At 73.5% G+C, this 55,958-nt stretch carries 54 protein-coding genes (2 of these 54 only partly in view); 18 read left to right on the forward strand and 36 right to left on the reverse strand.

All coding sequences use genetic code 11. The features are described 5' to 3' along the window. Positions 1–1,151, forward strand: the 3' portion of a protein-coding gene (nagA, locus tag ACWD4P_RS00750; protein WP_449778127.1) for an N-acetylglucosamine-6-phosphate deacetylase. It extends 31 nt beyond the left edge of the window; the window shows 1,151 of its 1,182 coding nt (coding positions 32–1,182); the start codon falls outside the window, past its left edge; it ends in the stop codon at positions 1,149–1,151. 72 nt (positions 1,152–1,223) lie between these two features. Here nagA and ACWD4P_RS00755 read toward each other — a convergent pair whose 3' ends face one another. Beyond that, positions 1,224–2,216 carry a hypothetical protein gene (locus tag ACWD4P_RS00755; protein WP_449778128.1) on the reverse strand — a complete coding sequence of 331 codons (993 nt, stop codon included), beginning with the start codon at positions 2,214–2,216 and terminating at the stop codon, positions 1,224–1,226. Between the two features lie 173 nt (positions 2,217–2,389). Then, on the reverse strand, positions 2,390–4,192 hold the full coding sequence (locus tag ACWD4P_RS00760) for a GGDEF domain-containing protein (RefSeq protein WP_359823209.1): 1,803 nt from the start codon (positions 4,190–4,192) through the stop codon (positions 2,390–2,392). A 361-nt stretch (positions 4,193–4,553) separates the two neighbouring features. Here ACWD4P_RS00760 and ACWD4P_RS00765 point away from each other — a divergent pair, with 361 nt between their 5' ends. Beyond that, positions 4,554–5,090 carry a flavin reductase family protein gene (locus tag ACWD4P_RS00765; protein ID WP_449778155.1) on the forward strand — a complete coding sequence of 179 codons (537 nt, stop codon included), beginning with the start codon at positions 4,554–4,556 and terminating at the stop codon, positions 5,088–5,090. A gap of 13 nt (positions 5,091–5,103) precedes the next feature. Here the strand turns inward: ACWD4P_RS00765 and arfB are convergent, their stop codons facing one another. Further along, entirely contained in the window at positions 5,104–5,538 is a 435-nt protein-coding gene (gene arfB, locus ACWD4P_RS00770; RefSeq protein ID WP_359823205.1) for an alternative ribosome rescue aminoacyl-tRNA hydrolase ArfB, read from the reverse strand. Between the two features lie 108 nt (positions 5,539–5,646). Between arfB and ACWD4P_RS00775 the strand changes: the two genes are divergently transcribed. After that, the gene (locus tag ACWD4P_RS00775; protein ID WP_359823203.1) at positions 5,647–6,135 is read left to right on the forward strand and encodes a hypothetical protein; all 489 of its coding nucleotides are present in this window, start codon (positions 5,647–5,649) and stop codon (positions 6,133–6,135) included. Between the two features lie 134 nt (positions 6,136–6,269). Further along, positions 6,270–6,845 (forward strand): TerD family protein, encoded by a 576-nt coding sequence (locus tag ACWD4P_RS00780; RefSeq protein ID WP_359823200.1) that lies wholly within the window; start codon positions 6,270–6,272, stop codon positions 6,843–6,845. A gap of 101 nt (positions 6,846–6,946) precedes the next feature. On the opposite strand, the gene ACWD4P_RS00785 is transcribed toward ACWD4P_RS00780, so the two are convergent. The 7 genes from ACWD4P_RS00785 to ACWD4P_RS00815 form a co-directional block, all read right to left on the reverse strand. Then, positions 6,947–8,110 (reverse strand): hypothetical protein, encoded by a 1,164-nt coding sequence (locus ACWD4P_RS00785; protein ID WP_449778129.1) that lies wholly within the window; start codon positions 8,108–8,110, stop codon positions 6,947–6,949. Between the two features lie 145 nt (positions 8,111–8,255). Next, positions 8,256–8,744 (reverse strand): DUF3180 domain-containing protein, encoded by a 489-nt coding sequence (locus tag ACWD4P_RS00790; protein ID WP_359823196.1) that lies wholly within the window; start codon positions 8,742–8,744, stop codon positions 8,256–8,258. A 194-nt stretch (positions 8,745–8,938) separates the two neighbouring features. After that, positions 8,939–9,538 carry a 2-amino-4-hydroxy-6-hydroxymethyldihydropteridine diphosphokinase gene (gene folK, locus ACWD4P_RS00795; RefSeq protein ID WP_359823193.1) on the reverse strand — a complete coding sequence of 200 codons (600 nt, stop codon included), beginning with the start codon at positions 9,536–9,538 and terminating at the stop codon, positions 8,939–8,941. A 43-nt stretch (positions 9,539–9,581) separates the two neighbouring features. Continuing rightward, positions 9,582–9,941 (reverse strand): dihydroneopterin aldolase, encoded by a 360-nt coding sequence (folB, locus tag ACWD4P_RS00800; RefSeq protein ID WP_224281670.1) that lies wholly within the window; start codon positions 9,939–9,941, stop codon positions 9,582–9,584. Positions 9,942–10,187: 246 nt separating this feature from the next. Continuing rightward, a complete protein-coding gene (locus ACWD4P_RS00805; RefSeq protein ID WP_359823191.1) occupies positions 10,188–10,685 on the reverse strand; it encodes a nuclear transport factor 2 family protein in 498 nt (165 codons plus the stop codon). Between the two features lie 10 nt (positions 10,686–10,695). Beyond that, positions 10,696–11,577, reverse strand: a complete 882-nt coding sequence (folP, locus tag ACWD4P_RS00810; RefSeq protein ID WP_359823188.1) for a dihydropteroate synthase — start codon at positions 11,575–11,577, stop codon at positions 10,696–10,698. A gap of 80 nt (positions 11,578–11,657) precedes the next feature. Then, on the reverse strand, positions 11,658–13,502 hold the full coding sequence (locus tag ACWD4P_RS00815) for a phosphatidylglycerol lysyltransferase domain-containing protein (RefSeq protein ID WP_359823185.1): 1,845 nt from the start codon (positions 13,500–13,502) through the stop codon (positions 11,658–11,660). A gap of 377 nt (positions 13,503–13,879) precedes the next feature. On the opposite strand from ACWD4P_RS00815, the gene ACWD4P_RS00820 reads away from it, so the two are divergent. Next, a complete protein-coding gene (locus ACWD4P_RS00820) occupies positions 13,880–15,034 on the forward strand; it encodes an alpha/beta hydrolase (RefSeq protein ID WP_359823182.1) in 1,155 nt (384 codons plus the stop codon). A 127-nt stretch (positions 15,035–15,161) separates the two neighbouring features. Further along, positions 15,162–15,950 carry a ferritin-like domain-containing protein gene (locus ACWD4P_RS00825; RefSeq protein WP_449778130.1) on the forward strand — a complete coding sequence of 263 codons (789 nt, stop codon included), beginning with the start codon at positions 15,162–15,164 and terminating at the stop codon, positions 15,948–15,950. A 31-nt stretch (positions 15,951–15,981) separates the two neighbouring features. On the opposite strand, the gene folE is transcribed toward ACWD4P_RS00825, so the two are convergent. From folE to dacB, 6 genes are all read right to left on the reverse strand, one after another. After that, complete coding sequence (gene folE, locus ACWD4P_RS00830; protein WP_030309924.1) at positions 15,982–16,587, reverse strand: GTP cyclohydrolase I FolE; 606 nt, start codon at positions 16,585–16,587, stop codon at positions 15,982–15,984. Positions 16,588–16,693: 106 nt separating this feature from the next. Continuing rightward, positions 16,694–18,748 (reverse strand): ATP-dependent zinc metalloprotease FtsH, encoded by a 2,055-nt coding sequence (gene ftsH / locus ACWD4P_RS00835; protein ID WP_449778131.1) that lies wholly within the window; start codon positions 18,746–18,748, stop codon positions 16,694–16,696. Positions 18,749–18,976: 228 nt separating this feature from the next. Then, positions 18,977–19,531 (reverse strand): hypoxanthine phosphoribosyltransferase, encoded by a 555-nt coding sequence (gene hpt, locus ACWD4P_RS00840; protein ID WP_280685463.1) that lies wholly within the window; start codon positions 19,529–19,531, stop codon positions 18,977–18,979. Between the two features lie 71 nt (positions 19,532–19,602). Continuing rightward, positions 19,603–20,730: a tRNA lysidine(34) synthetase TilS gene (gene tilS / locus ACWD4P_RS00845; RefSeq protein WP_359830618.1), complete on the reverse strand. Its 1,128-nt coding sequence runs from the start codon at positions 20,728–20,730 to the stop codon at positions 19,603–19,605. Positions 20,731–21,026: 296 nt separating this feature from the next. Next, positions 21,027–22,199, reverse strand: a complete 1,173-nt coding sequence (locus ACWD4P_RS00850; RefSeq protein ID WP_359830615.1) for a zinc-dependent metalloprotease — start codon at positions 22,197–22,199, stop codon at positions 21,027–21,029. Positions 22,200–22,317: 118 nt separating this feature from the next. Beyond that, entirely contained in the window at positions 22,318–23,964 is a 1,647-nt protein-coding gene (gene dacB / locus ACWD4P_RS00855) for a D-alanyl-D-alanine carboxypeptidase/D-alanyl-D-alanine endopeptidase (RefSeq protein WP_449778132.1), read from the reverse strand. A gap of 76 nt (positions 23,965–24,040) precedes the next feature. Here dacB and ACWD4P_RS00860 point away from each other — a divergent pair, with 76 nt between their 5' ends. Together ACWD4P_RS00860 and ACWD4P_RS00865 are read left to right on the forward strand one after the other, a co-directional pair. Further along, the gene (locus ACWD4P_RS00860) at positions 24,041–24,532 is read left to right on the forward strand and encodes an inorganic diphosphatase (RefSeq protein ID WP_329932372.1); all 492 of its coding nucleotides are present in this window, start codon (positions 24,041–24,043) and stop codon (positions 24,530–24,532) included. A 216-nt stretch (positions 24,533–24,748) separates the two neighbouring features. Beyond that, complete coding sequence (locus tag ACWD4P_RS00865; RefSeq protein ID WP_359831814.1) at positions 24,749–25,417, forward strand: biliverdin-producing heme oxygenase; 669 nt, start codon at positions 24,749–24,751, stop codon at positions 25,415–25,417. A gap of 92 nt (positions 25,418–25,509) precedes the next feature. On the opposite strand, the gene ACWD4P_RS00870 is transcribed toward ACWD4P_RS00865, so the two are convergent. Together ACWD4P_RS00870 and ACWD4P_RS00875 are read right to left on the reverse strand one after the other, a co-directional pair. Continuing rightward, complete coding sequence (locus tag ACWD4P_RS00870; RefSeq protein WP_449778133.1) at positions 25,510–27,147, reverse strand: HtaA domain-containing protein; 1,638 nt, start codon at positions 27,145–27,147, stop codon at positions 25,510–25,512. 64 nt (positions 27,148–27,211) lie between these two features. Then, a complete protein-coding gene (locus tag ACWD4P_RS00875; protein WP_449778134.1) occupies positions 27,212–28,768 on the reverse strand; it encodes an HtaA domain-containing protein in 1,557 nt (518 codons plus the stop codon). A gap of 168 nt (positions 28,769–28,936) precedes the next feature. On the opposite strand from ACWD4P_RS00875, the gene ACWD4P_RS00880 reads away from it, so the two are divergent. From ACWD4P_RS00880 to ACWD4P_RS00890, 3 genes are read left to right on the forward strand one after another with little or no spacing between them, the layout of a single operon-like run. Beyond that, on the forward strand, positions 28,937–29,950 hold the full coding sequence (locus ACWD4P_RS00880) for a heme/hemin ABC transporter substrate-binding protein (RefSeq protein ID WP_449778135.1): 1,014 nt from the start codon (positions 28,937–28,939) through the stop codon (positions 29,948–29,950). Next, positions 29,947–31,008: a FecCD family ABC transporter permease gene (locus ACWD4P_RS00885; protein WP_449778136.1), complete on the forward strand. Its 1,062-nt coding sequence runs from the start codon at positions 29,947–29,949 to the stop codon at positions 31,006–31,008. Before ACWD4P_RS00880 ends, ACWD4P_RS00885 begins: the two co-directional genes overlap by 4 nt. Before the next feature lie 2 nt (positions 31,009–31,010). Next, entirely contained in the window at positions 31,011–31,823 is an 813-nt protein-coding gene (locus tag ACWD4P_RS00890; RefSeq protein ID WP_449778156.1) for a heme ABC transporter ATP-binding protein, read from the forward strand. A 29-nt stretch (positions 31,824–31,852) separates the two neighbouring features. On the opposite strand, the gene ACWD4P_RS00895 is transcribed toward ACWD4P_RS00890, so the two are convergent. From ACWD4P_RS00895 to ACWD4P_RS00905, 3 genes are all read right to left on the reverse strand, one after another. Continuing rightward, on the reverse strand, positions 31,853–32,062 hold the full coding sequence (locus tag ACWD4P_RS00895) for a dodecin (protein WP_359818850.1): 210 nt from the start codon (positions 32,060–32,062) through the stop codon (positions 31,853–31,855). Positions 32,063–32,253: 191 nt separating this feature from the next. Beyond that, entirely contained in the window at positions 32,254–33,213 is a 960-nt protein-coding gene (locus tag ACWD4P_RS00900; protein ID WP_449778137.1) for an asparaginase, read from the reverse strand. A gap of 72 nt (positions 33,214–33,285) precedes the next feature. Beyond that, positions 33,286–33,906 (reverse strand): RsiG family protein, encoded by a 621-nt coding sequence (locus ACWD4P_RS00905; RefSeq protein ID WP_359818856.1) that lies wholly within the window; start codon positions 33,904–33,906, stop codon positions 33,286–33,288. Positions 33,907–34,458: 552 nt separating this feature from the next. Between ACWD4P_RS00905 and dtd the strand changes: the two genes are divergently transcribed. After that, on the forward strand, positions 34,459–34,899 hold the full coding sequence (gene dtd, locus ACWD4P_RS00910; RefSeq protein ID WP_359818859.1) for a D-aminoacyl-tRNA deacylase: 441 nt from the start codon (positions 34,459–34,461) through the stop codon (positions 34,897–34,899). Between the two features lie 56 nt (positions 34,900–34,955). Here dtd and ygfZ read toward each other — a convergent pair whose 3' ends face one another. The 3 genes from ygfZ to ACWD4P_RS00925 form a co-directional block, all read right to left on the reverse strand. Beyond that, the gene (gene ygfZ, locus ACWD4P_RS00915) at positions 34,956–35,918 is read right to left on the reverse strand and encodes a CAF17-like 4Fe-4S cluster assembly/insertion protein YgfZ (protein WP_359818941.1); all 963 of its coding nucleotides are present in this window, start codon (positions 35,916–35,918) and stop codon (positions 34,956–34,958) included. A 19-nt stretch (positions 35,919–35,937) separates the two neighbouring features. Beyond that, complete coding sequence (locus tag ACWD4P_RS00920) at positions 35,938–36,420, reverse strand: Fur family transcriptional regulator (RefSeq protein ID WP_359818862.1); 483 nt, start codon at positions 36,418–36,420, stop codon at positions 35,938–35,940. A gap of 97 nt (positions 36,421–36,517) precedes the next feature. Beyond that, positions 36,518–37,120: an FABP family protein gene (locus tag ACWD4P_RS00925; protein ID WP_359818865.1), complete on the reverse strand. Its 603-nt coding sequence runs from the start codon at positions 37,118–37,120 to the stop codon at positions 36,518–36,520. A gap of 348 nt (positions 37,121–37,468) precedes the next feature. Here ACWD4P_RS00925 and ACWD4P_RS00930 point away from each other — a divergent pair, with 348 nt between their 5' ends. Next, on the forward strand, positions 37,469–37,831 hold the full coding sequence (locus ACWD4P_RS00930) for a DsrE family protein (RefSeq protein ID WP_189924813.1): 363 nt from the start codon (positions 37,469–37,471) through the stop codon (positions 37,829–37,831). 10 nt (positions 37,832–37,841) lie between these two features. Here the strand turns inward: ACWD4P_RS00930 and ACWD4P_RS00935 are convergent, their stop codons facing one another. From ACWD4P_RS00935 to ACWD4P_RS00965, 7 genes are all read right to left on the reverse strand, one after another. Continuing rightward, entirely contained in the window at positions 37,842–38,114 is a 273-nt protein-coding gene (locus ACWD4P_RS00935) for a DUF3099 domain-containing protein (protein WP_449778138.1), read from the reverse strand. Positions 38,115–38,191: 77 nt separating this feature from the next. Beyond that, positions 38,192–38,482, reverse strand: a complete 291-nt coding sequence (locus tag ACWD4P_RS00940) for a DUF1416 domain-containing protein (RefSeq protein WP_030288989.1) — start codon at positions 38,480–38,482, stop codon at positions 38,192–38,194. Positions 38,483–38,521: 39 nt separating this feature from the next. After that, positions 38,522–39,358 (reverse strand): sulfurtransferase, encoded by an 837-nt coding sequence (locus tag ACWD4P_RS00945; RefSeq protein ID WP_359818871.1) that lies wholly within the window; start codon positions 39,356–39,358, stop codon positions 38,522–38,524. A 231-nt stretch (positions 39,359–39,589) separates the two neighbouring features. Beyond that, positions 39,590–39,670, reverse strand: coding sequence for an Ms5788A family Cys-rich leader peptide (locus tag ACWD4P_RS00950; RefSeq protein ID WP_350517234.1), 81 nt, complete (start codon positions 39,668–39,670; stop codon positions 39,590–39,592). 236 nt (positions 39,671–39,906) lie between these two features. Continuing rightward, complete coding sequence (locus ACWD4P_RS00955) at positions 39,907–40,638, reverse strand: LmeA family phospholipid-binding protein (protein ID WP_359818874.1); 732 nt, start codon at positions 40,636–40,638, stop codon at positions 39,907–39,909. A gap of 186 nt (positions 40,639–40,824) precedes the next feature. Beyond that, complete coding sequence (locus ACWD4P_RS00960; protein ID WP_449778139.1) at positions 40,825–42,279, reverse strand: hypothetical protein; 1,455 nt, start codon at positions 42,277–42,279, stop codon at positions 40,825–40,827. 14 nt (positions 42,280–42,293) lie between these two features. Continuing rightward, positions 42,294–42,587: a MoaD/ThiS family protein gene (locus ACWD4P_RS00965; protein WP_359818880.1), complete on the reverse strand. Its 294-nt coding sequence runs from the start codon at positions 42,585–42,587 to the stop codon at positions 42,294–42,296. A gap of 730 nt (positions 42,588–43,317) precedes the next feature. Here ACWD4P_RS00965 and ACWD4P_RS00970 point away from each other — a divergent pair. The 5 genes from ACWD4P_RS00970 (at position 43,318) to ACWD4P_RS00990 (ending at position 48,969) form a co-directional block, all read left to right on the forward strand. Continuing rightward, complete coding sequence (locus ACWD4P_RS00970) at positions 43,318–44,049, forward strand: response regulator transcription factor (RefSeq protein ID WP_359818883.1); 732 nt, start codon at positions 43,318–43,320, stop codon at positions 44,047–44,049. Between the two features lie 169 nt (positions 44,050–44,218). Beyond that, positions 44,219–45,277, forward strand: a complete 1,059-nt coding sequence (locus ACWD4P_RS00975; RefSeq protein WP_359818886.1) for a LacI family DNA-binding transcriptional regulator — start codon at positions 44,219–44,221, stop codon at positions 45,275–45,277. A gap of 115 nt (positions 45,278–45,392) precedes the next feature. Then, a complete protein-coding gene (locus tag ACWD4P_RS00980; protein WP_449778140.1) occupies positions 45,393–46,619 on the forward strand; it encodes a S1C family serine protease in 1,227 nt (408 codons plus the stop codon). A gap of 68 nt (positions 46,620–46,687) precedes the next feature. Then, positions 46,688–47,458 carry a response regulator transcription factor gene (locus tag ACWD4P_RS00985; protein WP_359818892.1) on the forward strand — a complete coding sequence of 257 codons (771 nt, stop codon included), beginning with the start codon at positions 46,688–46,690 and terminating at the stop codon, positions 47,456–47,458. Continuing rightward, a complete protein-coding gene (locus ACWD4P_RS00990; RefSeq protein ID WP_449778141.1) occupies positions 47,455–48,969 on the forward strand; it encodes a sensor histidine kinase in 1,515 nt (504 codons plus the stop codon). The genes ACWD4P_RS00985 and ACWD4P_RS00990 overlap by 4 nt, the downstream gene beginning before the upstream one ends. A gap of 63 nt (positions 48,970–49,032) precedes the next feature. Here ACWD4P_RS00990 and ACWD4P_RS00995 read toward each other — a convergent pair whose 3' ends face one another. The 5 genes from ACWD4P_RS00995 to ACWD4P_RS01015 all read right to left on the reverse strand — a co-directional run. Continuing rightward, positions 49,033–50,832: a bifunctional metallophosphatase/5'-nucleotidase gene (locus ACWD4P_RS00995; RefSeq protein WP_359818898.1), complete on the reverse strand. Its 1,800-nt coding sequence runs from the start codon at positions 50,830–50,832 to the stop codon at positions 49,033–49,035. A gap of 195 nt (positions 50,833–51,027) precedes the next feature. Continuing rightward, entirely contained in the window at positions 51,028–52,377 is a 1,350-nt protein-coding gene (locus ACWD4P_RS01000) for an ATP-binding protein (protein ID WP_449778142.1), read from the reverse strand. Positions 52,378–52,463: 86 nt separating this feature from the next. Further along, positions 52,464–54,038, reverse strand: coding sequence for an SCO6880 family protein (locus ACWD4P_RS01005; protein ID WP_359818903.1), 1,575 nt, complete (start codon positions 54,036–54,038; stop codon positions 52,464–52,466). Positions 54,039–54,045: 7 nt separating this feature from the next. Beyond that, the gene (locus tag ACWD4P_RS01010) at positions 54,046–55,293 is read right to left on the reverse strand and encodes a hypothetical protein (protein ID WP_449778143.1); all 1,248 of its coding nucleotides are present in this window, start codon (positions 55,291–55,293) and stop codon (positions 54,046–54,048) included. 34 nt (positions 55,294–55,327) lie between these two features. Then, positions 55,328–55,958, reverse strand: partial view of a hypothetical protein gene (locus ACWD4P_RS01015; RefSeq protein WP_449778144.1) — the 3' portion only. Its footprint extends 182 nt past the window's final position; the window shows 631 of its 813 coding nt (coding positions 183–813); its start codon lies off the right edge, out of view — the gene reads right to left on this strand; the stop codon is at positions 55,328–55,330.

Below are 55,958 nucleotides of genomic sequence, written 5' to 3' on the forward strand. Positions count from 1 at the left end.
TGGCCGGCGCCCGACTGGTCCTGCCCGGCGGCGTCGTCGAGGGCGACCGCGTCTCCGTCGAGGGCGAGCGCATCGCCGGCCTCGGCGGCGACACCGAACCCGGCGACCTCGACCTGACCGGGTACACCGTCGTACCCGGCTTCGTCGACCTGCACGTCCACGGCGGCGGCGGCGCCTCGTACGCCTCCGGCATCGCCGAGGAGGCGCTGCTGGCCGCCCGCACCCACCTGGAGCACGGCACCACCACCACGGTGGCCTCCACCGTCACCGGCGAGATCGACGAGGTCGCCCGCCAGGCGCACGTCCTCTCCGAACTCGTCGAGGACGGCGTCCTGGCCGGCATCCACTTCGAGGGCCCGTTCATCTCGCACAACCGCTGCGGCGCCCACCGCCCCGACCTGCTGCGCGACCCCGACCCGGCGCTGGTGCGCAAGCTGGTCGACGCCGCCCGCGGCCACGCCAGGATGGTCACCCTGGCCCCCGAACTGCCCGGCGGCCTGGACTCGGTGCGGATGCTCGCCGACCTCGGCGTGATCGCCGCCGTCGGCCACACCGACTCCGACTACGCCACCACCCTGGAGGCGATCGAGGCCGGCGCCACCGTCGCCACCCACCTGTTCAACGCCATGCCCGGCATCGCCCACCGCGCCCCCGGCCCGATCGTGGCGCTGCTGGAGGACGAGCGGGTCACCGTCGAGCTGATCAACGACGGCGTGCACCTGCACCCCTCCGTGCTGGACCTCGCCTACGGCACCGCCGGCGCGAACCGGGTCGCCCTGATCACCGACGCGATGGGCGCGGCCGGCATGGGCGACGGCCTCTACCCGCTCGGCCCGCTCCAGGTCGAGGTCAAGGACGGCGTGGCCCGGCTGGTCGAGGGCGGCGCGATCGCCGGCTCCACCCTCACCCTGGACGTGGCCTTCAAGCGCTCGGTCACCGTCAACGGACTGAGCCTGAACCAGACCGTCGAGTCGCTGTCCGCCACCCCGGCCCGGCTGCTCGGCCTGAGCGACTCGATCGGCTCGCTGGAGACCGGCAAGTTCGCCGACCTGGTCGTGGTCGACTCCACGAGCTACGACCTGGTCGCGGTGATGCGCCGCGGCCGCTGGGTCCTCGGCGGCGAGAAGTTCCGGCCGGTGAAGTCCGGCTGACCCCGGGGCCGAACGCGACGGCCGCCCGTCCCCTCGGGGGGCGGGCGGCCGTGTCGCGTTCGGGGGCCGGCGTCAGCCGCTCGGCTCGATGGTGATCTGGTCGATCAGGATCGGCCCGGAGGGCACCGTGAAGACCACCGAGTTCGGCCCGGCCTGGAACTGCGGGAGTATCCAGGTGGAGTACCAGGAGGACGCCGGATCCTTCCCCGGCGAGTAGTTCTTGTACGCCAGCCCGCTCGGCCAGTCCTTGCCGTTCACCGAGGCCGCGCCCTTCACGTCCCCGCCGGCGTTGTTGTAGTGCACGGTCAGCTTGTACGTCCCGGCCGCGGCGATCTCGCCGGACCAGGTCACCGTGCCGCCCTGCTGGAGCGTCAGGTAGCTGCCGTCGGCCGACTTGGCGCCCTTGACGGCGTTGCCGGACGGCGCGTTCTGCCCCTGCAGCTGGCCCGCGTCCACGTTCGTCGGGCCGGAGACGGTGGTCGCGCTCGCCGACGGCGCGGCGCTCGCGGCCGTGCCCGACGGCGCCGGGGCGCTGGGGGTCTGCGGGGCGGCGGTGCCGGTGCCGCCCTTGGTGTCCTTGCCGCCGTCCGGGTCCCCGGTGGAGAGCGCTATGCCGGCGCCGATCGCTATCGCCGCGACCACGGCCACCGCGCCGATCACCGCGCCCTTGCTGCGGCCGCTGCCGCGGGGCTCCTCCCCCGGCTGCGGCCGGGAGTGCTCCGCGTAGCGGGTCTGCTGGGTGGGCGCGGCACCGTACTCGGGCTGCTGCCCCGGGCCGGGCTGGCCGTACGGGGCCTGCGGCTGGCCGCCCTGGTACCCCTGCGGCGGCATGCCCTGCTGGCCGTACGGCTGCGGCGGCTGCTGCTGCCGGGGCGGGTAGCCGTACTGCGCGCGCCCGACCTCCATCGGGCGGCTGTACGGCGTGCGCGGGACGCCCTGCTGCGGCTCGGCCGGCTGCCCGGTGGAACCGTCGGCCGGGCGGTAGAGGTAGCCGAACGGGTCGTCGTCCTGCGGGGCACCGCCCCCCTGGCCCTCGGGCACTCCGTTGCTGCCGGCGGTCGTCACGGTGGCCTGCTCCCCCATCCGGTGCGCCCCCGGCTGCGGGCGGCGCAGATCATCGACGCTGTCGTACCGGGAACCCTACCTGTCGTATGTGACGGCGGGAAAAGACCCCTTGACAACTCACGGGTAACCCGGACCGACCAGGGCGGACCGGGGCCCCGCCGCCGTCCGCCGGTTCAGCCCGCGCGCCGGTGCGAACGCTCGCCGCGCGCCCCGCGCACCGCCCCGCCCCGCGCCCGCTTCTCGTCGTACATCCGCTCGTCGGCGGTCTGCAGCACCTCCTCGATGCTCATCCCGCAGCCGGCCCAGCCGACCCCGAGGCTCACGCCCACCCGCATCGCCCGGCCGTCGATCCGCATCGGCGGGATGATCGCGCCCCGCAGCCGGTGGGCGAGGTCCTTCGCCTCCTCGCGACCGATCCCGTCGGCCAGCACCACGAACTCGTCACCGCCGAGCCTGGCCACCGTGTCGCCGTCCCGGACGGCCTGGCTCAGCCGCCGGGCGACCTCGACCAGCACCGCGTCGCCCGCGTTGTGACCGAACCGGTCGTTGATCGACTTGAAGCCGTCCAGGTCGCAGAAGAGCACCGCGAGCCCCTTGTCCACCGCCGCCGCACCGCCGGAGCGGAACGGCGAGGACCAGGCGTCGCCGCCCGGGCCGTACTCCGCCGGGACGACCGCGTGCACGTGCTCCCCGCAGGCCGGGCCGAGCGCGCCCGGCAGTTCCTCGGGCAGCCCGTAGCCGTGCACCCGCCCGGTGTACGGGTCCGCGCCCTCCGGCCCGTCGTACGCCGTGTGCGCGCTGTACGCCGTGTGCGCGCCGTACGTGTCGACCGGGTGGCCGTACGGCTGCGGGTAGGCCGCCTCGACCTGGCCGGCGGCACCGACCGGCTGCGGCCGGGCGCAGAGCCGGCGGGCCAGCCGGGCCTTGAGCTCGGCGCCGTTCGGCAGCCCGGTGAGCGCGTCGTGGCTGGCCCGGTGGGCGAGCTGGAACTCGTGCCGTTTGCGGTCCTCGATGTCCTCGACGTGGGTGAGCAGGAAGCTCGGGCCCTCGGCCGCGTCCGCGACGATCGAGTTGCGCAGGCAGACCCACTGGTAGCCGCCGTCCCGCCGGGACAGCCGCAGCTCGGCGCGGCCGCTCTCGGCGCTGGTGCGCTCCAGCAGCGCCCGGTCCTCGGGGTGCACCAGGTCGGCGAAGCTCTGCTGGCGCAGCACCGCCCGGGGCCGGCCGAGCAGTCGGCAGAGCGCGTCGTTGACCCTGGTCAGCTGGCCGCGCCCGGCACCGTGCAGCTCGGTGATCGCCATCCCGCTGGGCGCGTACTCGAAGGCCTGGCGGAAGCTCTCCTCGCTGGCCCGCAGGGCCTGCTGCTCCTTCTCCAGACGGGCCAGCGCGCGCTGCATCTCGGCCCGCAGCCGGGCGTTGCCGATCGCGATGGAGGCCTGCAGCGAGAACATCTCCAGTGCCTCGCGGGTCCACGCCCCGGGCCGCTTGCCGCTGCGCGGGCGGTCCACCGAGAGGACGCCGAGGAGGTCGCCGCCCGCGCTGTACATCGGGGCGAGCAGCCCGTCGGCGGGGTGCCAGTCGTTGGCGTACACCGGGAGCGGGCCGTCCCCGATCCAGCGCGGGATGTCACTGGCGACGGCCCAGCCGCGGTCGTACGGCAGGAAGCGCAGGGTGCCCCAGTGGTCGCTGACGCCGAGCAGCCGGTCCCAGGACTCCCGGGAGCCGACCTGGCCGAGCAGCACGGAGGGGCCGCCCATCGGGCTCTCCTCCAGTTCCCAGACGGCCGCCACCACGAGGTCGCCGTCCGGCCGGACCAGGCTGACCGCGGCGGCGTCGAAGCCGAGTCCGTGCACCGCGCCCTCGACGACGGCCTGGAGGGTGCCAGCGAGGCTGCGGGCAGCGTTGAGGTCCGCCACGACCCGGTGCAAGGTGCGGAGGGTCGCGAGACGGACGTACGGCTCCGACTCGGCTTCCATGCGGGGGCTCCCCGGCTGCTTCGGATAGTTCGTGATTGGTTATCGTCCGATTGCCAGAAGAACTGAATCACAGGGAGCACAGCGCTCGGCACGCTCGGTCAGCAATAGGCCATCACTTGTGACTTAAATCACACGAGACTAATGCACCCTTAATCAGTTCATCTGTCCCATAGCGGGACATACAGCGCTAGGGGAACAATTCTGGGGTCGACCGCAATGGGCCCGGGCTGAAGCCGAGTGCGCCCGCCACTCCGGCCGCTTCACTCCTACGAGTGAGTTCGGCCACCGGGCGCAACCCTTCGGCCGGACCGCCGGTCCTACGACCAAGGCCCGATGCGGTTTCTCCCGGGTGACGACTACCGTGCGGTACGTGTACCCGTCGCCGCAGCCCGAAGCTGCCCCCCACGCCACGCCCGACGAGTTCCGGGCTGCCCTCTCCCAGCTCGCCGCCGGCGTGAGCCTGGTGACCGTCCACGACCCGGAGGACGGCGAGGACGTCGGCATGACCGCCACGTCCTTCCTCTCGGTGTCGCTGGAGCCGCCGCTGGTGCTGATCTCGGTCCGCGAGGACTCCCGGATGGACGAGGTGCTCTCCCGGGCGGACACCTGGGCGGTCTCGGTGCTGACCGAGGGCCAGAAGACGCTCGGCTCCCGGTTCGCCATGAAGGGCCGGCTCAGCGACCGGCTGCTGTTCGCGGACACCCCGCACCACCGCGGCGCGCACACCGGCGCCCCGCTGATCGACGGCGCGCTGGCCACCGTCGAGTGCCGCACCGAGCAGCGGATACCCGCCGGCGACCACACCCTGCTGCTCGGCCGCGTCCTGGAGGCCGTGGTGCCCGACCCCGGCGGCCACCCGCTGCTCTACTTCCGCGGCGGCTACCGCACCCTGGGCTGAGGACCTCCGCCGGCTACTCGCCGCCCCGCGGCGCCCGGCGGCCCTGCTTGAGTTCGGAGCGGTGCCGCTTGTTGTACAGCCGCCGCTCGACCATCCCCCGGCTCGGCCTCGTCGCCCGCCGGGCCTTCGGCGGCGGTGCGCACGCCTCGGTCAGCAGCGCCGACAGCCGGGCCGCGGCCGCCTCCCGGTTGCGCCACTGCGAACGGAACTCCGAGGCCTGGACGACCAGCACCCGGCCGTCCACCAGCCGACCGGCCAGCCGCTCCAGCGCGCGCTCGCGCCACACCTCGGGCAGCGCCCTGGTCGAGGCCAGGTCGAAGCGCAGCTCCGCCCTGGAGTCGGAGGTGTTCACGTGCTGGCCGCCGGGGCCGGAGGAACGCGAGAAGCGCCAGACGAGCTCGGCGTCGGGGACGACCACCGACCCCCGTACGCGGATGGGCTCGGACATGCGTCCATCATCCCGCGCCCGGCCCGCGCGGTCACCCGGTTATCGGTACGGCCGCCGGTTTCCGCACCCGGTTACCTCCGGGCGCCCCGAGCCCCGACAATGGCCTACGTGATCGAGCTCGGCTACTCCCTCTCCAACCGCTTCCCCGACCCCCCGCAGACGGACTACCGCACCGCGTCCGTGCACGCCCTGCGGTACGACCTGTTCTGCGGCGACGTCTACCTGGACGGCGAGGGCGCCGAGCTGTCCACCGCCTGGGGCTGGGTGCCGGTGCTCGACTTCGCCTGGGCGCTGTGCGACATCGCCGAGCTCCTGGACCGCGACCCGGACGGCGGCCGGGCCGCCCGGGTGCAGACCGCGGACCTCGACTTCACCCAGAACACCGAGCTGCTGCGCTTCGCCCGCCGCTTCAACTGGGTCGAGGTCACCGCCACCTGGCTGCCGGACGAGCCGCCGGTGGTGGTCCGGCACGGCGAACTGCGGCGCGAGGCCCGGGACTTCCTCCAGGACACCCTGGCCGACCTCTTCGACATGCACTCCGGTCTGGCCGACAACCCGAACATCTGGACGCTGCAGGGGCGGTTCCGGCGGATCTGACACCGGCTTTGCCCGGGCTTTGCCCTCCGATTGGCGCCCACGAAGAATTCACGGCCCCTGCGGAACCAAGCCGCCGGAGTATTGCGTTGTCCCGGGAAATAGCGAACGAAGCGAACGAAGGGACTGCAATCGTCATGCCAGTGAGCCTCTCCAAGGGTGGCAACGTCTCGCTGACCAAGGAGGCCCCCGGCCTGTCCGCGGTCACCGTCGGCCTGGGCTGGGACGTCCGCACCACGACCGGCGCCGAGTTCGACCTCGACGCCAGCGCGATCGTCCTGAACGCGGACGGCAAGGTGCTGTCCAACGCCCACTTCGTCTTCTTCAACAACACCAGCACGCCGGACAACACCGTCGTGCACACCGGTGACAACCGCACCGGTGAGGGCGCGGGCGACGACGAGTCGATCAACGTCAACCTGGCCGGCCTGCCGGCCGAGGCCGTCAAGATCACCTTCCCGGTCACCATCTACGACGGCGTCGCCCGCGGCCAGAACTTCGGCCAGGTCCGCAACGCCTACATCCGCGTGGTGAACGCGGCCGGCAGCGCCGAGATCGCCCGCTACGACCTCTCCGAGGACGCCGCCACCGAGACCGCGATGATCTTCGGCGAGCTCTACCGCAACGGCGCGGAGTGGAAGTTCCGCGCCGTCGGCCAGGGCTACGCCTCCGGCCTGGCCGGCATCGCCCAGGACTTCGGCGTCCAGATCTGACGCACCCGCGGGAAATGCCGCGGCGCGGGAAGCCGGTTCTCCGACTTCCCGCGCCGCGGTTTCCGTTTTCCCGGGGCCGCCGGGCCGAGGCCCGGCGGGCCTCAGCGCGAGGCGCGCAGCTCCGGCAGCTGGATCAGCTCGGTCTCGTCCTCCGGCGTCAGGTCCACCACCGTCGGCTCGCCCGGCTCCGTCCGCTCGGCCGACTCCGCCGCCCGGGCCTCCGCCTCGGCCTTCGCGGCCACCGCCTCGTCGCCCACCACGTCCGCCAGGTCGGCGCGCTCCCCCAGCTCGGCGACGCTGCCCACCGCCGGCGCCGGGGCGGCCGGGGCCGCCGGGCGCACCGGGGCGGCCGAGCCGCGGCCGAAGAAGCTGAAGCCCTGCCCGCGGGCCGGCCCGGACTGCGCCGGCCGCGGCCGCTGCCGCTCCACCGGCGCGGGCGCCGCGGCGGGCACCGAGGGCGTGCCGCCGAGCTGACCGACCGTCGCCGTCAGCGCCGGACGCACCGGCTCGGGCCGCACCGCCGGCCGGGCCGCCGATTGGGCCGCCGACTGGGCCGCCGACTGGGCCGCCGGAGCCTGCCCCGGGGTGGGCACCGAGGGCACCACCGGGGCCGGCACGGCCACCGGGGCGGGTGCCGGAGCCGGAACGGCGGCAGCGGCGGTGGCGGCGGCCGTACGCGCCCGCAGCGCCACCTCGGCCCCCGCCGTGCGCTCCCGCTGCGCCTCCTCCTCCGCCGCGCGGCGCTCCAGCAGCCGCAGCACGGCCGCCGCCCGCACGAACGCGGCCGGGCTGGCCGGGTGCTTCGGACGGCTCGCGGCGAGCGCCCGCTGGGCCGCCTCGGCCTCCTTGAGCGCCTGCTCGGCCACCGCCACGGCCCGCTCGCGCAGCAGTCGTGCGATCTCCGTCTCGGCCTTGGCCAGCCGCGACTTCTCCGCCGTCAGCCGCCGCCCGAAGCGGGTGGCCCGCTCCTCGGCGACCTCGGCCGCGTACTCGGCCTCGGCCAGCTGCTCCTCGAACCGCTCCTCGGCGCGCAGCCGCTGGGCCGCGGACATCTCGGCGGCCGCCCGGGCCGCCTTGTCCCGCTGGCGCAGCAGCAGCGCGAAGCCGAGCGTCGCGATCACGGCCGCGACGCCCACCGAGCGCACCAGGACGGTGTCCTGACTGAAAAGCAGCGCGGCCAGTGCGGCGACCAGCAGTACGCCGGCGGCGGTGGGGGGAAAGGCCCGGCCGAGGACGGAGGAATGACGGTGGCGTCCGCGAGACATGCCCAAGAAACTAGCGTGCGAATTGGGGCCGTGTCAGCCCAGGGTCCCCTTCCGCCCTTGACAGGGGGAGGTTTTTACCGCACGTGCCCGGCCTCTCACGCAAGATCACGAAGAAAGCCCTGCTCAGCGGCGTCCGGCCGGGGCCTCAGCGGTGCGAGGCCGCCGGACCGCCCGGGTCGTCGTGGTTCTCCGGCAGCTTGCACACGTGCTGGATCCAGAGCGCCGCCGCGATCACCGCGGCCCCCGCCAGCACCGCGAGCCCGGCCGTCACGGCCTGGTCCTTGCGGGCCGACACGTCCAGCTCGCCCAGCAGGTGGATCCCCGCCCCCGCGTAGACGCCGGTGACCACCGACGAGACCAGCGCACTGGCCTGCCCCAGCACCACGGCCCGGGCCGCCAGCAGCGGGTCGACCCCCTTCGCCCCGGGCTGCCGCTCGCGCACCGCCTTCAGCCGGGCCCGCAGCGACAGCGCGGTCGCCAGCAGGATCACCGCCACCGCCGCGAGCACCACCGGCGCCGCGGCCGGCACGGCCGGCAGCGTGTCCACGGAGGCCCACAGCTTGGAGCCCGCCCAGGACAGCGCCGTCGTGGCGACGGTGATGCCGATCAGCAGACGGAGGCGAAGCAGCTTCACTCGGAGGATGTCCTTCCCGGGTACCGGAACCGGTCGCCCGCCCGGTGGCCCGGCGCGGCGACGCCAAGCCACCGTACCGGGCCCGGCCGGGCGGACCCGCGCGAACGGCGGACACCTACTCGTACGGCCGGGCCCCCGGCCGAGTTCCCAGGCCCGGGGCCCGGGGCCACGCCCCGGGCCGTGCCGGACCGGCGCTACTCCGGCAGCGTCAGCCGGATGTCCTCGCGGCGCTTCACGCCCTGCGCGTCCGGGCCGCCCAGCGCGGTCAGCAGCGCGTCCACCCGCCCGTGCCCGGGCACCTCGGCCTCCGGCTGGGCGTCCAGCCAGGGGGCGAGGACGAAGGCCCGCTCGTGCGAGCGCGGGTGCGGCAGCAGCAGCTGCGGGTCGTCGCTCAGCACGCCCTCGTAGGCCAGGATGTCGACGTCCAGGGTGCGCGGGCCCCAGTGGACGGTCCGCACCCGCCCGAAGGCGTCCTCGATGGCGTTGCCGCGCTCCAGCAGGTCCCGCGGGGGCAGCGAGGTGCGCAGCACGACGACCGCGTTGTAGTAGTTCGGCTGCTCCTCGGGGCCGCCGACGGCCTCCGTCTCGTACACCGCGGAGACGGACTTGATCTTCAGCCCCGGGGTGTCGGCGAGCGCGTCGACGGCGCCCTGGAGGGTGTCCAGCCGGTTGCCCAGGTTGCTGCCGAGCGCGACCACCGCCCAGCGCTGGCTGTGCAGCGTGGTGTCGACGGAGTCCACCCGGCTCTCCAGGTCGAACGTGCTCGGCGAGGCGGTCGGGTCACTGGTGCTCATCGATGAATTCCCTCTGCATCGGATACCGGGCGCGCGGTGGGGGTCATGCGCGGCCCCGGTGGATGGTCACGGTCACGTCGTCGAACGGCACGGTGATCGGGGCGTCCGGCTTGTGCACGGTGACCTCGACCTCCTCGACCGCTTCGTGCTTGAGGCACTGGTCGGCGATCCGCTGGGCCAGCGTCTCGATCAGGTCGACCGGCTCACCGGCGATGATCGCGGTGACCTCCTCCGCCACGAGGCCGTAGTGCGCGGTGCGGGTGAGGTCGTCTCCGGCCGCGGCGGGGCGGGTGTCCAGGTACAGGACGAGGTCGACCACGAAGGTCTGCCCCTCGACGCGCTCGCGCTCGAAGACGCCGTGGTGGCCCCGGGCTCGCAGCCCCCGCAGGGTGACGCGGTCCAGCAAACGAATCACTGCTCCCAGTCGGACGGGCCCCACCCGGAGACAGGCATGGACGGGCAGGGCGAAGGCGGGCAGCACGCCCGCCACTCCGTTTCGAATCTACCCGCGAGCACGGACAACGCCTGACCGTCCTACCCGGCACGAACCGACGCCACGCGCACCGATATGGCAATTGACGTGAACGTTCGGTGACCACCCGGAAATTCCCGGTGACTTCCCGGCGCGGAATTCCCGGAGTCGCCGGAATCAGCTCTCCTCGTCGTCGTCCCCGCTGGTCAGAACGGGTGAACCGTGATGCGACCAGAGCTTCCACCCGGCTGGGGTACGGCGGAACAGATTCGTCGACACGACCTTTCCGCCGACCAGCGGTCCGAGTTCCCCCTCCTCCTCCGACTCGCCGCCGGACAGGATGTTCTCGGTGCACGTGACAAGGGCCACATCGCCGTGCACCTCGGCCTCGACATCGGTCAGGAAGAACTGGATGTACTCCGTGTTCATCATGATCAGCATGTACGAGCGGGTCACCTGGGCCCGGCCGCGCAGCACCGGCCAGCCCGGGTGGACGCACACCACGCCGCCCTTGTCGTCGGCGTCCGCGGCGCCCAGCCAGGCGTCCTCGACCGCTTCCAGGTCCCCCCGCTCCAGCGCCTCGTAGAGCCCCCGGTTCGCCGCGAGCACGGCCTCCAGGTCCGCCGCCCCGGCCCGACCCGCCGTACCGCCGCTCAACCTGCCGTCACCCGTCACAGACCCTCCCTCACCCCAACCGCGCCGCGTGCTGCCATGCCGCGACGACCCGGACGGCATCCGCCGTGCCGGACACGTCGTGCACCCGCACCGCCCAGGCTCCGGCCCGGGCGGACAGCACCGACACCGCGGCCGTCGCGTCGTCGCGTTCCCGGGCCGGGCGCAGTTCCCCGGTTGCCGGGTCGGCGAGCAGCGTACCCAGGAACCGCTTGCGCGAAGCCGCCACGAGCACGGGACGGCCGAGCGCGGTGAGCGCGTCCAGCCGCCCGAGCAGCGCCCAGTTGTGCTCGGAGGTCTTGGCGAAGCCGAGCCCCGGGTCGAGGATCAGCTGGTCCTCCTTGACCCCGGCGGCCAGCAGCGCGTCCACCCGGTCGCCCAGTTCGGCGACCACGTCCCGGACCACGTCGTCGTAGACGGCCATCCGGTCCATGTCGGCGGACTGCCCGCGCCAGTGCATCACCACGAAGGGCGCGCCGGTCTCGGCGACCACCCGGGCCATCGCCGGGTCGGCGAGCCCGCCGGAGACGTCGTTGACGATCGCGGCGCCGGCCTCGACGGCCCGCTCGGCGACCGAGGCCCGCATGGTGTCCACGGAGACCAGCACCCCGGCGTCGGCGAGCTCGCGCACCACCGGGAGCACCCGGCGCAGCTCCTCCTCCTCGGGCACCCGCCGCGTGCCCGGCCGGGTGGACTCGCCGCCCACGTCCACCAGGTCCGCGCCCCGGGCCCGCAGCGCGAGGCCGTGCGCGATCGCCTTGGCGGGGTCGTGCCACATCCCGCCGTCCGAGAAGGAATCGGGCGTGACGTTGACCACACCCATCACGGCGCAACGCTCCAGCCGCGGCAGACCGGCCGGCAGGGAGAAGGACGGCGAATCGTTCATGCCTCCCATTATCGAACGGGGCCCCCGCCGAGGGTTCTCGGCGGGGGCCCCGTTCGGTGCCGGCGGGCCCCGGAGGGCGGCCGCGGGCCTCAGGCGGCCTCGGTGACCTCCCGGGTCGACGGGACCGGCATCAGCCCCTCGCGCTGCCGCTTGCGGCCGAAGCGGGGCATCCCGAGGGTGATGAAGGCCTCCGCCTGCATCGCGGCGAAACCGATCCGCGGCAGGTCCCGGGTGCTCGGGAAGACCAGGAAGCGCGGCTCCCACTCGGGCTGGAACTTGGCGTTGAACTTGTACAGCGACTCGATCTGGAACCAGCGCGACAGGAACACCAGCAGCCCGCGCCAGGCGCGCAGCACCGGACCGGCGCCGATCCGCTCGCCGCGGGCCAGCGCCGAGCGGAACATCGCGAAGTTGAGCGACACCCGGCGCACGCCCATCGCGGGCACCGCCTGGAGCGCGGCGACGATCAGCAGCTCGTTCAGGCCCGGGTCGGCGGCGCGGTCGCGGCGCATCAGCTCCAGCGAGATGCCGTCCGGCCCCCAGGGCACGAAGTGCAGCACGGCCTTCAGGTCGTCGCCGCCCTCCTCGCCCTCCTCCGGGGCCTTGTGGGCGGTGACCACCACACACGCGTCGTCCAGCGGGTCGCCGAAGCGGCCGAGGGCCATCGAGAAGCCGCGCTCGGTGTCGGTGCCGCGCCAGCGGGCGGCGGCGTCGGCGATCCGGTACTTCTCCTCCGCGGTGAGCTCGGAGACCCGGCGCACCTTGCAGGAGTAGCCGTTGCGCTCGATCCGCTTGACCATCTGGCGCACGTTGCGCATGGCCCGGCCGGAGAGCGAGAAGGAGGCGGTGTCCACGATCGCCTCGTCGCCGAGCTCCAGCGCGTCCAGCTCCGCCTCGCGGGTCCAGACCTCGCCGCCGACCTCGCTGCACCCCATCACCGCCGGCACCCAGGCGTGCTCGCGGGCCTCGGCCATGAACACCTTGATCGCGCCGGGCCAGGCCTCGACGTCGCCGACCGGGTCGCCGGAGGCCAGCATCACGCCGGAGACCACCCGGTAGGAGATGGCGGCCTTGCCGGTGGGCGAGAACAGCACGCTCTTGTCGCGGCGCAGCGCGAAGTAGCCGAGCGAGTCGCGCTCGCCGTGCCGTTCGAGCAGCTCGCGGACCCTGTCCTCGTCCTCCGCGGTCAGCTCGGGCTTCGGCTTGCCCGGGCGCAGCGCCAGGTAGGCGGTGGTGAAGGCGGTCAGCAGGCCGAGCCCGCCGAGCAGGTAGGCGACCAGGTCGGACATCCGGTCGTTGTTGTACCGGACCGGGCCCTCGAAGCCGAACAGTCCGTACCCGACGTGCTGCAGGCGCTCGGCCAGGCCCGGGTGGCCGATCTCGTACTTGGTCCGGGTGCTCACGATCAGCAGGCCGAGCAGCACGCTGAGGACGCCCATGACGACCAGGTTGACCACCGCGCGCCAGCGGGTGCGCGGGTCGGCCTTGGCGTAGAACTCGCGCTGGTGCACCAGCATCACGGCGAGAAGCACCAGCGAGACGACCGCCGGGCCGATCTGGTGCCAGCGCACGATGTGCAGTGCGGCGCTGACCGGCAGCAGCACGCAGACCACCCGCCAGGCCCGCCGCTTGCGCCGGCGCAGCGCGTGCGCCAGCGGCACCAGCAGGATGCCGACCATCAGCGTGCCGACCGCCGCCAGGCTGGTCGTGCCGCCCGGCAGCTGCCCCGTGAAGGTGTGCATCCTGGTGTGCCGGAGCTTGGGGAACACCGCGCCGGCGATGTCCAGCAGGCCGATCAGCAGACAGGCGTAGCCGACCGCTCCGGGGAGCCAGGCCCTGGGAACGGCGGACGCCTGCTTGCGCAGCGTCTGCAGGCCGCGTCGACGGCGGGACGGCTGCTCGGGGCTCGGCTCAACGGACACGGGAACGCTCATGGAAGCTCAGCGTAGAGGCTGCGGTGCGGTGTCCCGTCACTCCGGGGGAGGGCGCGTGATGGACCTTCATGCCTATTCCTTCATCAGGCAATGCGCATACCAAGGACCCGGAAACGGTCGGTAAACCGGGGCCGTGGTCGCGCTGCGGGTTGAGCCGGCGGTGGGAGCCGGGGGCCCGCCGCAGCGTGGCGCGGCAGGGCCCTCCGGGACGCGTTACGTACGGTGGACGCCGCATTCTAGGGCGCCGGTTGCCTGCGACTCCCCCCGCCCTGCCGGCCTGCCCCGGCGTCCGGACGGCCTAGCCACGGTGGCCCGGCCTGACGGACCGCCAGACGATGAAACCTGCACCGCCAGTGTCCCACCGGAAGGCCGACGGCATGGAACTGACCAGCGAAGCGCTGGTGAACTCGCTGCTCGCGCTCGGCGTCGCGGCAATCGTCACGACCCTGTGGCTCTGGCCGCGGCTGGCGCCGCAGCGCCCGCTGCCGGTGCTCGGCCGGATCGGACTGCTGACGGTCGTTCAGGCCTCCGTCCTGGCCGTGCTCGCCCTGTCGGTGAACAACTCCTTCGGGTTCTACACCTCCTGGGGTGACCTGCTCAGTCCGGGCGGCGCCCAGCTCGCGCTGGCCGGCAACGACAACCACAAGGGCGGCGCCCCGGTCGCCGACGCACTGGTCCAGCCCACCACCGAGGGCGGCCTGGAGACCATCACCAACCTGCCGAAGGGCCCGCCCGAGGAGGTCGGCAAGGTCGAGTCGGTCCGGGTCAGCGGCAAGGAGACCGGCTTCTCCGACCAGATGTTCGTCTACCTGCCGCCCGCGTACTTCGACCCCAAGCTCGCCCTGGTCCGCTTCCCCGTCCTGCTGGCCATCGCCGGCTACCCGGGCACCACCCTGAACCTGCTGCACGAGCTCCCCCTCGCCCAGACCGCGATCGAGCTGCAGCGCTCCGGCAAGATGCCGCCGACCGTCCTGGTGATGGCCCGACCGGCCGTCGTGCCGGCCCGGGACACCGAGTGCGTGGACGTCCCCGGCGGGCCGCGCACCGAGACCTGGTTCGTCAAGGACGTCCCCGAGGCCATCCTCGGCAACTACCGGGTGGGCCGCACGGCCGGCTCCTGGGGCACCCTCGGCTACTCCACCGGCGGCAGCTGCGCGCTGCGCCTGGCGATGCGCTTCCCGAACGTCTACGGCAGCGCGGCGAGCCTGCACGGCGACTTCACCGTGCGCCAGGACAACTACACCGGCGGCGACCTCTTCAACGGCGACAAGGCACTGGCCCAGCAGCACGACCTCGGCTGGCGGCTGCAGAACCTGCCGGTCCCCGCCCTCAACCTGCTGGCCGTCTCCACCCGCACGGAGGGCGACTACCCGCAGACCGTCCAGTTCGTCGAGCAGGCCACCAGGGCAGCGGCGGCCAACCCCCAGTTCAAGGTCGACTCGCTCTACCTGGACGACGGCGGCCACAACTTCGACAGCTGGACCAGGGAGCTGCCGGCCACGCTCGAATGGCTGGGAGCCCATCTCGGCTAGGGATTGCCGCTGGGACAGGTGAGTGACTACCCGCCGGTCGGCCCGGACGGCCGGCGCTCGGGGGGAACGTATCGCGACCGCCCGTCGGCCCCCGCCGGGCACCGCCCCGGACCGCGCAGGAGGCGCCGTGCTGAGCACCCGCTCGCTCTTCGACGAGATCTACCGGAACGACCAGGCCTACCAGCTGTTCTGCAGCATCGCGGCCGGCGGCGAGGACCAGGGCGGCTGGGAGAACGAGCGGATCACCACGCTCACCCGGGATCCCGTCCTCGCCCCGAAGGTCGCCCGGCACGGTGCCGACGAGCGCAAGCACGGCCGGATCTTCGCCCAGCTGCTGCACAAGCGCGGCCTGCCCAAGGTGCCCGTGCCGGACGAGGCCGACTACTGCATGCTGCTGGAGCGCCAGGGCGTCGGGCTCTCGCACGAGCGGCTGAACAGCACCGTCCCGCTGACCGACCGCGAGATCATCACCTACCTCGCGCACAGCCGGGTCACCGAGCAGCGCGCCGCCGAGCAGATGCGCCGGCTGGTCAAGGCCTACGCCGACAACCCCGCCCTCGGCCGGGCGATGCGGATGATCTCCGCCGACGAGGACAACCACCTCGCCTACTGCCACGAGGAGCTGCTGCGGCTGGTCTCCGAGGGCCACGGCCCGTACATCCGGCACGCCCTGGAGACCAGCGCGCGCGGCGAGATCCGCACCCACCGGGACGTCGGGCTCGCCGTCACCGCCCGGATGGCCCGGATCCTGCGCTGGCCGCGCTGGCAGCTCGCCCTGGTCGTCCTCGGGGTGCACGCGCTGTACCTGTACGACCGCGCCTACGGCTGGCGCCGGATGGTCACGCTGCGGATGCCCGAGCGCCGCAACGCCCTGGGCACCCCGGCCCCGCCGCACGCGGAGCACGGGGTGCTCTGAGCCGCGTCCGGCTCCACGCGGGCCGGTGCCGCTAGCGGCCGATGATGAGGCTCATCGCCTCGGCCCGGGTGGCCGGGTCGCGCAGCTGGCCGCGCACGCAGGAGGTGATGGTCTTGGCGCCGGGCTTGCGGATGCCGCGCATCGACATGCACATGTGCTCGCACTCGACCACGACGATCGCCCCGCGCGGCTCCAGGATCCGCATCAGGGCGTCGGCCACCTGGCTGGTCAGCCGCTCCTGCACCTGGGGCCGGCGGGCGTAGACGTCGACCAGCCGGGCAAGCTTGGACAGCCCGGTGATCTTGCCGCTGGTGGACGGGATGTACCCGACGTGGGCCACGCCGCGGAACGGCACCAGGTGGTGCTCGCAGACCGAGGTCAGCTCGATGTCCTTGACCAGCACCATCTCGTCGTGGCCGAGGTCGAAGGTGGTGGTGAGGACGTCCTCGGGCTCCTGCCACAGGCCCGCGAATATCTCCTTGTAGGCACGCGCCACCCGGGCCGGGGTCTCCAGCAGACCCTCGCGGTCCGGGTCCTCCCCGACGGCGAGCAGCAGCTCGCGGATGGCGTTCTCGGCCCGCTTCTGGTCGAAGGTACCGACGGCGGGCGGACCGTCCAACGTCACCGGGTCGATCATGCGGGCCTCGCTTAGGTGTGGGAAGACTCTGGCTGAACAGCACGGATGCCGCGCCTCCAGGGTACAAACCCTGGTGACGCGGCATCCATTCCCTGCGGAAGCGGGGTCAGCCCTCGGTCGGCGGCTCGGTGGCCGGCAGCGGCGGGAGCTTCACGACGTCCACCGGAGCGGTCTCGCCGGAGGCGGCGCCGTTGGTGAGCGCCAGCTCCTTCGGGGACTGCACCGGGGGCCGGGTGGACGGCGTGCGGCGGGCGGAGCCCGTCCAGGCCGGCCGGGCCGGGCGCTTGACGATCGGGGCGAAGACCTCGGCGATCTGCTCCTTGTTGAGGGTCTCCTTCTCCAGGAGCTCCAGGACCAGGTTGTCGAGCACGTCGCGGTTCTCGACCAGGATCTCCCAGGCCTCGTTGTGCGCCGTGTCGATGAGCTTCTTGACCTCTTCGTCGACCAGCCCGGCGACCTCTTCCGAGTAGTCGCGCTGGTGGCCCATCTCGCGGCCCAGGAACGGCTCCGAGCTGTCGGAGCCGAACTTGATCGCGCCGAGGCGCTCGGTCATGCCGTACTGGGTGACCATGGCCCGGGCCGTCGCGGTGGCCTTCTCGATGTCGTTCGAGGCACCGGTGGTCGGGTCGTGGAAGACCAGCTCCTCCGCCGCGCGCCCGCCCATCATGTAGGCGAGCTGGTCGAGCATCTCGTTGCGGGTGGTGGAGTACTTGTCCTCGTCCGGCAGCACCATGGTGTAGCCGAGGGCCCGGCCGCGGGACAGGATGGTGATCTTGTGCACCGGGTCGCTGTACTGGCAGGCCGCCGCGACCAGGGCGTGACCGCCCTCGTGGTACGCGGTGATCTTCTTCTCCTTGTCGGACATGATCCGCGTGCGCTTCTGCGGACCGGCCACGACGCGGTCGATCGCCTCGTCCAGGATGCCGTTGTCGATCAGCTTCTTGTCCGAACGGGCGGTCAGCAGGGCCGCCTCGTTGAGGACGTTCGACAGGTCGGCGCCGGTGAAGCCGGGGGTGCGCTTGGCGACGGCCGACAGGTCGACGTCGGGCGCGATCGGCTTGCCCTTCTGGTGCACCTTGAGGATGTCCAGCCGGCCCTGGAGGTCGGGGCGCTCCACCGCGATCTGGCGGTCGAAGCGGCCCGGGCGCAGCAGCGCCGGGTCCAGGATGTCGGGGCGGTTGGTGGCGGCGATCAGGATCACGCCGCCCTTGACGTCGAAGCCGTCCATCTCGACCAGCAGCTGGTTGAGGGTCTGCTCGCGCTCGTCGTGGCCGCCGCCGAGGCCCGCGCCGCGGTGCCGGCCGACGGCGTCGATCTCGTCGACGAAGACGATCGCCGGGGCGTTCGCCTTGGCCTGCTCGAAGAGGTCGCGGACGCGGCTGGCGCCGACGCCGACGAACATCTCGACGAAGTCCGAACCGGAGATGGAGTAGAACGGCACCCCGGCCTCGCCGGCGACGGCGCGCGCCAGCAGGGTCTTGCCGGTGCCGGGCGGGCCGTAGAGCAGCACGCCCTTGGGGATCTTGGCGCCGACGGCCTGGAACTTGGCCGGCTCCTGGAGGAACTCCTTGATCTCGTGGAGCTCCTCGACCGCCTCGTCCGCGCCGGCGACGTCGGCGAAGGTGGTCTTCGGGGTGTCCTTGGTGAGCAGCTTGGCCTTGGACTTGCCGAACTGCATGACCCGGGAGCCGCCGCCCTGCATCTGGTTCATCAGGAACAGGAAGACCAGGACGATGATCACGATCGGGAGCATCGACAGCAGCAGGCTGACGAAGGTGCTCTGCTTCTCCGGGCTGATGGTGTAGCCCTCGGCGAGCGTGCTCGAGTCCTTGTCGTTGACCTGCGCCTGGAGCTTGTCGGCGATGGCGACGCCCTGGTCGCCGATGTACGAGGCCTGGAACTTGGTTCCGGACGGGGCCTTGCCCGTACCGGAGCTGGGCAGCGTTGCGCCGTCCTTCAGCTGGATCTTGATCGTGTTCGAGTCACCGGTGGTGATCTGCGCCGACTTGACGTTGTGCGCGTCGATCGCCGCGACGACCTGACCGGTGTCCACCGTCTTGTAGCCGTTCGAGTCCGAAACGACCTGCATCAGTACGATGACGGCGAGGACGGCCAGCACGATCCACATGATCGGCGCACGGAAGTATCGCTTGACGTCCATCCATGCGGGGCGTTGCCGCCCCGTCCCTCCTGCCACTCAACGGCGCCGGGGGGCTGTTGGGCCGCGGCGCATCCGATTGGTGCTCATGTGAAGAGCGGTTTATTGGACCGTACCGCAGTCCGACCCACCCATGGCGGGAGCACGGCGAGACGGCTTTGGTTCTCTGTCCCCCGGGGGACAACGGGCGGGAACGGCCTACTGTTCCCGCCCGTAGCCCGAACGGGGCCCTCAGCCGCCGTAGACGTGCGGGGCGAGGGTGCCGATGAAGGGGAGGTTGCGCAGCTTCTCCGCGTAGTCCAGGCCGTAGCCGACCACGAACTCGTTGGGGATGTCGAAACCGACGTACTTCACGTCGATCTCGACCTTGGCCGCGTCCGGCTTGCGGAGCAGGGTACAGACCTCCAGCGAGGCCGGGCCGCGCGAGCCCAGGTTGCCCAGCAGCCAGGACAGCGTCAGACCCGAGTCGATGATGTCCTCGACGATCAGGACGTCACGGCCGGCGATGTCGGTGTCCAGGTCCTTCAGGATCCGCACCACGCCGGAGGACTTGGTGCCCATGCCGTACGAGGAGACGGCCATCCAGTCCATGGTGACCTGCGAGTGCAGGGTCCGGGCCAGGTCGGCCATGACCATGACGGCCCCCTTGAGGACGCCGACGATCAGCAGGTCCTTGCCTGCGTAGTCCCGGTCGATGCGCTCGGCCAGCTCGAGGAGCTTGGCGTCGATCTCGTCCTTGCTGATGAGCACCTTCGCGAGGTCAGCGCCCATGTCGTTCTGGTCCACCGGGGATACGTCCTCAAACGTTCGGGGTCTTTGTGGCCGGCGGTCGGCTCCCCCGGGGCATGCCTCGCCCGTCAGTCGCCCTGCCGCCGAAAGACCAGCGTGCCACACCTGCGGGTGGCCTCGACGCCCCCGGGTAGGTGCAGCGGGCCCTGTCCGCGCCATCCGGTGACCAGCAGGTCGATCGTCTCCAGGTGCCGGGCGAACAGGTCCCCGGCCGGACAGCCCGCCCGCAGCGCGGCCCTGCGCAGCACCCGGCGGCGCACCGCGGGCGGCAGTTCGGCCAGTTTCACGGCGTCCAGGGCGCCGTCGCCCGTACGGAGGTCGCGTTCGGCCAACGAGGCCCACTGGTCCAGGGCGTCCGCGTCGTCGCGGAAGAGCCGGGCGGTGCGGGCCAGCGCCTCGACCACTCCGCCGCCCAGGTGCTTCTCCAGGACCGGGAGCACCTCGTGGCGGACCCGGGAGCGGGTGTAGGCGGGATCACAGTTGTGCGGGTCGTCCCAGACCGGGATCGACTGGGCGGCGCAGGCCTGCCGGGTGGCCGCCCGGTCCAGCTCCAGCAGGGGGCGGCGGTAGCGGCCCTTCTGGGCGGGCATCCCGGCCAGGGAGCGGGCGCCGGAGCCGCGGGCCAGGCCCAGCAGCACGGTCTCGGCCTGGTCGTCCCGGGTGTGGCCGAGCAGCACCGCGATCGCGCCGTGGCGCTCGGCGGCCTCGTCCAGGGCGGCGTAGCGGGCGTCCCGGGCGGCGGCCTCCGGGCCGCCGGCGCGGCCGACCCGCACCGGGACGGCCTCCACCGGGTCGAGGCCCAGCGTGCTCAGCCGGTCGGCCACCTGGGCGGCGCGCTCGGCGGAACCGGCCTGGAGGCCGTGGTCGACGGTGACGGCGCCGACCCGCAGGCCGATCTTGGGCGCCTCGAAGGCGGCGGCGATGGCCAGGGCCATCGAGTCCGCGCCGCCGCTGACCGCGACCAGCACCAGCGGCGAGCCGGGCGCGGCCGGGGTGCGGGGCAGCCCGGAGGGGTGGCGGGCGGCGTTGCCGATCAGCGTGGTGCCGACCGCGGCGCCCACCAGCGGAGCCCCGGCGGGGCGCTCCCGGGGCGCGCGCACGGGCGCGGTGAAGGTGGAACCGGCCTCGGCGGCGAGGTCGGTGAGCGTACGGCGAACGGCCAGGCGTATCGCGGCGACGGCGGGGTGAGGGCCCACGGCGGACGACTCCTCGGCGGAGGGGGGACAGGACTCGCGGCGGACGCGGCGGGGACCGCGAACCGGCATGAGCGCCCGGTTACCGGGCGCTCACAGATGGTGGCAGATAGTGGCTGCCCACTACGCCACCCGCGCCCCCGGTACGACCACCGTCCCACGTTCGGGTGAATGAAGAAACGCTTCTTCACGCGTGGTCCAGCTGATTGGACCACTCGTACGAGCAGGTTCGGGCGACGCGCGCCGCTCGCCGCCCGGCCCCCGGAGCGCCCAGGCCCCCACCGGCGCCCCCGCCGCGGTCAGCGGGCCACCCGGGCCACCCAGGCGGCCGGGTCGTGGATCTCGTCCTTGGTCGGCAGGGTGTTCGGCGAGGTCCACACCCGGTTGAACCCCTCCATGCCGACCTGCTCCACCACGCCGCGCACGAACACCGCGCCGTCCTGGTACTGCCGCAGCTTCGCGTCCATGCCGAGCAGCCGGCGCAGCAGCAGGTCGAGCCGGTTGGCGCCGCGGTCCCGGCGCTGCTGGAACTTCTCCCGGATCTCGGCGACCGTCGGCACCACGGCCGGCCCGACGCCGTCCATCACCACGTCCGCGTGGCCCTCCAGCAGCGACATCACGGCCGTCAGCCGGCCGAGGATCTCGCGCTGCGCGGGCGACTGGACGATCTCCAGCAGGTTCCCGGACGAGGCGCTCTCCCGGCTGCCGCCGCCCGGCAGTCCGCCGAGCGAGCCCGCCGCGTCCCGCAGCCGCTCCAGCAGGGCGCCCGGGTCGACGTCCGTCTCGGAGAGGAAGGACTGCACCTCGGACTGGATGTGGTCGCGCAGCCACGGCACGGCGGTGAACTGCGTCCGGTGGGTCTCCTCGTGCAGGCAGACCCAGAGCCGGAAGTCGGACGGGTCGACGTCCAGCTCCCGCTCGACGTGCACGATGTTCGGCGCGACCAGCAGCAGCCGGCCCGGCCCGGGGCCCTCCGGCCCCAGCCGCGGCTTGTCGAACAGCGCGGCCGGACTGTCCGGGGCGTCCAGCGGGGGCTCGGCCGGGGCGAAGGTCTCGTACTGGCCCAGCACCTTGGTGGCCAGGAACGCCAGCAGCGCCCCGACCTCGATCCCGGTCGCCTTCTCGCCCACCGCACCGAACACCCCGGCGGCCGCGCTGTTCGCGCGCCGCGCCTGGAGCTTCTCCACCAGCGGCTGGACGACCGTGCGGAAGCCCGCCACGTTCGCGCGGATCCACCCGGGGCGGTCCACCACCAGCACCGGCGTCGCCGCGGCCCGGGACAGGCTGGACGAGTGCATGCCGGTGTACGCCCGCACGTGCTCCTCCGCCTCCAGGGCGTGCCGGCGCAGCTCGGCGACCACCGCCGCCGCTTCCTCCCGGCTCACTTCCGGCCCCGGCCGCACCAACCTGGTCGCGGTTGCGACCGCGAGGTTCCAGTCGACCATGTCAGCACCGCCACTCGCGCTCGTCATGCCCTCACCGTACGTGCTCCCCACCACCAACGGCAGCCACCCGCCGCGAACACCTCTCCCGGACGGGCCGCGGGCCCCGCCCCGGCCGGGGCCGCGGTGATCCGGGGGCCGGGGGCGGTCAGTGGCAGCCGCAGGTGGCGAGGCGGGCGGCGATCCGGTCCATGGCGGCGCGGGCGGTGTCGGCGGGGGCGGCCGTACGGGTCATGACGGCGAAGGCGAGCAGCCGGCCGTCGGCGTCGACGACCGTGCCCGCAAGGGTGTTGACGCCGCTGAGGGTGCCGGTCTTGGCGCGGATCAGGCCGGCCGCGTCGGCGGCGCCCGATCCGGAGCCGAAGCGCTTGTTGAGGGTGCCGGTGAAACCGGCGACCGGCAGGCCGGTGAGCACCGGGCGCAGGGCGGGTTGCTGTTCGGAGGCGGCCAGCGCGAGCAGCCGGACCAGCACCGCGGGCGGGATCGCGTTGCCCGGGTGCAGGCCGCTGCCGTCGTTGAGGACCACGCCGCCCATCGGCACGCCGAGCCGGGTGAGCTCCTGGGTGACGGCGGCCGCGGCGCCCTCGAAACTCGCCGGCTGGTGGGCGGCGACGGCGACCTGACGGGCGATCGCCTCGGCGAGCTGGTTGTCGGAGGTGGTCAGCAGGCGTTCGACCAGCCGGGCCACGGTCGGTGAGGACACCTCGCCGAGGGGGGCCGCGCCGGAGCCGGTCGGGGCGGGCGCGGGCGCGGCGGCGGGCTTGGCCGGGCCCGTCACGGTGATGCCGCGGGCCCTGAGCAGCGCGGCGAAGGCCTCGGCCGCCGCGGCCGCCGGGTCGGCGACCCGGTCCGGCGCGTCCTCCCGGCTCTTCGGGTCCGTCCGGCCCTCGTCCACCATCAGCGGGACCACCAGGGCGATGTTCTGCCCGTCGTGGTTCTTGTGCCGCGGGTTGCCCGCGTACAGCGACAGGTCGTAGTCCAGTTGGACGGTCGTGGTGCCGAGGCCCTTGAGGCTGTCGGCGGTCTGCTGGGCGAGGGCGTCCAGCGAGGCGGGGGCGGTGTCGGCGTCGGCCGGCAGACCGCCGATCTGCACCTGGTCGGCGGGCAGCGCGGTCAGCGTCGGGTCGCCGCCGCCGACCAGGGTGATCGTGCCCGGGTCCGCTCCCCGGACCACCCGGGTGTGCAGCCGGGTGTCGCCCGGGATCAGCGACAGGGCCGCGACCGCGGTGGCCAGCTTGGTGGTGGAGGCGGGGGTGGCCGCGGTGTTCTCCCCTGCTCCGTGGAGGAGTTGGCCGCTGCCGGCGTCCGCGACGGCGAAGGTGACCTCGCCGAGGCTCTTGTCCGCGAGGGCGGCGGCGAGCGCCTGCTGGAGGCCCTGCGCGGTGGGGGCGGCCGTGCCCTGGCCGCCGTCGACGGCGGCCAGGACGGCGCCCGGCGCGGGGGCCGGGCGCGCGGCGGGCGAGCCGCTGCCACCGGCGGCGGACGCGGACGAGGAGGCGCCGGGCGCGGGGGCGGCGGGCGGCGCGGCCCGGCGGCTGGTCGAGGCACCTGGGCCGTCGTTCGGACGGGGGCCGGACCCGCCCTTCCCGTGGTCGCCCCTCCCCCCGTCGCGGCCGCCCTGCGCGTCGTGGTCCCCGTCCTCGCCGTGCCCGGTGCTGTGGCCTCCAGGCGGCGGGAAGGGCTGCGCGTACGCACCGCCCGAGGTCAGGACCGTACCGACGACCAGGAGCGCCGCCCCGAACAGCCCGGCGGCCGTCCCCCCGCGGCGGCGAGCCGCCCCTCCCCCTGCTCCCACCGACCGGCCCCTTTCCCGAGCACTCACTCCCGTAGGAGACACTTGGATTCTGTCAGTCCCTACCTTGGAGGAACCGTTGGAGTTCGACGTCCTTATCGAAATCCCGAAGGGCTCTCGTAACAAGTACGAGGTCGACCACGAGACCGGCCGTCTGCGGCTCGACCGGATGCTCTTCACCTCGACCCGCTACCCGGCCGACTACGGCTACGTCGAGGGCACGCTCGGCGAGGACGGCGACCCGCTGGACGCCCTGGTCATCCTGGACGAGCCGACCTTCCCGGGCTGCCTGATCAAGTGCCGCGCCATCGGCATGTTCCAGATGACCGACGAGGCCGGCGGCGACGACAAGCTGCTCTGCGTCCCGGCGACGGACCCGCGCTGGGAGCACCTGCGCGACATCCACCACGTGTCGGAGTTCGACCGCCTGGAGATCCAGCACTTCTTCGAGGTCTACAAGGACCTGGAGCCCGGCAAGTCCGTCGAGGGCGCCAACTGGGTCGGCCGCGCCGAGGCCGAGGCCGAGGTCACCGCTTCGATCAAGCGTCTGGCGGACCAGGGCGGCCACTGAGCCGTCGTTCCGATCTCATTCGATCGAGGGCGGTCGGGGTAGGTCGGGACAGCCCGGGGCCGGGGTTCGCGGATTTCTCCGCGGGCCCCGGCCTCTGTCGTGTCCGGGGGCGGGGGGACTTGCCGACGGCCTGTCGGCAAGACGGAACGTTAGGTTAGGCTAACCAAAGTCGCCGGCCCGGTTCCCCACCGGCCGATCCCGGACCCAGGAGGCCGCATGCCCACGCCCGCGCCCGTCCCGTTCTCCACCGTGCTCCGCACCGCCAGCAGCGAGGAGCACGAGGCCGCCGAACAGTCCTCGTTCATGAGCCGGCTGCTGGGCGGACGACTCGGGGTCGACGCGTACGCCGACCTCACCGGCCAGCTCTGGTACGTCTACCGGGCCCTGGAGAGCCGGGCCGGACAGCTCGCCGAGCACCCGCTGGCGGGCCCCTTCATCGACCGGGCCCTGCTGCGCACGGAGGCCATCGAGCGCGACCTGGCCCATCTGCGCGGGCCCGACTGGCGGGACGGCCTGGCGCCGCTGCCGGCCACCGCCGCGTACGTCGCCCGGGTCGAGGAACTGGCCGCCGAGTGGCCGGCCGGGTACCTCGCGCACCACTACACCCGCTACCTGGGCGACCTGTCGGGCGGTCAGATCATCCGGGGCGTGGCCGAGAAGACCTGGGGCTTCGAGCGCAAGGGCGACGGCGTGCGGTTCTACGTCTTCGCGGAGGTCGACAACCCGGCGGCCTTCAAGCGCGAGTACCGGGCGAAGCTGGACGCGGCCGGCGAGGCGATGGACGAGGTCGAGCGGCGCCGGGTGGTCGAGGAGTGCAAGCGCGCCTTCGTGCTCAACGGGGCGATCTTCCACGACCTGGACGCCCGCTACCCGCTGAGCGCGTAGCCGAGCGCGGAAACGATCCTTCTCGGCCACCCGAAGGAACGGCCCCGGCGAGCGGTTGCTCGCCGGGGCCGTTCGCCGTTCTCACCGGGGCGTCAGGCCCGGGCCGCACCGCGCCGGTTGCGCACCAGCACCGTGGCGCTGCCGCCGACCAGCAGCAGACCGGCCGCGGTGGCCAGCAGCGGGCCGACCGGGGTGTCCGCGCCGGTGGCGGCCAGCGAGCCGCCGGCACCGGCCAGGCCGCCGGTGGTCAGCGAGGCGCCGCCGGAGGTGCCGCCACCGCCCGTCCCCTGGCCGCCGCCGGCCGCGGCACCGGCGCCACCGCCGCCGGCCGAACCGGCGGGCGGGGCCGTCGGCAGCTTGGCGTCCTTGTCGAAGGCGAGCGTGGCGCTGACCGGGTCCAGGGCCGTACCGGCCGGGTAGTTGGAGAAGACCGGCACGCCCTCGGCGGTCAGCACCGCCGGGACCCTGGACAGCGTCACCACGCCGTCGACCGGCTTCAGGGCGGAGGCCGGGACGTCCAGCTTGGCGATCCGGGCGCCCCTCAGCGAGGTCGACCTGCCGTCCGGGGACTTGCCGTTGACGTCGGCGGTCAGGAACGCGCCGTCCCGGTCGATGGCCAGGCCCAGCTTGGAGAGCGTGGTGTCCAGCGCCCAGCCGTCCTTGCCGGGGTGGCCGAGGAATCGGACCGAGCCGCCGAAGGCGGCGGTCAGGGTGTGGTCGGCGGTGTTGTACGAGCCGGTGGCGCCGCCGAAGCGGTAGTCGGCCGCGCCACCGCCGAACTCGACCTTCCCGGCGGCCATCGGGGACGCCAGGTAGCCGCGGAAGCTCTCCTTGACCGTCCAGTCCAGGGCACCGTTCAGCACCGGCAGGCGGCCCGGGGTCGCGCTCGGGCTCCCGGTCGACGACGGGGAGGCGGTGGCGCCCGACGACGGGGTGGCGGAGGGCGAGGAGCCGGCCGAAGGCGTGCCGGACGACGGGGCCGAGGTCGGCGTGCCCGTCGGCGTGCCCGTCGGCGTGCCGGTGGGGGCCGTGCTCGGACCGCCGGTCGGGCCGGCCGTCGGACTCGCGCTGGTGCCGGGGCTCGTGCTCGGCGAGGAGGTGGTGGTCGGCCGGGGCGTCGCCGGGCTCTGCTTCAGCAGCAGCGACAGCGGGTCCATGTCCGCCCCCGCCTGGTAGAAGCCGGCGAAGACCCGGGTGCCCTGCTCGGTCAGCTTGGCGGCGGCCGGCACCCCGTTGGTGGTGTCCCGGGCGACGGTGAAGGTCACCAGCGGCACGTCGTCCCGGCGAGTGATCTCGGTGGCGCCCGTCGACTCCTTGGAGGCGGTGTCGGCGGTCAGCGTGCCGGTGGTGCCGGAGGTGGTGATCCGCAGATCGCTGAGCGCGACGTCCAGCGCGCCGTGGTGGGCGGTGAAGTGCACGCCGCCGGTGAAGGAGGAGCTGAGCGCGTGGGTGGTGAGGTCGTAGGCCGCGTTCGCCAGGCCGAAGTGGAAGGTGCCGTCGGCGTTGCGGGTCGCGCCGCCGGTCAGCTCGATCGCGCCGCCCTGGGAGGCCGGGCCCTCGATGTAGCTGCGGAATCCGGCCTTCACGCCCCAGTCCAGCGCGCCGGTGTCGTACGTGACGCTGCCCGGACCGCCCGCGCCGAAGGCGAGTGCGGGGGCGCCGAGGGCGGTCAGGCCGAGGCCGACGGTGGCGGCCGCGACGGCGGCGAGCCGGGTGCGGTTGCGGGACATGCGGGGTACTCCGTTCGGAGGGGGAGTTCGAAGGGGTGGAAGGAGCGGGGGACGCTCCCGGGGGTCAGGCGTCGGCGTCGGGCCCGGTGGCATCGGGGGCCGACGCCGCGGCGGCCGCCCGGCGGCGGCGGACGAGCAGCCCGCCGGTGGTGGCCAGGGCGGCCACCAGCACCGCTCCGCCGACCGCGGCGGCCACCGGCACACCGTCCGCGGAGGACGCGGCGACGGGCGCGGCGGCCGGGGAGGCGGACGGGTTCGCGGCGGCCTCCGGCGGGGTGGCCGGGGCGCTGCCGAGGTCGGGCAGCGGGGGCAGCGCGGCGGCCGGGTCGAGGGCGACGGCGAAGCTCAGCGGGTCCATCTCGGTGCCCGCCGGGTACAGGCCGCCGAAGGCCCCGGCGCCGCCCTCGGCGAGCTTCAGCGGCAGTTCGACGGCCTTCAGCAGGCCGCCTTCGGCCTTGAGGCCGGCCGGGTCGAAGGTGGCCAGTTCGACGCCGGCCGACTGCCGGGTGGCCCCGTCCGGGGTGCGGCCGGAGACGTCGGCGAGCAGTCGGCCCCGGCCGCCGGAGACGGTGACGGCCGGGTTGGCGAGAGTGAGGTCCAGACCGTAGCCGTCGCCGCCGCGCATCCCGGTGAAGCGGACGGTGCCGGTGAAGGCGGCGGTCAGTTCGCCGGTCGCCGGGTCGTAGGCGCCCTTGGCCGGGGCCCAGCGGAAGAACGCTCCGCCGTCCGCCGCCCCGCCGCCGAGCTCCCAACGGCCCTGGGCGATGGCGCCGGTGACGTAGTCCCGGAAGGTGCGGCGCACGCCCCAGTCGAGGGCGCCGGCGGCGAACTCGGTACGGGCCGGGGTCCGGGCCGCCGGCTCGGCGGTGGGCGTCGGCACCGGCGCCGTCCCGGCCGCGGCCCCGGTCGTGGTGCCGGTCGTGGTGCCGGTCCCGGCCGCGGGGGCCGCGCCGGGAGCCGGCGCGGACGGCGCCGAAGTCGTCGGTGCGGCGGGCAGGTTGACCGAGAGCGCCAGCGGGTCGAGGGCCGTTCCGGCCTGGTAGAAGCCGCCGAAGGCCTTCGCCCCGGCGTCGGTGAGGGTCGCCGGGACGCCGCTCAGCGTCAGGGTGCCGGCCGCGCCGCGCAGGTCGACGCCGGCCAGCGAGAGGTCGGCCAGCTTGGCCTGGCTCGCGCTGCTCACCTGGCCGGTCTCCCTGGACTTGCTGCTGACGTCCGCGTACAGCCCGGCCGCGCCGCCCTGGACGGCCTTGAAGGTGAGCCGGCCGACGCTCAGGTCGAGCGCGTCGGCTCCGCCCTCCCGGTGCCCCGTGAACCGGACCCCGCCGGAGAAGGCGGCGGTCAGCGCGCCGGTCGTCGGGTCGTAGGTGCCGTTCGCCGAGTGGAACCGGAAGGTGCTGCCGCCGACCGTGGCGGCGCCGCCGGTCAGCGCCCAACTCCCCTTCGCGATGGGCCCGGTGACGTAGGTCAGGAAGGACTGCTTGATGCCCCAGTCCAGCCGCCCGCCGGAGACCCCGCCCTCGGCGGCGGCCGCCGCGCCCGGCGACAGGCCCACCGTCAGCAGGGCGGCCAGGGCGGCCACCAGGGCGGCGGCCGAACGGCGGAGCCGATGGGACAGCGGCACGGCGGATCACTCCTCAGGGGTGCGGGGGCGCGACGGGGGGAGGGTCCGGCGCGGCCGACCCCCTTGCGGAATTTAGGTAAGGCTAACCTAATATATGAGTCAAGAAGCCCGCCCCGCACTCCTCGCCCGAGCCGCGACAGGCGTCAACTCCCGACGGAAGGAAGCAGGTTGAGCAGCACGATCCGACCCGGGGCGGCCCGCGGGCCCGCCCTCCTGCTGCTCGCCCTGGGCCTGCTGCTCGCCCTCACCGCCTGCGGCAGCACCAAGGCGGCGCCCACCGCGGCCGCCTCCCGGGCCCCCGACACCGTCGAGCCGCTGGTCGGCGACCCCGCCCCACGGCTGCCCGCCACCACCGCCTCCGCCGACGGCCGCGAGGTCACCGTCACCAGCGTCGAGCGGATCATCCCGCTCAACGGCAGCCTCTCCGAGCTGGTGTTCAGCCTCGGCCTCGGCCCCAAGGTGGTCGCCCGGGACGTCTCCACCACCTTCCGGCAGGCCGCCGCCCTGCCGGTGATCACCCAGGCCCATGACGTCTCCGCCGAGGGCGTGCTCTCGCTGCACCCCACCGTCGTCCTCGCCGACCGCTCCACCGGCCCGGCCGAGGCGATCGCGCAGATCCGGGCGGCCGGCGTCCCGCTGCTCGTCCTCGACGACGCCAAGCGGCTGGCCGACGTCGGCCCGCGCATCGACACCGTCGCCGCCGCACTCGGAGTCCCGGACGCCGGACGGCAGTTGAGGGAACGCACCGACCAGCGGATCGACCAGGCCGAGGCCGCCGTCCCGGCCTCCGGGCGCCACCCGAGAGTCGCCTTCCTCTACCTGCGCGGCAGCGCTTCCGTCTACCTGCTCGGCGGCCCCGCCTCCGGCGCCGGCTCGCTCATCGAGGCCGTCGGCGGCGAGGACGCCGGCACCGCCGCCGGCCTCACCGGCGACTTCACCCCGCTCACCAGCGAGGCCCTGGTCAAGGCCGCACCCGACGCGATCCTGGTGATGAGCAAGGGCCTCGACTCGGTCGGCGGCGTGGACGGCCTGCTCAAGCTGCCCGGCGTCGCCCAGACCCCGGCCGGGCTCGACCGCCGGATCGTCTCGGTCGAGGACGGCCGGCTGCTCAGCTACGGACCCCGCACCCCGCAGGTGCTGCGGGAGATCGCCGCCCAGCTCTACCCGGCGGACGCCACATGAGCGTCGCCGCGCGCCACGGAGCCCTCCCGGCCGTCCGCCGCACCACCCTGCTCACCGCCGGACTCGCCGCCGCCCTGGTCCTCTGCGCCCTGCTCGCGGCCGGCGTCGGCGCCTACCGCATCCCGCTCGGCGACATCCTCGCCTCCACCGCCCACCGCCTCGGCCTCGGCGGCCACGCCCTGGACCGGGTGCCGGAGTCGGTGCTGTGGAACGTCCGGCTGCCCCGGGTGGTGCTCGCCCTGCTGGTCGGCGGTTCGCTGGGCTGCGCCGGGGCGCTGATGCAGGGCGTGTTCGGCAACCCGCTCGCCGAACCCGCCGTGATCGGCGTCTCCTCCGGCGGCGCGGTCGGCGCGGTGGCCTGCATCGTCCTCGGCCTGGACGCCCTCGGCAGCTGGACGGTCACCGCCTCCGCCTTCGCGAGCGGCCTGCTGACGGTCTTCGCGGTGTACGTCATGGCCCGCGCCGGCGGGCGCACCGAGGTGGTCACGCTGATCCTCACCGGCGTCGCCGTGAACGCCTTCTGCGGCGCCCTGATCGGCCTCTTCCTGTTCACCGCCGACTCCGCCGCGATCAGCCAGGTCACCTTCTGGCAGCTCGGCTCGCTCGCCCAGGCCACCTGGGGCAAGGTGCTGGCCGTCCTGCCGTTCGCCCTGGTGGGCCTCGCCGTCGCGCCGCTGTACGCCCGCAAGCTGGACCTGCTGGCCCTCGGCGAGCGCCCGGCCCGCCACCTCGGGGTGGACGTCGAGCGGATGCGGCTGGTGCTGATCACCGTCGTCGCGCTGCTCACCGCCGCGGCCGTCGCGGTCAGCGGGATCATCGGCTTCGTCGGCCTGGTCGTCCCGCACCTGCTGCGGATGCTCGCCGGGCCCGGCCACCGCTTCCTGCTGCCCGCCTCCGCACTGGGCGGGGCACTGGTGCTGGTGGTCGCCGACCTCGCCGCCCGCACCCTCGCCGAACCGGCCGAACTGCCGCTCGGGGTGCTCACCGCGCTGATCGGCAGCCCGTTCTTCTTCTGGCTGCTGCGCCGGACCAGGACCAGGCAGGGAGGCTGGGCGTGAAGCTGCGCCGACACCGGGAGATCCCCGAACGACCCGCCTCCGGGAGCGAGTTGCTCACCGCCGAGGGCGTCCGGCTGGACCTCGGCGGGCGCCCGCTGCTGGCCGGCGCCGCAGTCCGGGTCGCGGCCGGCGAGGTGGTCGCGCTGCTGGGGCCGAACGGCGCCGGCAAGTCCACCCTGCTGTCCGTCCTGGCCGGCGACGTCCGTCCGGACGGCGGCGCGGTCACCCTGCGCGGCCGCCCGCTGAGCGGCTACGGCGCCGCCGAACTCGCGCTGCACCGGGCGCTGCTCCCGCAGTCCGCCGCGCTGTCCTTCCCGTTCCCCGCCGACGAGGTGGTCCGGATGGGCCGCGCGCCGTGGGCGGGCACGGCGGCGGCGGCCGAGGACGCCGCGGCCGTGGCCGAGGCGATGGCCGCCACCGAGTCCACCGCCTTCGCCGGACGCCCGTTCACCGCCCTGTCCGGCGGCGAACGGGCCCGGGTGGCGCTGGCCCGGGTGCTGGCCCAGCGCACCCCGCTGCTGCTCCTGGACGAGCCGACCGCGGCCCTCGACCTGCGCCACCAGGAGCTGGTGCTGCGGGTCGCCCGGGCCCGGGCCGCGGCCGGGGACGGGGTGGTCGTGGTGCTGCACGACCTGTCCCTGGCGGCGGCCTACGCGGACCGGGTGGTCCTGCTGACGGGCGGGGCGACGGTCGCGGACGGGCCGGTCGCCGAGGTGCTGCGGGCACCGCTGCTCAGCGAGGTGTACGGGCACCCCGTCGAGGTGCTGGCGCACCCGCGCACCGGGGTGCCGCTGGTGCTGCCGGAACGCGGCTGAACCCGCGGACCCGACAAGCCCCGGGGCGGTCAGTCCTCCAGGCGGAAGCCGACCTTCATGCACACCTGGTAGTGCTTGATCCGGCCGTCCTCCAGGTGGCCCCGGACCTGCGAGACCTCGAACCAGTCGAGGTTGCGCAGCGTCCGGGAGGCCCGCTCCACACCGTTGCGGATCGCGGCGTCGACGCTCTCGGCCGAGGACCCGACGATCTCGGTCACCCGGTACACGTGGTCGGTCATGGCGGACTCCTCAGCTGTGCGACGGCCCCCGGTCCACCGTGCACCGGCCCGGGTCCGCCCGCACCCCGGCGGGCGGCCACCGGCCCCCGGGCGGGGGCCGGAGACGGCCCGGTCCCGCCCCGGGCGGGTGCTGGAGCGCCGTCCGCACCCCGCCGCCGAGCGGTGGGGCCGCGCCGGCCCCAGGACGCCCCCTAGAACGCCGCCCGCACCTCGCCGACCCGCACCCCGCCGCCGAGCAGCGGGGCCGCGCCGATCCGCTCGACGGTCTCGTCCGCCCCGGCCACGCCGAGCCGGCGCAGCGCGGCTGCCAGCACCGGGCCGCGGGCCCGCTCGCCGCCGTCCTCGATCTTGAAGGCCAGCGCCCGCCCGTCGGGCAGCGCGACCACCTGGACGGCCTCGGCGCCCATCTTGGACAGCGCGCCCGGCAGCGCCCGCATCAGCCAGGTGTCGGCCCGCCGGGTGCCGGCCACGTACTCGGGGTGGGCGCGCATCGCGTCGGCGACGCGGCGCGGCTCGGTGCCCTCGGCGGCCAGCAGCAGGCTGCGGTAGCCGCGGGCCAGGCCGGTCAGCGACACGGCCAGCAGCGGCGCGCCGCAGCCGTCCACCCCGGCGTGCGCGGCGCTCTCGCCGGTGCCCTCCTCCAGGGCCTCGCGGGCCAGCCGCTGGATCGGGTGGGCCGGGTCGAGGTAGCTCTCGGTGTCCCAGCCGTTGGCCGTGCAGGCGGCCAGCCAGCCGGCGTGCTTGCCGGAGCAGTCCATCAGGATCGGGGCGCGCTCGCCGCCGGCGGCGAGCAGCAGCTCCGCCTCGGTCTCGTCCAGCGGCAGGTCGGCCGGGGTGCGCAGGGCCGATTCGTCGAGCCCGGCGGAGCCGAGGATGCTCCGCACACCATCGAGGTGAAACGATTCTGCGGAGTGGCTGGAGGCCGCCAGCGCCAGCAGCTCGCCCTCGATCGCCAGCCCGGCCCGCAGCGTGGCCACCGCCTGGAACGGCTTGGCGGTCGACCGCGGGAAGACCGGGGCGTCCGGGTCGCCGAGCGCGAACTCGACCGAGCCGTCCGCCGCGAGCAGCACCAGGGAGCCGTGGTGACGGCCCTCGACGAAACCGGAGCGCACGACCTCGGCGAGAACGGGCGCGATGGCGGGCAGGGACATGGCGGATGAGCCTTCCGGGGCGAGGGTGGGCCTGGAGCGAGCCGGGCCCACCGCCCGCGGCGACTCACCCGGTCAGAGCGGCCCTCCCGCGAGCAGGTCGTCGACCCGCGCTTCCCCATCACGGTACCTGCGGGTGATCTCGGCATTGCAACCGTCGGCCGTGCGCAGCAGCCGCTGGCGCCGTCCGGACACCTCGCGCTCGTGCGCCCGCAGCCGTTCCAGGGCGGCCAGCAGTTCCTCGGCCGGGTGCGCCGCCAGGTCGGCGAGCTGGACGTCGCCCATCAGCGCGTCCGCCTCCAGCTGGGACTCCTGGGTGCGTGGCGGGCCGAGGGTGACGTGCCGGGCCGAGCGCCGCACGGTGGAGGGAGCGTCGGTCAGGATGGCCGGCAACCGGTCCAGCAGGTCGCCGGGCACCGGTCCGGGGTAGGCCGGGCCGATCACGGAGACCGGGCCCACGCCGGGCCGCCGGTCGAGTTCGGCGCGCAGGATGTCCATCCGCCCGTGCAGCAGCCGGCGCAGGTAGGACAGGTCGGCCTCCTGCTCCAGGGTCTCCCGGCGCAGCACCCGCAGCTGCTCCAGGCCCAGCCGCTCCAGGTCGGGTTCCTCCCCCGTGCCCGCCGCCGGACCGTACGGCCCTCCGGGGGCCCGCACCACCGGCCCGGACCGGTCCCGCGCCGCACTGCTCGCGTCCATCACCCAACCACCTGACATCGTCCGATCCCGCCCGCTCGCGGCGCCCCGTCCCTGCCGCCGGTCCGTCCCGTCCCCCGGCGGGCCGCGCGTCCCGTCCACCGGCCCGCCCGGGAACCCCGGAGGTGCCGGTCCCGGCCGCGACCGCCCACCGGGCGGCTGCGCCGGACGCTGACCCACCGGCTCGACCGCCCGGTCGAACCCGGCCCGACGCGGCGGACCTCCTGGCGCCCCGGACCCTTCGTACGGTCCACCAGCGTGCCACCCCACCCGGCGCACGCGCACCGCCCGTGCACCCGAACGGCCCCCTGGCGAACGGGGGTGGCTGATATGACCGGCCCTTTCCCCAGGAAGATGGGCGCCCGATTCGGCGCAGGCGCTCACCCCCGGGCGCGCGCAGCCTGCTTACGCGCCCCTGGTGTGCGCCCTGAGGAGGCCGCTGAGGCGTACGGGAAGGGTGCGGCGCGGGGCCAGGGGCGCGGGGGCGCCGGCGGGCCCGGACGGCGGACGCGGGGGCCCTCCGGGGGCCGTACGGCGCTCCGGCACAATGGCGGCATGCGAGCAGTGGTGCAGCGAGTGACCGAGGCCCGGGTGACCGTGGCCGGTGAGACCGTCGGCGCGATCGAGGGGCCCGGGCTCTGCGTCCTGGTCGGCGTCACCCACGACGACACCCCCGCCAAGGCCGCCCAACTGGCCCGCAAGCTCTGGACGCTGCGGCTGCTGCCCGCGAACGACGAGGGCGTGGAGCAGAGTTGCTCGGACCTCGGCGCCCCGCTGCTGGTGATCAGCCAGTTCACGCTCTACGGCGACGCCCGCAAGGGCCGCCGCCCCACCTGGAACGCCGCCGCCCCCGGCCCGGTCGCCGAGCCGCTGGTGGACGAGGTGGTGGCGCAGCTGCGCGCGCTGGGCGCCAAGGTGGAGACGGGCCGGTTCGGCGCCGACATGCGGGTGGCGCTGGTGAACGACGGCCCGTTCACCGTCCTCGTCGAGGTCTGACCGGCTCGGGCTCCGACCGGGGCGTAGCCCGAGCGGGTCGGAGCCCGAGCGGCCCACTACTGCGGGACGATCACGTCCTGGGTGCCCGGCACCGTGCCGGCCAGCAGCACGGCGTCCACCGGGACGTTCCGCTTGACGATCGCCAGCGCGATCGGCCCCAGCTCGTGGTGCCGGGCCGAGGAGGTCACGAAGCCCAGCGCCCGCCCGTCCGGGTCGCTGGCCAGCCGCACCTCGGTGCCGTGCGGGGGCAGCGTCTCCTCGGTGCCGTCCAGGTGCAGGAAGACCAGCCGGCGCGGCGGACGGCCCAGGTTGTGCACCCGGGCGACGGTCTCCTGGCCGCGGTAGCAGCCCTTCTGCAGGTGGACGGCGGTGCGCAGCCAGTCCACCTCGTGCGGGATGGTCCGGTGGTCGGTCTCGAAGCCCAGCCGGGGCCGGTGGCCCTCGATCCGCAGCGCCTCGTACGCCCAGACCCCGGCCGCCGGGCCGTAGCCGGCGGTGAGCCGCTCCAGCTCGCCGCGCGGCACGAACAGGTCGCGCCCGTGGGGGAGTTCGCGGACGGCGGCGGCTCCCTCGACGGAGGCGGTGGAACCGGCCGGCAGATGGACGACGGCGTACTCGGCGGTCGCGTCGGCGACCTCCACCCGGTAGAAGAACTTCATGCTCTCCAGGTAGGCCACCAGCGCCTCCTGGGTGCCCGGCTCGACGTGCGCCCAGGTGGTCGCGCCGTCGTCCACCAGGTAGAGCGCGTGCTCGACGTGCCCGTTCGGGGAGAGCACCAGCGCCTCGGCGGCCTGCTGCGCGGGCAGCTCGCTGACGTGCTGGGTGACCAGCAGGTGCAGCCAGGCGAGCCGGTCCTGGCCGGTCACGGTGATCACACCGCGGTGCGAGAGGTCGACGAAGCCGGCCCCCCGCGACAGGTTGCGTTGCTCGCGGAAGATGTCGCCGTAGTGGGCGGCGACACCCTCGTCGGCCCCCTCGGCGGGGACGGCTCCGGGCAGGGAAAGCAGCGGGCTCTTCACACCGGTCATACCGGTCAGCTTACGACTGCTCCTCGGCGAGCCCGGCGGTGCAGTCGGCGCAGCGGCCGAAGATCGCGAAGTGCTTGAGGTCGGTGTCGAAGCCGTGCCGCTCGCGCAGGCTGTCGATCAGCGGCTGGGCGATCTCGGTGTCGGTCTCGGTGACCTTCTCGCAGTCCCGGCAGACCAGGTGCAGGTGGTGGTGGCGGCCGGCCAGGTGGTACGTCGGGGCGCCGTGGCCCAGGTGGGCGTGCGAGACCAGGCCCAGCTCCTCCAGCAGCTCCAGGGTCCGGTAGACGGTGGAGATGTTGATGCCGCTGGCGGTCCGGCGGACGTGGCAGAGGATGTCGTCGGGGGTCGCGTGGTCGAGCTCGTCGACCGCCTCCAGCACGAGCTGGCGCTGCGGGGTGAGCCGGTACCCGCGTTCGCGTAGGTCGGCCTTCCAGTCGTCCGAGAGGTGCCAGTCGCCGGAGAGCTGCCAGTCGGTGGTGCCGGTGTCCGCCACGGTACTGTCCCTGCCAATGGTCGGGGGTCCTGAGGCAAGTGTAGGGACCGGCCGGGGGCCGGTCCCTACCTCGTGCACCGACTCTTCGGTGACCTGCCTACTTGAAGAAGGCGATGCCGTCGTCCGGCAGGTCGTTGATGTCCTTGACCAGCTGGGCCGGGCTGAGCACCTTCTTCAGCTGGGCGGACATGTACGGGCGCAGCGGCACGTTCGGGGCGGCCTTCTCGCCGACCCACAGCAGCTCGCCGTTGACGAAGCCGTACAGCCGCTTGCCGCCGGAGTACTCCGGCGAGCCCTCGATCCGGGCGACCGCGTCGGTGGAGACGTCGACCTGCGGCTTGCCGTCGGCCAGCTCGCCGTACCAGATCTCGACCGTGCCGTCGTCGCGGACGGAGGAGATCTCGATGCCCCGGGCACCGCTGGTGCCGTCGTGGTTGCTGGTGATGCGCCAGAACGCGTGCTCGTTCTCCAGCGGACGGACCTTCTCGCCCTCGTTGTTCAGCACCCAGGTGCGGGAGCGGAACTCCAGGAAGGGGCGGCCGTCGTGGCGGATCACGATCTCCTGGCCGAAGTTGCACTTCTCCGCGCCCGGGCCCCCTTCACCCGGCAGCGGGGCGTAGACGCCCGCGCCCTCCCAGGTGCCGAGGAGGAAGGCGAGCGGGACGACGTCCTTGTGGAGGTCAGAGGGGATCTCGATCATGTTCCTGGTCGCTGTTCTCGTCGGTGTGGGAATGCCTCAACCGTACGGCAGGCTCAGCGCTGGCCCTGGTACAGCTTCATCACCGAGAAGATGGCGAACCAGGTGATCAGCACGGCCATGAGGGCCAGCAGACCGTCGAAGAAGATTTCCAGACCGGACACGGGGGGCTCCCAGGCGGCGACAGTGTGGTGGATTTTGCTCCGCTCACTCTATCCGCCGGGTTCCGGCCGGTCGCGGTGAGCCCCACCACGTCGCGGTTCGCGCCGTCCCCCCGCGGCTGCTCAAGCTTTGCCCAAGGGTTCCGGGGATGCCGGACGGCGGGGGCGGCGGGCGCTCTAAGGTGGCGCCATGCCGAAGAAACTGGTCATCAAGGTCACCGCAGGGGCGGACGCGCCGGAGCGGTGCTCGCAGGCGTTCACGGTGGCGGCGGTGGCCGTCGCCAGCGGGATCGAGGTCTCGCTCTGGCTGACCGGGGAGTCCTCCTGGTTCGCGCTGCCGGGCCGGGCCGCGGAGTTCGAGCTGCCGCACGCGGCGCCGCTGCCGGACCTGCTGGAATCGATCCTGGCGGCCGGCTCGGTGACGCTGTGCACCCAGTGCGCGGCACGGCGCGGGATCGAGCAGAAGGACACCGTCGAGGGTGTCCGCATCGCGGGCGCCCAGGTCTTCGTCAGCGAGATCATGGCGGACGGCGTCCAGGCGCTCGTGTACTGACGCCCCGCCCCTACGGGTGCTCCTCGTGGTCGGGGCGGTCCCGGTCGTGGCCGGGCTCGTCCCACTTCGGGTCGTCCCAGCGCGGGTCGTCCCACCAGTCGTCCTCGGGGTCGCGCTTGTTGGCGAAGACCGCGGCGGCGGGCGGGATGACCATCGCGACGACGCACATGCCGATCGCCGCACCGACCGAGAAGAACCGCACCACTCCCCAGGCCATGACGAACAGGCCCAGGCACACGCCCATCATGGCGAAGTAGTAGCGACGCCGCCGCTTTGCCCGCACCCCTCCACGGTACGGCCGAGGGCCCCTGCGCGGCAGGGGCCCTCGGGGTGGTCCGGGTGATTCGTTCCCGGCTCCGGTCAGACCGCGATCGCGACCTCGACGGCGGTGCCCTGGGAGGCCACCACCTGGCGGTCCACGGTCTGGCCCGGCACCAGCGCGCGCAGGGTCCACTTGCCCGGGCGGGCGAAGAACCGGAACTGGCCGGTCGCCGAGGTGGGGACCTCGGCCGTGAACTCGTTGTTCTCGTCCAGCAGCCGGACGTAGCCGTTGACCGGCTCACCGTCGCGGGTCACCGAACCCTGGATGATCGTCTCGTTCGCCACGTCAACTCCTGCCAGGTCCGGGCCGCCGGCCTTCGCACCGCACATGTCTGTGTTCCCTTCTGACTTACCGGTCGAGCCGGAGGCTCAGTTGCTGCCGAGCTCGATCGGCACGCCGACCAGGCTGCCGTACTCGGTCCACGAGCCGTCGTAGTTCTTGACGTTCTCCTGGCCGAGCAGCTCGTGCAGGACGAACCAGGTGAGCGCGGAGCGCTCGCCGATGCGGCAGTAGGCGATGGTGTCCTTCGCCAGGTCGACGCCCTCGGCCTCGTAGAGCGCCTTGAGCTCGTCGTCGCTCTTGAAGGTGCCGTCGTCGTTGGCGTTCTTGGCCCACGGGATGTTGCGGGCGCTCGGCACGTGGCCGGGGCGCTGCGACTGCTCCTGCGGGAGGTGGGCCGGGGCGAGCAGCTTGCCGGAGAACTCGTCGGGCGAACGGACGTCGACCAGGTTCAGGGTGCCGATGGCGGCGATCACGTCGTCGCGGAAGGCGCGGATCGAGGAGTCGACGGCCTGCGCCGTGTACTCGGTGGCCGGACGGGCCGGCACCTCGGCGACCAGGTCGCGGGAGTCCAGCTCCCACTTCTTGCGGCCGCCGTCCAGCAGGCGGACGTCGCCGTGGCCGTACAGCTTGAAGTACCAGTAGGCGTACGAGGCGAACCAGTTGTTGTTGCCGCCGTACAGGACGACGGTGTCGTCGTTGGCGATGCCCTTGGCGCTGAGCAGCGCCTCGAAGCCGGCCTGGTCGATGAAGTCGCGGCGGACCGGGTCCTGGAGGTCCTGCTTCCAGTCGATCCGGACGGCGTTGCGGATGTGGTTCTTGTCGTACGCGGAGGTGTCCTCGTCGACCTCGACGATGACGACCTTCGGGTCGTCCAGGCGGGCCTGGACCCAGTCGGCGTCGACCAGGACGTCGCTGCGGCTCATGGTGGTTCTCCATCCGAGGGCGGTTGTGCGGAAGGTGCTGCTCAGGAGGGTGCTGCGGGGTGCCCGGGTGGGTGCGGTCCGAAATCCTGTCCGAATGCCGGGACGAAGGGGTGGGACCGGTGGCGCCGGGCGGAAACCGAGGAGTACGTCGGCGGCCGCCCGCCCACAGGGCCGGGCGCGGTCACCGGAAAGATCGGCGGCGGGCGTCAACTGCCCTGCCGGAACGCCGAGTCAGCGCATTCGACACAGACAGGCGGCCACGCGGCACAGGTCTACCGCCCGCCGCTTCGTGAGGTCCGTCTGTCGCTTCATGCCGACGATGCTAGGGACACCGGAGGCCCGCTGTCATCAGCGTATCGAATAGTGGGACCAGAACGACCGGATGATGGGATTTGACCCCGGCTTGGCCTCACGGGGGCCCGCCCGGGGCCGGGCGGAGGCCTCCGGGGAACGTGCGCGGGGCGGAAACGGCACCGCTCCACGGTTCACGCTGGACAGCGCGTCTCGCGGAGCGGAACGATTCGGCAGGTCCGGCCGGGGCGGGCGGATCAACCCAGGAGCTTGACGTCCTTGCCGTCGAAACTCAGCTGGAGGCCCTCCGGCAGCGGCGTCACGCCGCCACCCCCCTCCTTCTCGGCCAGCTTCAGCCCAGCCGGCAGCGAGTCCAGGGTGAAGCTCATCGGCTCGATCTGCTGGTTGGTGGCGCCCGCCACCATGCCCGCCAGCGAGCTCAGCCGGAAACCGTCCACCGTGACGGTGTTGCCCTTGTTGTGGACGTTGCCCTCGCCGATCGCGATCGGCCCCAGCGAGGCCTTGACCTTGCCCGGCCCGGCGTAGGACAGGCTCAGCCGGGAGTTGCCGCCCACCGGCAGCTTCGTCCCGTGCAGCAGCTCGGAGGCGGGCGGCAGCAGCTGCGCGAGGTCCGGGTAGGAGATCACCCCGCTGCCGGTGCCGCTGTCCACCGTGGCGCTGCTCATGCTGTCACTGACCTTGACCCCGGACAGCCGCGCCTTGAACGAGTGCAGCGCCACCTGGTGGCTGCCGTCGCCGACGGTCAGGCCGTCGGAGGAGATCCGGACGTCGTCCAGCTTCATCGACACCACCTGGGTGAGGAACGGGAAGCCCTCGATCGAGACGTCCGGGCGCTGGCTCATCCGGCCGCTCTTCACGATCCGGTCGGCGGCCTCGTCCTCGGCCACGCCCACCGCGATCCGGTCGGCGCCCAGCAGCAGGCCGGACAGCACCGCCAGGCTGATCGTGGCCTTCAGCCATCCGCGCATCGTGTCCCCCGTCGTCGCCGGTCGCAGTGCTCGTTCGTCGCTGTGGTCGTCGGTCGTTCCGGTCGCTCTGGTCGCTCTGGTCGCTAGCAGTAGGTCGTCCGCCGTGCCGCGGCGGACGCGGGACACGTCCGCCCCGCACGACCGTACGACGTCCCGCCCCGGAACATGGTTCCGGGGCGGGACGGGTCAGGCCAGCAACTCGGTGGCGATCCACACCAGCGGCGCGGACACCGCCAGCGGCAGCGCCACCCCCGCCGTCATGTGCACGAAGCGGGACGGGAAGTCGTACGCCGCGACCCGGCGGCCGACCAGCGCCCCCAGCCCGGCCAGCGCACCGAGCGCCACCGGCGCCCCGACCAGCAGGCCCAGCGCCACCGCCGCCGCCAGCCCCAGCACCGGGCCCAGCACCTTCGGCCCGGGCAGCGGCGCCGCGGCCAGCAGGGTGGCCAGCGCCACCGCGCCCACCGCGGCCGGCACCCAGTCCGCCAGCAGCAGCGCGGTGCACAGCACCGTCACCACGGTGGCCGAGCCGAGCACCGTCAACGCGTAGAACCGCTCCTTCGGGTCCGACGGGCGGAACGTCTGCAGCACCAGGACGAGCAGGAAGAACCCGCCCAGGGTGCCCACCACGGCCGCCACGCCGCCGTCGGAGTCCGCCAGCAGCACCGCCGCGTCCGCCGTGAAACCGGCCAGCGCGGCGAGCAGGATGCCCTGCCGGGCCGGCCACATGCCGTTCAGCCGGAACCAGCCGGCCGCCGTCAGCAGCTGGAGCAGCGCGACCACCAGGGCCAGCGCGATCTGCCCGAGCGCGGCACCGCCCGCCAGCAGCGCGGCCGCGCCGGCGGTGATCAGGGCCGGCTGCAGACCCGGGTCGATGATCGGCGAGCCGGTGCGACCGCCCGGACCCGCGGGCGCCGCCGCCTGCCGCGGGACGGGCTGGTACGGCGGTGCGGCCGGGGCGCCGAGCGGGCCGGGGGTGCCGGCCGGACCCAGCGGGCCGGGGGCGGCCGGGCGCTTGAGCGTCATGGTCGGCGGGTCGAAGGCCTCCGCCGACTGCTGCGCGGGGGCCGGCTGCGGCGGCGGAGCCGCGTGCCGGGCCCGCGGCCTCGACGGCTGCTGGAGCTGGAGCGTCGGGTCCGGCTGGGGCTGCGCCTGCCGCTCCCGCTGCTCCGGCTTCCGCCGCCGCTGCCGCGCCTGCTGGAGCTGCTCCTGCAACTGCGGGGGCTGCTCCTGGTGCTGCGGGGGCTGCTGCCGGCGCTCCTGCGGAGGCTGCTGGTGCAGCTGCGGAGGCTGCCGCAGGTTCGGCTGTTCCCGGTACTGCTGCGGCGGACGCTGCTGCGCGACCGGCGGGCCGGACACCACCACCGGCGGCAGCAGCGCCGTAGCCTCGGCGTCGCCGGCCGCCGGCACGGGCGGCAGCAGGGTGGTCGCGTCGGCGTCGTCGAAGGCCGGCACCGGCGGCAGCACCGCGGTCGCGTCCGCGTCCTCCACCGGGTAGCCGTACGGCGGCCGGTGGCCCGGCTGCTGCTGCGGCGGGAAGTGCTGCTGCTGTGGGTGCGGCTGCTGCGGGTAGGGCTGCTGCTGCGGCCACTCGCCGTAGCCGCCGCGGTTGGGGTGGTTCGGATGGTTCGGGTTGTTCATGTCCGTCACGCTGCTCAGCCTCCCGCGAACGGCGGGAGGACCTCCACCGTCCCGCCCTCGGTCAGGGCGACGGTGGTGTGGTCGCGGCCGCCCACCTGGGCCCCGTCGACCAGGAACGAACAGTGTCCGAGCAGCCGGACGAGCTTCGGCCGGTCGGCGTGCCGCCGCTTCGCCCCCGCCAGCGCCTCCGCGAGGGTCGCCGCCTCGTACGGCTCCTCGGCCAGCCCGGCCTCGGACTTCGCCGCCGCCCAGTAGCGGATCGTCCCGCGCACCCGGGCGCCGCTGGCGGGCTCGGTGGTCGCGCCCATCGGGCCACCCCTTCTCGTCGTCCTCGCCCGGTCCCGGTGCCCCGGTCCGGTTCGCCACCGCGACGCCCGCCGGACCACCCGAACGATGGACCCCGGACAGCGCCTCCGATGCGCGTCCCATGATGGCGTGTCCGCCGCCACGAGCGGCAATCGCCCTGGCCGGAGGGGCCCGGAGCGCGCACCGGCCTCCCGGCGCGCCACCGCCGGACGGCACCGGACCGGCGCTCGAAGCTGTGTCCAGCCTCACCCGGCGCACGCCCGAATTGGGCGAACCGCCGGATTCGGGCACTCCCGGCGGAGGGGGCGGTCGGCTATCCTCGACCACCAAGAGGGATCCGGGCAGAGTCGCCCCCGGGTCCTTTTGTGCTTCCAGGACGCCAGTACGGACGTTCTTGCGATTCGTCGGCCCACCCCCGGCGCGCAGCAGGAACCGCCCCGCCCGACGCGGCACAACGACGTGCCCCGGCCGACCGGGGCATCGCCACCCGGCACCGGGCCGCCACCCGGCACCGGACCAGACCGGAGGGTTCGCGGTGATGAACAGGGCAGAAACGGTGCGCCCGGGGTCGCGGGCCCCTCGGCGCGGTCGCCGTCGCGCCCCGCTCGCCACCCGCTCCACCGGTTCGCCGCGGCCGGCCGTCGTCCTTCCCTCCCCTCCAGCACGTGCGCCATCCGGCTGTGGCGGCAGCCGTAACGCGACCGCGACGACCCGGAAAGGGGACCACCGGGTATGAGTTCTCTCCTCCTCCTCACCAATGCGCTGCAACCCTCCGCCGAGGTGCTGCCCGCCCTCGGACTGCTGCTGCACAACGTCCGGGTGGCACCCGCCGAGGGCGCGGCCCTCGTGGACACCCCCAGCGCGGACGTCATCCTGGTCGACGGCCGGCGTGACCTCCCGCAGATCCGGAGCCTCTGCCAGCTGCTGCGCTCCACCGGCATCGGCTGCCCGCTGATCCTGGTGGTCACCGAGGGCGGCCTGGCCGCCGTCACCGCCGAGTGGGGCATCGACGACGTCCTGCTGGACACGGCCGGCCCGGCCGAGGTCGAGGCCCGGCTGCGGCTCGCGCTCGGCCGCCTCCAGGTCGACGCCGACGACAGCCCGATGGAGATCCGCAACGGCGACCTCTCGGTCGACGAGGCCACCTACTCCGCCAAGCTCAAGGGCCGGGCGCTCGACCTCACCTTCAAGGAGTTCGAGCTGCTCAAGTACCTCGCGCAGCACCCCGGCCGGGTCTTCACCCGGGCGCAGCTGCTCCAGGAGGTCTGGGGCTACGACTACTTCGGCGGCACCCGGACCGTGGACGTGCACGTCCGGCGGCTGCGCGCCAAGCTCGGCGTGGAGCACGAGCAGCTGATCGGCACCGTGCGCAACGTCGGCTACCGCTTCGTCGTCCCGGAGAAGCCGGAGAAGGGCGAACGGCCGGAACTCGCCCAGCGGCCCGCGGCCCCCCTGGAGGCCTGAGGCCGGGCCGTTCGGAGCCGGCGCGGAGGCGAGCACGGGACCGGTACGGGGCCGGGCGGGCCACCCCCCGCCCGGCTTGTCCGGTTCCTCCCGGAGGCCTTCGTCGGCCTGCGGAACAGGGCCCCGGACCCCACTGCCGCCCCGGGGGCCACACGCGTAGACTCCCCCCGTGGCCAAAGTGACGCGCGACGATGTAGCCCGGCTGGCTGGTACCTCGACCGCGGTCGTCAGCTACGTCATCAACAACGGGCCGCGCCCGGTCGCGCCCGCGACCCGGGAGAAGGTCCTCGCGGCGATCGACCAGCTCGGCTACCGGCCGAACAGCGTCGCCCAGGCGATGGCCTCCCGGCGCACCAACCTGATCGGCATGGTCGTCCCCGACGCCCGCCAGCCCTTCTTCGCCGAGATGGCGCACGCCGTGGAACGGGCCGCCTCCGAGCGCGGCAAGCTCGTGCTGATCGGCAACTCCGACTACGTGGACGACCGCGAGGTGCACTACGTCCGCGCCTTCCTCGGGATGCGCGTCTCCGGCCTGATCCTGGTCAGCCAGGGCCCCTCGCAGCGCGCCGCCGAGGAGTTCGCCGCGATGGAGGGCGCCAAGGTGGTGCTGCTGCACCGCCGGCCCGAGGCGATCGACGACGTCGCGGTGGTCACCGACGACGTGGCGGGCGCCGAGGCGATCGTGCGCCACCTGCTGGAGGTGCACGGGCACCCGTACGTGGCCTGCTTCGGCGGCCCGGTCGAGTCCCCCGCCCCCGGCGACCCGGTCATCGACCACGTCGAGGGCTGGCAGCGCGCCATGGACGCGCACGGCATCCCCACCGAGCCGCACCTGATCGACGCGCCCTTCCACCGCTACGGCGCCTACGACGTCGCGCTCGGCCTGCTCCGCTCGCCGGACCGGCCGCGGGCGGTGTTCTGCTCCACCGACGACCAGGCGATCGGCGTGCTGCGGGCCGCCCGCGAGGTCGGCCTGCGCGTCCCCGAGGACCTGGCGGTGGCCGGCTTCGACGACGTGCCCGAGGCCGCGCTCGCCGACCCGCCGCTGACCACCGTCGCCTCCGACCGCGACGCGATGGCCCGGGCCGCCGTGGACCTGGTGCTGGACGACTCGCTGATGGTGCCCGGATCGGACACCGAGCGGGTCCGCACGTTCCCGTCCCGGCTGGTCATCCGCCGCTCCTGCGGCTGCGGCGGCGACAACGGCGGCCGATCCGCACCGGAGTAGCCGATTCCGCTCGGCAGGCAGCCTGACCAGGCTTTATGAGAACCCAACGGGCTTCTCTCCCCCTTCTGAGCCGGTTCTCATGCACTCCTCATGCACCGGGTCGAGCTTGGTCGTCATGAGCGAACAGCAGCGGCACCCCAGCGAGCAGTACGGCCCGTACCAGCCCCACCCGCAGGACGGGCCGTACCGCGCCCAGGAGCCCCGGGTGATCGAGGGCACCGTGCTCGGCGCCGGCGCGAGCGCCACCGGCCCGACCGGGTACGAGCACGGCACCGGGTACGGCCACGACACCGGGTACGACACCGGGTACGGCTACCGCGAGGACCACTCCGACGGCGTCTTCGACGGACCGCCGCCTCCCCCGCCGATCCCGCCCGAGCCGCCCACGATCCTCGGGCCGGACTCCCCCGAGGGCCCCGGCCACCACGGCGGCCGGGCCCGGCGCGGACTGCTGCGCGGCCGGCTCGCCATGGTCACCGCCGTCGCCGCGGTCGCCGCCGTCCTCGGCGGGGTCACCGGCGGACTGGTCGCCACCGACCGGCAGGGCTCCGGCAACCGCGTCGGCACCATCGCCAGCCCGGTCTCCGCCCGCTCCGACGGCAGCGCCGACGTGGCCGCCGTCGCCGCCGCCGTCTCGCCCAGCACCGTCCAGATCACCGTCAAGAACGGCAACGGCACGGCCACCGGCACCGGCGTCGTCCTGAACACCGACGGGCAGATCCTCACCAACTACCACGTGATCGACACCGCGGCCGCCGGCGGCACGATCACCGTCACCTTCAAGGACGGCTCCACCGCCCGGGCCACCGTCACCGGCACCGACAAGGCCCTCGACGTCGCCGTGATCACCGCCACCGGCGCGAAGAACCTCACCCCCGCCGTCCTCGGCGACTCGTCCGCCGTGGCCATCGGCGACCCGGTCGTCGCCATCGGCAACCCCGACGGCCTCACCGGCACCGTCACCTCCGGCATCATCAGCGCCGAGAACCGCGACGTCACCGTCCAGCTCGACGAGGGCAGCACCAGCGGCAACGGCGGCTTCGGCCTCCCCTTCCTGCCCGGCCTGCCCGGCGGGCGCGGCACCGCCCCGCAGTCGGACAGCGGCAGCACCACCACCTACAAGGCCTTCCAGACCGACGCCGCGCTCAACCCCGGAAACTCCGGCGGCCCGCTGATCAACGCCGGCGGCCAGGTCATCGCGATCAACTCGGCGATGTACGCGCCCGGCGGCTCCGGCTCCTCCGGCAGCGGCTCGGCCGGCAGCGTCGGCCTCGGCTTCGCCATCCCGATCAACGACATCAAGCAGGTCCTGCCGAAGCTCGAAGCCGGCCAGAGTCTGTGATCCGCACTCCCTGAGACGGACAATTGCTCCCAGCAGGCCCCCGAACCGACGAGAAAGGGCACCCGCCCATGACCCCGTCCGCCGACGACCGCACCGCCGCCGAGGCCGGCCACCCCTCCGCCCGGCTCCTCGTGGTCGACGACGAACCCGCCCTCCGGGACGCCCTGGAGAGCAGCCTCGCCTTCGAGGGGTACGAGGTCGCCACCGCCACCGACGGCTACGAAGCCCTGGAGTCCGTCGAACGCGACCGGCCCGACCTCGTCCTGCTGGACATCATGATGCCCCGGATGGACGGCCTCACCGCCGTCCGCCGGATGCGCTCGCGCGGCGACACCGTCCCGGTGCTGATGCTGACCGCCCGCGACGCCGTCGGCGACCGCGTCACCGGCCTCGACGTCGGCGCCGACGACTACCTCGCCAAGCCCTTCGAGCTCGACGAACTCCTCGCCCGCGTCCGTGCCCTGCTGCGCCGCAACGCCCTCGCCGTCGAGGCCGCGGCCCGCGCCGCCGCCGAGGACGAGAGCGAGGTGCTCGCCTTCGCCGACCTGCGGATGAACACCGCCACCCGCGAGGTCACCCGGGCCGGCAAGCCGATCGAGCTCACCCGCACCGAGTTCATGCTGCTGGAGATGTTCCTCGCCCACCCCCGCCAGGTCCTCACCCGCGAACAGATCCTCAAGGCGGTCTGGGGCTTCGACTTCGAGCCCTCCTCCAACTCCCTGGACGTGTACGTGATGTACCTGCGCCGCAAGACCGAGCAGGGCGGCATGCCCCGCCTGATCCAGACCGTCCGCGGCGTCGGCTACGCCCTGCGCCCGGCCGCCGGCACGAGCGCGTGAACAACGTTCCGCCCCCTCCACTGACCCCGCCCCGCACGCCGGGCCGCCGGCAGCGCCTGGTCCACTGGTTCCGCTCCCGCTCGCTGCGCAGCCGCCTCACCTTCCTGAGCGCGGCCGCGGTGGCGGTGGCGATCGCGCTGTCGGCGCTGGCGTGCTGGTTCATCGTGGAGAAGCAGTTGTACGACCAGGTGCGCACCGACCTGCTCAGCGCCGAGCCGGAACCGCTGCCCAAGAACGGCAACATCCCCTGCGGATCCACGCCGCAGGAGGCACTCGCCCTGTCGCTGGCCACCCCGCGGAGCAGCCGTCCGCCGTCGGACCTGGGCAGCCCGCCGTTGCGGGACACCCAGAACGTGTCCTCCGACCTGACCCAGGTCTGCCTGCCGCCCGGCGCCAAGCGGGCGGTCGTCATCCAGCCGAGCGACGCCAAGGTCTTCGCGCTCAAGAAGGCCCAGCCCGTCATCCGCGACGGGCAGTACACCGACGGCAAGCCCGCCATGGTCCGGCTGGCCTGGTACCCCAACGTCAACCCGGGCTACCCGCCGGTCCTGGTCATGGTCGCGGCGCCGACCCAGCCCGTCGAGGACTCCCTGCAGGGCCTCGCCATCCTCCTCGGCTCCGTCTCCGCCGGCGGCATCCTGCTCGCCGCCATCGCCGGCCGTCTGGTCGCCCACTCCTCGCTCAAGCCCGTCGACCACCTCACCGGCGCCGTCGAGCACATCGCCCGGACCGAGGAGGTCGGCACCACCATCCCGGTGCGCGGCGACGACGAGATCGCCCGGCTGTCCGCCTCGTTCAACTCGATGAGCACCGCCCTCGCCAACTCCCGCGAGCGGCAGACCCGGCTGATCGCCGACGCCGGGCACGAGCTCCGCACCCCGCTGACCTCCCTGCGCACCAACGTCGACCTGCTGATCCGCAGCGACCGGACCGGCCGCCCGCTGCCCGCCGCGACCAGGACCAAGCTGCTCGGCAACATGAAGGCGCAGATGCAGGAGCTCACCGTCCTGATCGGCGACCTGCTCCAGCTCTCCCGCCCGGACACCCCGAAGAGCGGCCCGGCCCTCACCGTGGTCGCCCTGCACGAGATCGCCGGACGGGCCGTCGAACGGGCCGAGCTCCGCGGCCCCGGGCTCGTCTTCGAGACCGACACCGACCCCTGGTACGTGCACGGCGACGCCTCCGGGCTGGAACGGGCGGTGATCAACCTGCTGGACAACGCGGTCAAGTACAGCCCGCCCGGCGGGACCATCGAAGTCCGGCTGCACCAGGGCGTGCTGACCGTCCGCGACCACGGCCCCGGCATCCCGCCGGACGAACTCCAGTACGTCTTCGACCGGTTCTGGCGCTCGCCCTCCTCGCGCCAGCTGCCCGGCTCCGGCCTCGGGCTGTCGATCGTCGCCCAGAGCGTCCGGGAGGCGGGCGGCGAGGTCTCCCTCGGCCCCGCCCCCGACGGCGGTCCGGGCGCGCTGGCCACCGTCCGGCTGCCCGGCGGCCCCGCCCCGGAATGACGGAGGGGGCGGGCGGGGCGCCCCGACAGCGCCCCGCCCGCCCCCTCCGGTAGCCGGCTCCGGTCAGTCGATGTCGCTGCCCGGGCCGATGACCTTGATCCGGTCCTGCGCCGGCGCCCGGAGCGGCGAGGCCGCCGAGCTGTGGGCGCTCAGGTAGGCAGCGAAGACGTCCAGGTCCGAGGCGCCGACCAGCTTGTCGGTGCCGGCCGCGAAGGCCGGGAAGCCGTCGCCGCCGCCGGCCAGGAACTCGTTGGCCGCGACCCGGTAGCTGCCGGCCGGGTCGACCGGGGCGCCGTTCAGCCGGACCGAGTCCAGGACCACCCGGTCCGCACCGGTCTTGCGCATGTCCAGGGTGTAGTGCAGGTTCGACGACACCTGGAGGACCTTCGGCGCGGCGGTGTTGGAGCCGCTCACCTGCTGCTGGAGCAGCTGGATCAGCTGGGCGCCGGTCAGCGTCTTGACCTGCATCATGTTGGTGAACGGCTGGACGGTGAACGCCTCGCCGTAGGTCACCACGCCGTCGCCCTCGCCGCCCGAGGCCTTGTACACCAGGTCGGAGCGGATGCCGCCGGGGTTCATGAAGGCGACCTGCGCGCCGCCCTTGTCGGCCGGGGCCAGCCCGGCGAGCTGCGCGTCGGCGATCACGTCACCGAGCGGCTTCTCCAGGTCGCTGTTGCCGCGGCCGTTGATGTCCGAGGCGATGTAGCCGATCGGCCGGTTGGCGATCGGGGCGGCCAGCTTGGAGTAGCGGTCGACCAGCGCCGTCATGTCGGGCGCCTTGTCGACCGTGCGGCGCACCACGTGGTTCTCGGCCTTGACCGAGGGGCGCACGATCTCGCCGGTGGTCTTGTCCAGCTTCATGTCGATCTCGGTGAAGAGCCGGCCGAAGGAGGCGGCACTGGTCACCGAGCGCGGGACGCCGTTGGGGTCGGGGATGCTGCAGGCGTACGCGTTGTGGGTGTGGCCGGTGACGATGGCGCCGACCGCCGGGTCGATCTTCTTCGCGATGTCGACGATCGGGCCGGAGACGCCCTGGCCGGCCGCTCCGCAGTCGTAGTTGTAGACGCTGCCGGCCGGGTAGCCGCCCTCGTGGATCAGCGCGACGATCGAGTTGACGCCCTTGGCCTTGAGCTCGGCGGCGTACTTGTTGATCGTGGTGACCTCGTTGGCGAACTTCAGGCCCTTGACGCCCTCGGCGGTCACGATGTTCGGCGTGCCCTCCAGGGTGACGCCGATGAAGCCGACCTTCACGCCCTGGGACTTGGTCACCCAGTACGGGGCCAGCAGCGGCTTGCCGGTCTTCTCGTCAGTGACGTTGGCCGACAGGTAGTTGAAGTTGGCGCCCTTGAAGGTGCGGCCGGGCTCGTAGCAGCCGTCGGTCGGGTGGCAGCCGCCCTCCTGCATGCGCCGCAGCTCCTGCGCACCCTCGTCGAACTCGTGGTTGCCCACGGAGGTGACGTCCAGGCCGAGCTTGTCCATCGCCTCGATGGTCGGCTCGTCGTGGAAGAGTGCCGAGGTGAGCGGGGAGGCGCCGATGATGTCGCCGGCCGCGACGGTGATCGAGTCGTCGGCCGGGATCCGCGCCTTGCGCAGCTCGGTGGCCAGGTACTCGATGCCGCCGGCCGGGGTGGCGACCTCCTTGCCGGTGGCCGGGTCGATCTCCTTGATCGTGCCGGACGAGCCGGCCGGGGGCTCCAGGTTGCCGTGGAAGTCGTTGATCGCCAGCAGCTGGAGGTTGACGGTCTTGTGGCGCTTGGCGTTGGCGTCGGCGGCCTGGGCGGCCGTCGGCACGGCCACCGTGCCGAACAGACCTGCGGCGGCGACGACGGCGAGCGCCGTCCGTCGGGATCTGGCGGTGAGCATGAAGGGTTCCCCTGCACCTTGGAAGGAGTACCGGCTGCGGACAGCATCGGCGTACGGGCATGTGTTGCGACTGCGAAGCCTAGGGTCAACGCGCGTAGCTGTCAGGACGTCGGACGTAACGAGAGCATTACCTCCTGACGAACCATCGCCGTCCGCGGAGTGCGAACCCTGCGGAGAGACGCCCCCGGGGCCCGCTCAGACGCCCGGCTCCGCGGCCAACTGCCGCTCCGCTCGCTCCCGTTCGGCCACCGCGTCCTCGGTCATCGCACGGTCGGTGTAGACCAGCGGACGCTCCGCCTCGGTGATGATGTGCTTGACCACCTGGACGTTGCCGTTGACGTCCCAGACCGCGATGCCCGGCGACAGGGTGGGGATGATCTCCACCGCCCAGCGCGGCAGGCCCAGCACCCGGCCGGTGGCCCGCGCCTCCTCGGCCTTCTGCATGTAGATCGTCCGGGTGGAGGCCATCTTCAGGATCGCCGAAGCCTCCTTGGCCGCCGCGCCGTCCACCACGTCGGACAGGTGGTGCACCACCGCGACGAAGGACAGGCCGAGCCGGCGGCCGAACTTCAGCAGCCGCTGGAAGAGCTGGGCCACGAAGGGGCTGTTGATGATGTGCCAGGCCTCCTCGACCAGGAAGATGCGCTTCTTCCGGTCCGGCCGGATCCAGGTGTGCTCCAGCCACACCCCGACGATCGCCATCAGGATCGGCATCGCGATCGAGTTGCGGTCGATGTGCGAGAGGTCGAAGACGATCAGCGGCGCGTCCAGGTCGATGCCGTCGGTGGTCGACCCGTCGAACATGCCGCGCAGGTCACCGTCGACCAGCCGGTCCAGCACCAGCGCCACGTCCAGACCCCAGGACTGCACCTCGCCCACCGCCACGCCCAGCGACTCCACCGAGGACAGCTCGGGGTTGCGCAGGGTGTCGATGATGTCGTCCAGCACCGGCTGGCGGTCCTTCACCGAGGACACCACGTGGGCGTGCGCGGCCTTCAGTGCGAAGCCGGCCCGCTCCTCCAGCCCACGCCCCATCGCCACCTCGACGATGGTGCGCAGCAGCGACAGCTGGCCGGTCTGGGTGATCGCCGGGTCCAGCGGGTTGAGCTTCACCCCGCCGTCCCGGGCCGCCATCGGATCCAGCCGGATCGGCTTTATGCCCAGCGCGTTGGCGATCAGGTTCCACTCGCCCACGCCGTCCTCGCCCTGCGCGTCCAGCACCACGACCTGGCGGTCCCGGAACCTCAACTGCCGTAGCACGTAGGTCTTCTCCAGCGCCGACTTGCCGTTGCCGGACTCGCCGAGCACCAGCCAGTGCGGGGCCGGCAGCTGCTGCCCGTACAGCTGGAAGGGGTCGTACACGTACCCCTTGCCGCTGTACACCTCCCGCCCGATGATCACGCCGGAGTCGCCCAACCCGGGGGCGGCGGTGGGCAGATAGACGGCCTGCGCCTGGCCGGTGGAGGTGCGCACCGGCAGGCGGGTGGTCTCCACCTTGCCGAACATCAGGCTGGTGAACGCCTCGGTGAGGTTGCCGAGCGCCATGGGCGGCCTCCTGACGGGTCAGCGGTGGACGTGCGGACGTGCGGGGTCGTGCGGACGTGCGGGGTCGGGCGGTGTGCCCGGGCGGCTCAGCGGCGGATGCCGGTGGCGAACGGAAGGGTGTTGACGAAGGCCCGGTGGTGCTCGCGGTCGCACCACTCCAGCTTGAGGTAGCTCTTGCCGGCCGAGGCCCGGATGGTCCGCTTGTCGCGGGCCAGCGCGTCGGGGTTGCGCGAGGAGACCGTGATGTAGCCGACCAGGTTCACCCCGGCCGCGCCGGAGGCCAGGTCGTCACCGCGCTGGTCCACCCGGCCGGTGTGCGCCAGGTCACGCGGGTCGACCGTCCGGTTCATCTTCGCCGCACGGCTGGCCTCGGCCTCGTCGTTGGTCTTCTCGGTCAGCATCCGCTCGATCGCGACGTCGGTGGGCTCCAGGTCCATCGTCACCGCCACCGTCCGGATCACGTCCGGAGTGTGCACCAGCAGCGGCGCCAGGAAGTTGACGCCCACCGGGGTGAGCGGCCACTCCTTGACCCACGCGGTGGCGTGGCACCACGGCTCCCGGGTCGCCGACTCCCGGGTCTTCGCCTGCAGGTACTGCGGGTCGGTCGCGTCCAGCTCGGCCGGCCAGGCATTGCGCCGGGACATCGCCTGGATGTGGTCGATCGGGTGGTCCGGGTCGTACATCGAGTGCAGCAGCGAGGAGAGCCGAGCCTGGCCCAGCGGCTGGCGCACCCGGATGTCCGCCTCGGCCAGCCGGGCGCAGATGTCGGTCAGCTCGCGCGCCATCACGGCCGCCAGCCCCTCGTCGTCCCGCGCCCGCCGCCCGGTCGCCGTCCGGCCCATCGCGTGCGCCTCGGCCGCCAGGTCACGGGTGTAGTGCATGCAGGCCACCAGGTACGCCCGGTGCTGCTCCGAGGAGGTCGACACCATCGACTGGAGCTGGTCGTACGAGTCCTGCAGCCAGCGCGGCGAGGACGGGTCCCCGCGGCGCTCGACGTCCTTGGCGTGCGCGTCCGGGTCGGCCGGCAGCGTCCGGGCCAGGATCTGCAGCCGGGTCACGAAGCCGTCCCCGTTCGCCACGTGCTTCAACAGCGTCCCGAAGCGGTCGACCAGGGCCTCCTGGTCCTCCGAGTCGCGCAGACCGACACCCGGGCCCTCGATCTCGATCGCGGCCGTCACCGTGCGCCGCTCCAGGTGCATCAGCACCCCCACCTCGTCCGGCCCGAACGGCGCCGTCAGCCAGCGCAGCCGCCCCACCCCCGGCGGCGGACCGACCTCCACCTCCCGGCCGTCCAACCGGGTGCCCGCGTCCATCACGTCCGAACGCCACACCGCCCGCCCGCTGCGGACCGTCCGGCGGTAGGTGCGGTTGATCTCCACCCACTTGTAGAACGTCCGCTTGCGGTACGGCACGTACACGGCCGCGATCGCGAGCGCCGGCAGACCGACCAGCCCGCCGATCCGCAGCGGCAGGACCGGCATCAACAGGCCCCAGAGCATCCCGAGGAAAGCCCCGAAGATGATCAGCATGATCTCGCCGGACTCCCGGTTCCGGCCGATCGGCGCGTTCGGGCGGGCCTTGCCGATCAGGTAGGTGCGGCGCTGGTGCACGTACGGCTGGGCGTACTGGGCACCGTACTGGCCGAGCGGTTCACTGCTCACTTACCCGTCACCCTCCCTTCGCTGGATTGCTGTCGCGGATCGAGGCCGAGGCCTGCGGCGGCCCGCCCTGCGGCGGCGGGGACGGCGTCCGGCCGGCGTGGGCGGCGATGCCCGGCGCGACCGAACCGCCGCCGGCACCCCCACCACCACCGGCCGCCTGCGGACCGCGGTCACCATGGGTGGTGATGCCCTGCTTCATCAGGTTCGCGGTGCCGTTGATCATCGCCGAACCCGCCTGCACGGCGTTGGCCCGGGCCCCGCGCATGTTCAGCAGCTCGTCGCCGAAGCCCGGCACGAAGCGGTAGACCGCGGCACTCGCGAAGATCGACAGGAACAGGATCGCCAGCCCGGACAACACCCGGGCGAAGTCGTCGTCGGCCCCGGCCCCGGTCGCCACCGCACCCGCCAGACCCAGGATGACCACGATGATCGGCTTCGCCAGGTCCACCGCCAGCATCACCCCCGCCCAGCGCCGCACGTGCTTCCACAACTGCCGGTCCACCAGCCCCGCGTACACCGCCGTACCCAGCAGCGCGCCGACGTACAGCATCGCCGCCCGGATCAGCAGCTCGATCCAGAGCACCGCCGCCGCCAGCACCGCGACCAGCGACACGATCACCAGGATCAGCGGACCACCGCCCACGTCACCCTTCTCCAACGTGTCGGCGAACCCGCCCAGGTACGACCCGGTGTCCGTCTTCGTCCCGACCGCTATCGCCTTGGTCAGCCCGTCCGTCACGCTCACCACGGTGAACAGGATCAACGGCGTGAACGCCGACGCCACCACCGTCAGCCACAGGAAGCCGATCGCCTCCGAGAACGCCGTCGTCAACGGCGCCCCCCGCACCGCCCGCTTCGCCACCGCCAGCAGCCACAGCACCAGCGTGATCACCGTCGACACGGCGAACACCACGGCGTACTGCTGCAGGAACGACGCATTGGTGAAGTCCACCTGCGTCGTCCCGTCGATCGCCCCCGACAACTTCCGCACCACCCACGCCGCGGCCTGCGCACAGCTCTTGGCCAACGACCCCAACGGATCGGTCACGGCCCCGACGGTGCCACTCCCGGGGAGGGAACCACCGCCGGGCTTGTCAGCACAGAGGATGTCGCTGCCAGAAATCGGCAGGTCCGGGCAATTGGGGTTGCCCGTTCCGCTCGGCTTCGGGGTCGGTGACGGCTCTGCGAACACCCGCTGAGCTGCCGACAGCGCAGTCAGCTGCAGAGCGGCCAGCGCGCCGACAAGGGTGCCCACTCGGCGCCGTGCGCCGGATCGGCGTGAGGTCTGGTCAACGCGCAAAGCGGAACCCCCCGAACTGCTGGACGGCGCCGGTGATCTCATCGGCGGTGGCGGCCTGCTGATCTGCTGGCACCGGCGCGGGGCCCTGCCTGCTCGTGTAGTCGCTGAGCTTCCAGTCGCTGCCCGTCCAGTGCAGCGAGAGGGTGAGGGTGAACCAGTTGGTGGTCACCGGCTGGACGGAGCGCTCGCCGGCGAGGCCGGTGAGGCCGGTGCACCACACTTCGACCTTGGTGTCGTCGTCGCTGTAGCCGCCCGTCGACTTGGCGCCGACCGGTACCGTGCGGCTGACGAAGGTGAGGCCCTTGGGCGCGTGGCCCTGGGCGTCGAGTCCGTAGCGGGTGGCGGTGTCGCCGCCGAACCCCTGGTCCAGCCGGCTCTGCAGCCCCGCGAGTGCGCCCGGGTCGGCGATGGTGGCGACGATGGCGTGTCGGCTGTCGGTGCGGAACATGTCCGCCGAGCCGATCGCCACCGCGTAGTTGGTGGCGGCGGACTGGGCGCCGGGTTCGGTGTGCGGGTAGCCGGTGGGGATGCCGTTGACGGTGGTGCCGGCGGGCTGGTCGCCGCTGGGGGCGGGGCCCGCGCCGGAGCCGGCGCGGTCGGCGGAGCCGCCGCCGTCTCCG

This window comes from Kitasatospora sp. NPDC002543 (genome assembly GCF_053594915.1).

What these genes read in the sequence shown, in the direction of transcription:
- ACWD4P_RS00905 (WP_359818856.1), bottom strand. Translation starts at nt 33,906, where the DNA reads ATGGACGCGAGCAGTGCGGCGCGGGACCGGTCCGGGCCGGTGGTGCGG.
- ACWD4P_RS00815 (WP_359823185.1), bottom strand. Translation starts at nt 13,502, where the DNA reads ATGAGCGTTCCCGTGTCCGTTGAGCCGAGCCCCGAGCAGCCGTCCCGC.
- ACWD4P_RS00885 (WP_449778136.1), top strand. Translation starts at nt 29,947, where the DNA reads ATGAGCGTCGCCGCGCGCCACGGAGCCCTCCCGGCCGTCCGCCGCACC.
- ftsH (WP_449778131.1), bottom strand. Translation starts at nt 18,748, where the DNA reads ATGGACGTCAAGCGATACTTCCGTGCGCCGATCATGTGGATCGTGCTG.
- ACWD4P_RS00985 (WP_359818892.1), top strand. Translation starts at nt 46,688, where the DNA reads ATGACCCCGTCCGCCGACGACCGCACCGCCGCCGAGGCCGGCCACCCC.
- ACWD4P_RS00850 (WP_359830615.1), bottom strand. Translation starts at nt 22,199, where the DNA reads ATGACGAGCGCGAGTGGCGGTGCTGACATGGTCGACTGGAACCTCGCG.
- ACWD4P_RS00980 (WP_449778140.1), top strand. Translation starts at nt 45,393, where the DNA reads ATGAGCGAACAGCAGCGGCACCCCAGCGAGCAGTACGGCCCGTACCAG.
- ACWD4P_RS01000 (WP_449778142.1), bottom strand. Translation starts at nt 52,377, where the DNA reads ATGGCGCTCGGCAACCTCACCGAGGCGTTCACCAGCCTGATGTTCGGC.
- ACWD4P_RS00970 (WP_359818883.1), top strand. Translation starts at nt 43,318, where the DNA reads ATGAGTTCTCTCCTCCTCCTCACCAATGCGCTGCAACCCTCCGCCGAG.
- ACWD4P_RS00820 (WP_359823182.1), top strand. Translation starts at nt 13,880, where the DNA reads ATGGAACTGACCAGCGAAGCGCTGGTGAACTCGCTGCTCGCGCTCGGC.
- ACWD4P_RS00955 (WP_359818874.1), bottom strand. Translation starts at nt 40,638, where the DNA reads ATGCGCGGATGGCTGAAGGCCACGATCAGCCTGGCGGTGCTGTCCGGC.
- ACWD4P_RS00780 (WP_359823200.1), top strand. Translation starts at nt 6,270, where the DNA reads ATGCCAGTGAGCCTCTCCAAGGGTGGCAACGTCTCGCTGACCAAGGAG.
- ACWD4P_RS00930 (WP_189924813.1), top strand. Translation starts at nt 37,469, where the DNA reads ATGCCGAAGAAACTGGTCATCAAGGTCACCGCAGGGGCGGACGCGCCG.
- ACWD4P_RS00865 (WP_359831814.1), top strand. Translation starts at nt 24,749, where the DNA reads ATGCCCACGCCCGCGCCCGTCCCGTTCTCCACCGTGCTCCGCACCGCC.
- folE (WP_030309924.1), bottom strand. Translation starts at nt 16,587, where the DNA reads ATGATCGACCCGGTGACGTTGGACGGTCCGCCCGCCGTCGGTACCTTC.
- ACWD4P_RS00785 (WP_449778129.1), bottom strand. Translation starts at nt 8,110, where the DNA reads ATGTCTCGCGGACGCCACCGTCATTCCTCCGTCCTCGGCCGGGCCTTT.
- ACWD4P_RS00940 (WP_030288989.1), bottom strand. Translation starts at nt 38,482, where the DNA reads ATGTGCGGTGCGAAGGCCGGCGGCCCGGACCTGGCAGGAGTTGACGTG.
- folK (WP_359823193.1), bottom strand. Translation starts at nt 9,538, where the DNA reads ATGAGCACCAGTGACCCGACCGCCTCGCCGAGCACGTTCGACCTGGAG.
- ACWD4P_RS00960 (WP_449778139.1), bottom strand. Translation starts at nt 42,279, where the DNA reads ATGAACAACCCGAACCATCCGAACCACCCCAACCGCGGCGGCTACGGC.
- ACWD4P_RS00950 (WP_350517234.1), bottom strand. Translation starts at nt 39,670, where the DNA reads ATGAAGCGACAGACGGACCTCACGAAGCGGCGGGCGGTAGACCTGTGC.
- ACWD4P_RS00870 (WP_449778133.1), bottom strand. Translation starts at nt 27,147, where the DNA reads ATGTCCCGCAACCGCACCCGGCTCGCCGCCGTCGCGGCCGCCACCGTC.
- arfB (WP_359823205.1), bottom strand. Translation starts at nt 5,538, where the DNA reads ATGTCCGAGCCCATCCGCGTACGGGGGTCGGTGGTCGTCCCCGACGCC.
- ACWD4P_RS00995 (WP_359818898.1), bottom strand. Translation starts at nt 50,832, where the DNA reads ATGCTCACCGCCAGATCCCGACGGACGGCGCTCGCCGTCGTCGCCGCC.
- ACWD4P_RS00900 (WP_449778137.1), bottom strand. Translation starts at nt 33,213, where the DNA reads ATGTCCCTGCCCGCCATCGCGCCCGTTCTCGCCGAGGTCGTGCGCTCC.
- folP (WP_359823188.1), bottom strand. Translation starts at nt 11,577, where the DNA reads ATGGGAGGCATGAACGATTCGCCGTCCTTCTCCCTGCCGGCCGGTCTG.
- ACWD4P_RS00760 (WP_359823209.1), bottom strand. Translation starts at nt 4,192, where the DNA reads ATGGAAGCCGAGTCGGAGCCGTACGTCCGTCTCGCGACCCTCCGCACC.
- dtd (WP_359818859.1), top strand. Translation starts at nt 34,459, where the DNA reads ATGCGAGCAGTGGTGCAGCGAGTGACCGAGGCCCGGGTGACCGTGGCC.
- ACWD4P_RS00925 (WP_359818865.1), bottom strand. Translation starts at nt 37,120, where the DNA reads ATGATCGAGATCCCCTCTGACCTCCACAAGGACGTCGTCCCGCTCGCC.
- ACWD4P_RS00895 (WP_359818850.1), bottom strand. Translation starts at nt 32,062, where the DNA reads ATGACCGACCACGTGTACCGGGTGACCGAGATCGTCGGGTCCTCGGCC.
- ACWD4P_RS00945 (WP_359818871.1), bottom strand. Translation starts at nt 39,358, where the DNA reads ATGAGCCGCAGCGACGTCCTGGTCGACGCCGACTGGGTCCAGGCCCGC.
- ACWD4P_RS00965 (WP_359818880.1), bottom strand. Translation starts at nt 42,587, where the DNA reads ATGGGCGCGACCACCGAGCCCGCCAGCGGCGCCCGGGTGCGCGGGACG.